The organism is Dyadobacter linearis, assembly GCF_907165045.1.
GTDB classification, from domain to species: domain Bacteria; phylum Bacteroidota; class Bacteroidia; order Cytophagales; family Spirosomataceae; genus Dyadobacter; species Dyadobacter linearis.
Genome location: NZ_CAJRAU010000010.1, coordinates 114940 through 172610 on the forward strand (window position 1 = coordinate 114940; position 57671 = coordinate 172610).

Sequence of the window (57671 nt, forward strand, 5' to 3'; positions counted from 1 at the left end):
GTCTTCCTGCTGCCCTTTTCATCGTTGATGTAAAACGCGAGCACATTGCAGTTTCAGAAGCAAAAAGGTTGAACATACCTATTTTTGCAATCTGCGACACGAACTCAAATCCTGAATTAGTTGATTTCCCAATCCCAAGTAATGACGATGCTTACAAAGCAATTTCGTTGGTTACCCTCGCGATTGGAAAAGCGATCGAAGAAGGTTTGATGGAACGCAAACAAGATAAAGACGATCAGCGTCTGGTAGAGGAAGAAGAAGCCAAACGTCAGGCTGACAAAGGCACTGAAGAAGCTGCTCCGGCTGCACCACGTGCAGAAGTTGCGGAAGAGGCACCGGCTGAAAGTGATGGAGAATAATAATTAGGGCGATATGGCTTGGGTTCTGAATCCATGTTTGTATCTGATTAGATAAAAATAGCCCATAGCCATTTCGCTATGGGCTATCATTTTTTAGAGAAATAAAAATTTATACAAACCAAATCATGGCAATTACCGCACAAGATGTAAACAAGCTCCGCCAAATGACCGGCGCAGGCATGATGGATTGCAAAAAAGCACTTCAGGAAGCTGATGGCGATTTTGACAAAGCCGTTGATATTCTACGTAAGCAGGGGCAAAAAGTAGCTGCAAAACGCGCTGATAACGCGGTTTCAGAAGGTACAGTGGTTGTTGAGATCAGTGCTGACGGAACAAACGGAAAGCTGATCGCATTAGCTTGCGAAACTGAGCCTGTTTCTAATGTAGAAGATTTCAAGAATCTGGCGAAAAGCATTTTGGAAAAGGCTGTTGCAGACGACATTTCCGACAAAGAGACTTTGCTTGCTGCTACACTTGCAGACGGACGTCCGGTAAGCGAGCATATCGTTGACCTGGTTGGTAAATTGGGAGAGAAACTTGAAATCACGGCTTACGAAAACGTAACTGCTGACCAAGTTGTGCCTTATATCCACTCTAATGGAAAATTGGGTGTATTGGTAGCATTCAACGGTGTAAACGGAACGGATGTTACTGAATTGGGCAAAGACGTTGCAATGCAAATTGCAGCGATGAAACCTATCGCTCTTGACAAAGACGAAGTTGACGCTGCTACCATTGAGCGCGAAATCGAAGTTGGAAAAGAGCAGGCGCGTGCGGAAGGTAAGCCGGAAGCAATGCTTGAAAAAATTTCTCAGGGCAAACTTCAGAAGTTTTACAAAGACAATACCCTGCTGAATCAGGAATTTGTTAAAGATTCTTCTCTCACAATTCGTCAGTTGTTGGAAAAAACGAGCAAAGGGCTGACAGTTAAGTCCTTCAAACGCGTAGCGATCGGGGGCTAATATTTCCCGTTAATAAAATAATGTTGACAACGCCTGGTATGTACTTGTATACCAGGCGTTGTTTTTTAATATTTACAAAAAATTAAAGTCCTTCTTGGTTTTTTTATACACACTATTAGTAATATTTCGACTGCCGGATGATTGAAAATCTATTTAACGATTATGTTCCGCATAGTGCATCTGATGAAGAATTAGTCAAGCTTTTCTTAGATTCCAGAGACAATTACTACTTCCAAAAGCTTTACGAGCGCTACGTGCTCAAAGTCTATCAAAAATGTCTTTCATTCACGAAAGATACCTCCCGGGCGCAGGACCTTACCCACGACGTATTCCTTAAGTTGCTTTCCAAAATGAGCACTTTCAAAGAGGATGCGAAATTTTCTACCTGGCTTTTTTCCATTACTTACAACCAGTGCATGGACCTGGTACGATCCGGGCGTAAAAGGATCGTGACTATTTATGCAGAGAATGCCGATCAGCAGGACGACTTCGATATACAGCGGGTTTTCGAAGTTGAAGAAATAAATACAGTCAGTTTGAAAACCGCCCTGAGTCAGTTGAATCTTGAAGAAAAAGCCCTTTTATATCTGAAATATCTCGACAATCGTACTATTCGGGAAATTGCCCTCATTTTCAAAATGACAGAAAGTGCGGTGAAAATGAGGCTAATGCGCTCCCGCGAGAAGCTCAGGAAAAAATATCTGGAGACAGTTCTGTTCCGCTAGTTTTTAAAAAATTCAAAAATGCCTTACCTTAACCGGGCGCTTCTCAACATTTCTGAAACAATTCAATACGGAACTCAATGGATTTCTTTCACTGAAATTGAAACGCATGAGCAGCATATCTCGAAGTTTACTCTCGGTTACCTTCTTTTTATTAGTACTCTCTAATTTTTTAGTATTCTCCCAAAACAACGTTGATCTTTCTAACCCAATTAACGCAGGCCGTTTCAAAGCGCCGGGAGATACCATCTGGAAAAAAATCGAGTTCGGGGCTAACCTGAATCAGGGTTCATTCAGTGGGAACTGGACCGGCGGAGGGGTTAATTCTGTCGCACTCGGGTTGTTCTTTAACGCCCTGAACGAGAAGAAAAAAGGCAAAAATTCGTGGCGGAATGATTTTCAATCTCAATATGGTATTGTCAGGAACAAAGGACAGCTCAGCCGTAAAAATGTCGACAGAATCTTCTTCGATACGAAGTATAACAGGGATTTGACCGAGAAATGGAGCCTTTTCGCGAATATCAACTTTCTTTCACAGTTCGGAGCAGGATACACTTATTCTGATAATCCCGATTCCTCACGAATAAAAAGGAAGGTTTCCGGCATTCTCTCACCCGCCTATCTGACAGAGGCAGTTGGTATTGAATACCGGCCGGTACCTTATTTCTTTATAGATTTCGCGCCTGGCGCATTGCGTCAGACGATCGTCGTAGACACGGATCTGTATGTGAATACGCCCGAGCAGAAAAATTATGGCGTACCTATAGGGAGGAGGGTGAGGACGGAAGCCGCTCTGATACAGCTAGTAGCCAACTTCGATAAGGATATCGCAAAGGATATTAATCTGAAATTTCGCTATCTAATGTTTTCAAGCTTCAAGCACCCATTGAATATCGACAACAGGCTCGACGCAATGCTTACTGCGAAGATCAATAAGTACGTGAATGTAAATCTGGGTGGAATTATGGTTTATGACCAGGATCAAAGTAACGAAGTTCAATTTGCGCAGGCGCTTAGTATAGGATTTTTGTATTCGTTTTAATTTCACCAACTAACCTCAACTTATTATGCTTCAGGAATTCAAGATTTTTATTGCTAAGGGCAATGTTTTAGATCTGGCAGTCGGTGTTGTCATCGGTGCTTCTTTTGGGAAAATCACTACTTCGCTGGTGGAGGATATCATCAATCCGGTACTCGGTTTGATAATAGGCGGCGTGGATTTTACTCAATTGAAAGTTGTTCTTAAAGAGGCTGTGGGCGAAACGCCGGAGGTTGCAATTAAGTACGGTAATTTCATTCAGGTGCTGATCCAGTTCGTTATTATTGCGTGGGTAATTTTCATGATTGTGAAGCTGGCAAATCGTTTGAGGATATCCGAATCGCTTAAAAAGGAATAGATAAAAACCATAAATATTTGTTGTAAAGAGGCATATCTGATATGCCTCTTTTTTATTAGGGGTATTTGCTGAAAGAGTAAAAAAAGTTTTCAGCAAAAGATTTACCTTCGTAGTTAGGGCATTTTTTGCAAATGATTAATTGAATTCCTGTGCAACAAAAAGTAGTCATCTTGGGTGGTGGAGAGAGCGGTGTCGGCGCCGCTATTCTTGCGAAATCCAAGGGTTTTGAGGTTTTTTTATCAGATAAGGGAAAGCTTCACGATAGGTATATTGAAATACTTCGAAAGGAAGATATTGCATTCGAGCAGGAGCAGCACACCACTGAAAAAATTCTGGATGCAGATCTGGTTGTGAAAAGTCCAGGGATACCAGATACAGTGCCTCTGATCGTTGCGTTGAGGGAAAAGTCGGTTCCCATAGTTTCCGAAATTGAATTTGCCGCAGGCTATACCAATGCACGGATCATCGCAATTACTGGTAGCAATGGAAAAACAACTACCACGCTACTTACCTATCATTTGCTCAAAAATGCAGGTTTGAAGATTGGGCTGGCTGGTAATATCGGCGATAGCTTTGCCTGGCAGGTAGCTACGCAGCAGCATGACTTTTATGTGCTGGAAATCAGCAGTTTCCAGTTAGACAATATCTTAAATTTTCATCCCGAAATTACGGTTTTACTTAATATTACACCCGATCATTTAGATCGGTACGGATATGATTTTCAGAACTATATCAATTCAAAGTTCAATATTATTCAAAACCAGACCGACGAAGACTACCTGATTTATTTTAAAGAAAGTGAGGTAATTCAAACGGAGCTGGAAAAGAGAAATCCGCAGGTTCGAAGGGTGGAAATTTCTTTAAATGAAACAACGATTGAAGGAGCTTATCTCAGCGATGGAAAGTTGATTTCCACTATTAAAGGAGAAACTTTTGAGGAAGATTTTGACACCTTACCAATAAAAGGCCCGCACAATGCGATCAATGCAATGGCCGCAATTTCGGTCGCGCGCCTATTGAATATTGACCATTTAAAAATCTGCGAGGGATTAAGATCATTTAAAAATGCTCCCCACAGGCTCGAAATTGTGGAAGTGATCGATGGCGTAACTTATGTAAACGATTCCAAAGCTACCAATGTAGATTCCGTTTTTTATGCGCTCGGCAGTTTCAATCAGCCGGTGATTTTGATCGCGGGAGGAGTGGATAAGGGAAATGATTATGCGCAAATCGAGGAGCTTGTACGTAATAAAGTGAAGGGTTTGGTAGTTCTGGGTAAGGGCCCTGAAAAACTGGTCAAGTACTTTTCGGGAATTGTTCCGGTCATTTTTGAGACTGAAAACATTCAGGAAGCGGTTGAGAAAGCGAGCGAATGGGCGGTAGATCAGGACGTTGTGCTTTTATCGCCGGCTTGCGCCAGTTTCGATTTGTTCAAAAATTACGAGGACCGGGGAGACCAGTTTAAAGCCGCAGTCAGAAATCTCGTCCATTAAAATACTAATCTGATTTAAGCAATGGCTTCACCCAATATTGATCTTCTGAATAAAACCAGGGAAGACACACAAGCCTGGTTTGCAAAGAACCTGAAAGGTGACCCCTGGATCTGGGGCATTTGCATTATCATGCTGCTTTGGAGCATCGTGGTAGTGTATAGTGCGAGTGTAAAAGATGCTTACAGCCAGATGGACGGAAATACGGAGTACTATCTGTATAAGCACGTGTTGCTGTGCGTATTATCTCTGGTAGTGATGTTTTTTATCCACCGGATTCCTTATATCAAATTCGTTTATGTAACCCGGCTGGCGGTCTGGAGCTCTATTTTGCTCCTGGTTTTCACAATGTTTTTCGGAACCTCGGTCAACGATGCGTCCCGGTGGATTGAAATACCTGTAATCGGCCAACGGTTTCAGCCTTCCGAATGGGCGAAAGTAGCCCTGATCGCACATTTGTCGCTGATTTTAGCGAGACATATTAAAGGCGGCTGGAATACGCGCGAGCTATTTATGGAGCCGCTTTCGCTGGTAGGTGTCGTTTGCGGACTTATTTTTACAAGTAACGTTTCCACGGCCGTCATGTTGGCGGGAATATGCTTCCTGCTGATGTTTGTGGGGAAAGTCCCTATTCATTACCTATTGTTTACAGCATTAGGACTTGTATTTTTCGCAACCATCGCGATCCTCCTCAATTCTACCCAGAGAGCAGGAACTGCACAAAACCGGATATCCGCATTTTTTGATAAAGATGTTGTTGTGTACCAATCGCAGCAATCCTATATGGCGATGGCGCGGGGCGGATTGTACGGGGAAGGTGTAGCCAAAAGCCGGCAGCGAAGATTCCTTCCCGAACCTCAGAAAGACTTCATTTTCGCAGTAGCTGTGGAAGAATACGGTACAGTTGGCGGTACGATCCTCATTGTTTTGTATCTCATATTACTCTATCGCGGGCTGAAAGCAATCGAAGCCACCAAGCGTCCATTTGGGGGGTTGCTATCTGCCGGACTCACGTTCATTGTCGTCAGCCAGGCCTTTTCGGCTATGGCTGTCACAGTCGGCCTGGTGCCGGTAACCGGACAAACGCTGCCGTTTTTTAGTCAGGGAGGTACTTCCTTATTATTCACGGGAATGGCAATGGGGATGATCCTCAGCGTAAGCCGGGGCGAATTTGTGGAAGAGAAACGGATCTGATATGCCTAAAAAAGTGATTATTAGTGGCGGCGGAACCGGCGGACATATTTACCCGGCGATTGCAATTGCCGATGCATTAAAACAAAAAGATCCCGATCTGGAAGTGCTGTTTGTGGGTGCCCTTGGAAAAATGGAAATGGAAAAAGTGCCGAGGGCCGGATATGAAATTGTGGGCTTGCCCATTGCAGGGATTAAAAGGGCACTTTCTTTGGATAATCTTGCATTGCCTTTCAAGATGATCAATAGTCTGCTGAAAGCGAAAGACATTATCAGGGATTTTAAACCCGATGTTGCCGTAGGCGTAGGAGGATTTGCCAGCGGACCTTTGCTGATGATGGCATCGTATGAAGGTATTCCGATGTTAATTCAGGAGCAGAATTCTTATGCCGGCATTACCAATAAATTTTTAGGCAAAAAGGCGGCGAAAATCTGCGTTGCTTATCCGGGAATGGAAGGGTTTTTTCCGAAAGAGAAAATAGTTGTACTAGGCAATCCTGTGCGGAGTGATATTGTAGATGTTTCTTCCAAACGTCGCCAGGGTTTCGCACATTTTGGTTTACAGGAAGACAAAAAAACGCTATTTGTAATGGGCGGAAGCCTGGGCGCCAGATCGATCAATGAAAGTCTGCATGCCGGGTTGGCTCATTTCCTTGACCAGGGATACCAGATTTTATGGCAAACCGGGCGGACTTATATTGACACTGCAAAACTTGCGATCGAAGGTTTACACACAGATGCTATTAAAGCTTTTGACTTCATATATACCATGGACCTCGCCTACGCGATAGCGGATGTTGTAGTGTCACGGGCAGGCGCTCTCTCGGTTTCGGAACTTTGTCTGGCAGCCAAGCCGGCGATATTGATCCCGTTTCCGGCGGCTTCGGAAGATCATCAGACTAAAAATGCATTGGCGCTGGTAGATCAGGACGCGGCCTGGCTTGTGAAAGATGCGGCGGCTAAGGATGATCTTGTGCCGAAAGCATTGGAATTATTAGCTGATGTTGCGAAGCAGGAAAATCTAAAAACGAATATCAGAAAGCTGGCCAAACCTACCGCGGCTGACGATATTGCAGAAGAAGTATTGAAATTAATCAGGTAATTAAAATTGACTTTACATACCATGTCGTCTTCAATGACCAATTGGAAATATATTTATTTTGTGGGGATCGGCGGGATCGGGATGAGTGCACTGGCCCGCTGGTTTAAGGCCAATGGTTTTGAAGTTGCAGGGTACGATAAAACGATGACCCCATTGGTTCGCAGTCTGATGAGTGAAGGAATTGAGGTAACGCTTGAAGATTCTATTGAAACGATCCCACTTACTTTCCTCAAAGACCCTGATGAAACGCTGGTGATCTACACGCCGGCAGTGCCAGTGCAGCACCGACAAATGCTCCACTTTCGTGATACAAATTTCCTGATCCTGAAACGTTCGCAGGTACTTGGTATTTTAACCAAAAACCTGAGGACAATAGGGGTAGCAGGCACGCACGGGAAAACCACTACTTCTTCACTGGTTGCACATATTCTGAAACATGCGCATGTAAACAGTACTGCGTTTTTAGGAGGCATTACTCAAAATTATGGGACTAACCTGCTACTGAATGAGCCTACCGAGCATTTGGAAGAGGTTTTTTGTGTCGTAGAGGCTGACGAATTTGACCGTTCTTTTCTGACACTTTTCCCAGAAATAGCAATAGTAACTTCCACCGATGCAGATCATCTTGACATTTATGGTAAGCACGAGGCGGTATTGGAATCTTTCCGGGATTTTGTTTCGCAGATCGATGAGGATGGTGTGCTTTTCATGAAAACGGGATTGCAGCTTTCAGGAAGTACCAAAGCCGAAGTGCTTTCCTATTCACTGGATTCGGGCGTATTTCATGCCAGGAATATTCATATCCAAAATGCAAGATTCGTTTTTGATTTCGTGTATCCCGACGGTGTGATCGAAGATATTGCGATGAAAATTCCAGGCTATCATAATATTGAAAATTCCATTGCAGCCAGCGCAGTTGCTTTACATGTGGGGGTTTCACCTGAGAAAATAAAAGAGGCGCTGGAGAATTATGGAGGAGTGAAGCGGCGGTTTGAATACCAGGTAGAGGAGGAAGGTAATGTGTATATCGATGATTATGCTCACCATCCCGCTGAAATTGAGGCGTTTCTCTCGTCTGTAAAAGGTTTGTACCCGGGCAGGCACGTAACGGCCATTTTTCAGCCTCATCTTTTTACCAGAACCCGCGACTTTACAGAAGGTTTCGCAGAAAGTCTGTCTTTGGCTGACCGTCTTTTATTGCTGGAAATATATCCGGCTAGAGAGCTGCCAATTGAAGGGGTAACTTCTCAGATAATCCTGGAAAAGGTGCAATCTGAGGACAAGCAAATTATTTCTAAAGACAAAGTACTTAGCATTTTAGGAGAATTAAATACGGATATTGTGGTAACAATAGGGGCCGGAGATATTGATACTTTGGTCGAGCCCCTGGCGATCCAGCTGAGAAATCGGATTGTGAATAATTAATAATAGCATTGTTAATATTACTAAGATGTTACGTAAATTTGACTATTCACGGCTTTTGTTGAAACGTAGTTTGTGGCTTCTATTGCCAATTGCCGGAATAGGTATGGCGGAAAGCAAGCTTACTCAGCAACGTTGTACTAATCTGGTAATATCGATCAAAGGAGACTCGGGAGCCCGTTTTTTAGATCAAATGGATGTCCGGATGCTATTGACAGAAAACGGGGGAGACCCCCTGTTGGGAAGCAGGCTGAAAGACGTTGCGATGAATGATCTGGAGCAACGGGTGAAACGGAACAGACTGATCAGAAAATGCCAGGTTTTCAGTGACCTTCGGGGTAATATAGTTGTTGAAGTAGAGCAGGAAAAACCGTTAGCGCGCTGGATTAATACTTCTGAAAATGGAGAAACGCGGAATACGTCGGGATACTATATTAGCGATGAAGGCGTTTTTTTTCCTCTATCAGAAAATTATTCAGCAAGAACATTACTGGTTTCGGGCGCTTTTTTTAATGAGCCCGAAAAGTTACAGAACGCGAAGGGAGCGCCCGTCATGGACTTACTTCATTTTCTGAACACAGATCCATTCTGGAAAGCGCAGGTAACACAGCTGAATGCAGATATTGATGGAGAAATTAGTCTGATGACTGTCGTAGGTGATCAGCAGATTGAATTAGGAACAGCGGAAGATTATCAGTCTAAATTTAAAAAGCTCAAAATATTCTACGACAAAGTATTGAGCCAGGACTGGAGCAGATTTAAAAGAATAAGTGTTAAGTTTCAAGATCAAATAGTTTGTGAATAATAATTCACCTTTAGCATGGCACACGAAAAAATTGTAGTTGGAGTTGATATCGGAAGTACTAAGATAGCCGTGATCGCAGCACAGGGAACGTCTTCCGGATCACGTCAGAACAATATAGAAATTCTGGGTTTTAGTGAAGTACCCGTGCCTGTCGGAGCAGTAATAAATGGATCAGTTGAAAATATAAAACAGGTTGGCAGCGCAATCAGGGAAGCTCTTCAGGAAGCATCCTTGCGGTCAGACCTGGATATTGGCGTTGTAAATGTAAGTTTCAGCGGCACACACGTAAAAGTGACTTCGCAAAGCGACGGTGTAATTCGGCCTTCTGCATCATCAGGAGAGGAGGTTACACAACGTGATGTGGATCAGCTTGTTGATGATATGTACCGCGCGAAGATCGAACCGAATTACGATGTGCTGCATGTATTGCCGATGGATTTCGTTGTCGACAATTCAATGGGTATCAAAGAGCCGGTCGGACGCACGGGAATCAAGCTGGGCGGTAATTTCCTGATTGTATCTGCAAATAACCAATCAATCCAGCGCACCAAGAAAAGCCTCGCAGACGCTGATCAGAATTTGAGATGTGATAAAATGGTACTGGGGCCGCTGGCTACCAGTCTTGCTGTTTTAACGGACAATGAAATAAAGGCCGGTATTGCATTGGTCGATATCGGTGATCATACTACGGATCTGATCATTTATCAGGACCGCATTATCAGACATATTGCTACTTTCCCGGTAGGCGGCCGTCATATTACAAACGACCTGGCCCTGGGATGTAACATTCAATATGAGAATGCAGAGCAGCTCAAAAAGCAATATGGCGCTGCACTTTCTGCTGATATTCCCCTTAATATAGAGATCCTGGTCAACTACCTTGCTGGCAGACAACCAAAGCCGGTTTTGAAGAAGAATATTGCATTGATCATCGAAGCCCGGTTGAAAGAAATTGCCGCGATGGTATATGCCGAGATCATCAAATCCGGATATCTCGACAGGTTGATTGGCGGTATTGTGCTGACAGGAGGCTCAGCGAATATCGACGAAATAGAGTTATTATTTGAAAAAGTGACTGATATGTCCGTTCGGGTCGGTTATCCAGAAAATCTGGAAAGAACGGCCAAAGCTGACGCAGTGAGCAATTCTTCATTCAGTACAGCTATTGGTCTTGCCTGGGCGGGCCTGAAATCGATTGACCCGAGGGTAAAGTCTGTTTGTAAACCAGCTACTGCTCTTACAGCCAGCGTTGTTCAAAAAGAGAAACCCAAAGAAGTGAAGGAGCCTGTCAAAAAAAATGGCGGTACATTCTGGGATAATATCAATAATATTATTGGCAAAAAGGACGATAGTTTAGGCGACTATTGAAAAATCAGCACAAGTTATGATCAACTCAACCCCGGAGAAAAAATTAAACACAAGCTTGCTGAAAGCTCTAGACCAAGATTACATCGTGAACGAAATTGTGAAAGACTTTCCAGCCACAGGCGAAGGTGAGCCTGCCATTATCAAAGTAATCGGAGTAGGTGGCGGAGGAAGCAATGCTGTTAATTACATGTTTGAGAAAAAAATCAAAGATGTAGAGTTTGCAGTTTGTAATACCGACCGACAGGCATTGGCAAATAGCCCCGTTCCTGTTAAAATTCAGCTTGGAGCAACATTAACGCAGGGACTCGGAGCGGGAACCGATGCGACAAAAGGAAAAGAGGCTGCCCTTGAAACGATTGAAGAAATTAAAGGTTTACTGGGCGGGTCGACGCAAATGGTGTTTATCACTGCCGGTATGGGTGGTGGAACTGGAACAGGAGCTGCACCTGTAATTGCTCAGTTGGCCAGGGAAATGGGGAAATTGACGGTTGCCGTGGTAACCGCACCTTATACCTGGGAAGGATTTGATAAGAAAGAACAGGCGCTTGAAGGTATTGAGCAGCTTAAAAAATATTGTGATACCGTACTGGTTGTATTGAACGACAAGCTGGAAGAGCTGTTTGAAGATATGACGATCACGCAGGCTTTTGCGGAAGCTGACGGTATTTTACTGAATGCAGTGAAGAGTATTTCCGAGATCATCACAACGAACGGTAATATCAATACGGATTTCAAGGATGTTGAAAAAGTATTGAAAAAAGCCGGACAATCTGTAATGGGAACTTCGGAGGCAACCGGCACGGATCGTGCGCAGGTGGCGATTAAAGAAGCATTAGATTCTCCACTATTGAACGACAGGGATATTCGCGGCGCGAAACGTATCCTTGTTACCCTGGCTACCAGCAAGAAGAAGGAGGCTACAATGAAAGAGCAGCGCGAGATCTGGAGCTACGTATTGTCTCAGGTAGGTGGCGAAGCCAGGATGTTCAAATTAGGAACAATTCTCGACGATTCGCTGGTAGACAAATTGAGGGTAACTATCGTTGCCGCGGGTTTTGACAGCATTGAATCTCCGATTCCCGGAATTAAATTGTCTCATAAGTTTCCCGGAACTGTTGAGACTGCGGTAGATAATACAAGGGTTGATATTCCCGTGCAGGAAGAAGAGCTTGAGCTTACTGAGGACGTTTACGAAAATACTCCTACCAGCTCGGTTGATTTGGTTATGGAGAGAGAGATTATTTCTTCAGGATTTGAATCTTCAAATACATCGCTTACTGAATTGGATGCGAATGACGGATGGTCTGAGGATGAAAATGAAGATTTGCAGGTAATGATTAACTCTTTCAAAGACGGCCTCGTGAAATTCGCTGATTTGGAAGGACCGGCATTCAGGAGAAGCAAGGCGGAGTTATGGAAACGACCGGCGATCCCTGCGTTAGAAATGGAACAGCATTGGTTAAAATAAAATAGAAAAGGGGGCTTTTGCTCCCTTTTTCATTATATCTAAAAGTGGATCAGCTGGCCTGCCTGTAACTCGATTAGCTCTTTATATAAAGCGTTTGATACTAAGTTATCCTGGAAATGATTGCGTATCTGACCCAACTTCACGCGTAACGCCAAAGTGTTCATACCCAGGTAACTGAACACGTCATTCAAGTGGCTCAATGCAATAGTTGCTCCCTGCATATTAGACGACAAGCCCACCAATGCTGCCTTTTTATTCGCGAAACTGTTGGGATAAGGAAGGCCGTCGATGAATGCTTTTAAAACTCCCGGATAAGAACCGTTGTATTCCGGAACAATAAAAACGAATTTATCAGTTTGCTCTAAAAGGGATTTTAAGCTATTGAAATCCTCGTTTTTACCAGTATTATGGTACAATGCGGACACAGTAAAATCGTGCGGGAGATTGACCAGATCCAGGATAATACTCGGTGTATCCAGGTGATTTAAAATGGTCTGGTAGTATTCGGCAATTTTCCGCGACATCGAGTTGGGCCTGTTAGTGCCAACAATAATCACGATAGGGGACTGAACTGTAGTCATCGATATTAAATAAACCAGCTATTTGATTGGTTTAATAGTAACAAATTAAGGCCAAAATTGTTCATCTATGGCTGGTAGCCGCCACTGATAAAGCCGGATACCCGGATAAAAAAACAATTATTCTTATATTTGAATCTTGTATTCATCATGAAGCCAATATAAAGAGCTGCTAGTTAAGCTTTTATATTTTAAATTAACCCACAAGAACATGTCCTGGTTTATTCGGAAAGAAAAAGGTATCAATACACCAACGGAAATGAAGCGCGAGGCGCCAGATGGTTTGTGGTACCAATGTCCAAATTGTAAAAAAATCACACCTACCAGGGAGCACAAGCAAAATGCATTCACCTGCCCGCACTGCAATTACCACGAAAAGGTCGGTTCAGATGTTTATTTCAATTTATTATTTGATGACAATGAATTCGTTGAGCTCGATGCAAATCTGACTTCCGGTGATCCTTTGCATTTCGTTGACACAAAAGCATATCCTGACCGTATCAAATCAACCATGCAGAAAACGGGATTGAATGATGCAGTGAGAACCGGGTATGGGAAAATGAACGAGTTGGACTTAGTGATTGCTTGTATGGATTTCAATTTCATCGGCGGATCAATGGGTTCGGTTGTGGGTGAAAAAATAGCGAGAGCGATTTCTTATGCATTGGAACACAAAGTCCCTTTCTTGATGATCTCGAAATCCGGTGGCGCAAGGATGATGGAAGCTGGATTTTCGTTAATGCAAATGGCCAAAACCTCTGCGCGCCTGGCGCAATTGTCTGAGGCCAAAGTTCCTTATATATCTCTTTTAACAGATCCTACAACTGGCGGCGTTACTGCTTCCTACGCGATGCTGGGCGATTTCAATATCTCCGAGCCGGAAGCATTGATCGGTTTTGCAGGTCCGCGCGTAATCCGCGAGACGATTGGCAAAGACCTGCCGAAAGGATTCCAAAGCGCAGAATTTGTTTTGGAACACGGATTCCTTGACTTCATTGTGGATAGAAAGGATTTGAAAGATAAACTAACAAGTCTTCTTTCTATGATCAGCTGATATGCGTTTGGTATCCCATCCGGTCCTGTGTAATTATTATGTGACGTATCGTTGCAATGCATCATGCAGTTTCTGTGATATCTGGGAAAAACCTTCGCCTTATATTACGGTTGAAAATCTTCGCGAAAATCTCCGCGATCTCAAAAAGCTGGGTGTTAAGGTTATAGATTTCACCGGCGGAGAACCTTTACTGCACCGGCAACTGGACTTGCTTTTAAAGGAAGCGAAGGACCACGGAATGATTACTACGGTAACCAGTAACGGGCTGCTTTATCCGAAACAGGCTGAAAAGTTGCGCGGGCTGGTTGATATGCTGCATTTCTCGCTCGATTCACCGGATCGCGACGAGCACGATCAGTCGCGTGGCGTCAAATGCTTTGATAAAGTGATGGAATCGATCGCAGTTGCCAAGTCAATGGGCGAGCGTCCTGATATTATCTTCACCGTTTTTGAAGACAACGTTCACAAGATCAAACAGCTTTGGGAAGAGATCTGCATTCCAAACGATTTGGTGCTGATTTTGAATCCTGTCTTCGAATACGATAAGGTAGGAGCAATCCTTTCGAAAGAAGCATTGAAGGAATTACTTTGGTGGGCCAAACAAAAGAATGTATATCTGAATGAAGCGTTTGTACAGCTGCGCCTGGATGGAGGAAATCACGTCGATGCGCCAGTTTGCAAAGCTGCTAGTACTACCGTTGTCATTTCACCCGAGAACAAACTGGTATTGCCTTGCTATCACCTGGGCTTAAAGGATTTTCCGATCGAAGGAGATTTATTTAACCTCTACCATTCTGACGAAGTGCAAAAACTGGTTGCATTGGAAGGAAAACTGCCGGCTTGTGAAGGCTGTGTGATCAATTGTTATATGCAGCCTTCGTTCGCGGTGGAAATGAACAAATACTGGTGGAAAGCTTTGCCTAGTACGATCAAATACAATCGAATGAAAGGTACCTGGCGGCAAATGGTCAGATTTTAATGCTTTAAGGACAGGCTTCTTTTCTTCTGGTATCTGTTATCCCTGTAATTTTCCAGCCTGTTTTTGTGTGCAATAGGGTAAATACATTGACGCCGCAGTGTGAGAACTTTTCGCCTAAATGGAATTTGTAAGGCGCCCACACAATAGCCATCGGCTCATCGATGGAGACTTTTACATCGTAGATTTTTTCGTCCCACTTTTCTTTATGTGGCGTGCCGACTGCTTTGATAAAGCCCTGAATACTGCTCGTGCGCACAACAAGTGAATCGGCTTCGTTTTTCGAAATGGATGTCAGTGCACAGTCTTTCGTAAAAACGCTTTGCAGCATCAGCGAATCACCTGCACGCATTCCATCAAATAACTTATCAACCGTCGCACGCACCGCCGACATTTGGTCCTGCGCATTCACCGGCGTGGTTTTAAAGTTCAGTAATGCAATGATCGCAATGATCAAAATGCATTGCGGTAGGTTTGATTTCATGTGTTGGTATAGTTTTAACAAAAAATTAATTTTGAGCCCTTTTATCATCCAGCTAAGAATATGTCTGAAAAAATAGTTAAAAAAGTAGATATAAAGAATCGTAAGGCATCGTTCGAATATTTTTTCCTGGAAGAGATGACTGCGGGGATGGCATTGACTGGCACTGAGATTAAATCGATCAGACAGGGGAAGGTGAATTTTCAGGACGCATATTGCCTTTTCATGGATAACGAATTATATATCAGAAGTTTGCACATTTCACCTTATACAGAAGGTACCCACTATAACCACGATCCAATGCGTGATCGCAAATTACTGATCACTAAAAGGGAGCGCAGGAAGTTGACCGAAGGCTTGAAAGACCAGGGTTTAACAATCATCCCGATCAGGCTATTCACCAGCGATCGCGGACTGGCAAAGCTGCATATCGCATTGGCAAAAGGGAAAAAACTGTTTGACAAGCGCGATAGCATAAAAGAAAAAGATATTAAGCGGGAAACAGATCGCGCTAATTACTGAGTTGGAAGTCAGTAATTTGAGGCGAATGTGAGGATTTTTTTAGCGGAAATTTATTATATTGTCGCAAATAATTACCTCGAGGAGTCATGGGTAAAGTACTGGTTCTTAATCAAGATTATAGCGCATTAAGTGTTTGCACAGTTCCAAAGGCGTTCTTGTTAGTTTACATGAACAAGGCTGAAATGCTGGCCGAATCCCGAAGGCAGTATTTGCGAACAGTAAACGACCAGTATCCCATGCCGGTTGTCATCCGCCTTCACCGCTACATACATATTCCGTATAGAGGTGTGGTCATGACCCGGCAAAACCTTTTTAAGAGGGATGGAAATCGGTGCCAATATTGCGGAACGCACGATAATTTGACACTGGATCATGTAATACCTAAATCACGGGGTGGGAAAACTACCTGGGACAATCTGGCGACTGCCTGCAAACGTTGTAATTCGAGAAAAGGCGATCATACCCCCGAAGAAATGGACATGCCGCTCCGGCAGCGTCCCTTCCGTCCTTCTTTCCTGATGTTCATCCGTGATTTCTCTGGTCTGGCTGCCGATGAGTGGCTACCTTATCTTGGTGTAAAGGAAAGATCGTATTAAGTGGCGAGTTTATCTGCCACCAGCCGTCACTTCCTTTCAACCCTCATTTTCTTTTATTTTCTCTCCAAATAAAATTTCGGACTCCTTCGGAATTTATAGCAGAAACGCGTACTTTTGCGCTCTCATTTTTCAAATACCTTGTTTAACTTATTTCAGCCAGGTAGCTCGCTCGCTGATGTATCCAAGAGCTATAATTCCTATTTATGTCTAAGGAACAACAAAATCAACCCCTTCCTGATTTCGATTGGGACAAAGCAGCAGACAAAGGCTTCGGTACAGGTTACTCTAGTGCTGACCGTGGTCGTCTGGAACAAATGTATGAAACTACTATTTCTCCGGTTCAGGAAAAAGAAGTGGTTAAAGGTATTGTAGTTGGTATTACCGACCGTGAGGTGATCCTGAATATCGGGTTCAAATCTGATGGTATCGTTTCATCCAATGAATTCCGCGACTTGCCGGGAATGAAGATCGGCGACGAGGTGGAAGTTTACGTAGAAAACCAGGAAGACGCACAAGGTCAGCTGGTTCTTTCACGCAAGAAAGCAAAAGTTATTACTGCTTGGGACAACATCCAGAAATCATTTGACGAGGATGTGGTTATCGATGCAAACGTTAAAAGAAGAACTAAGGGTGGTCTTATCGTTGATATCTTCGGTATTGAAGCATTCTTGCCAGGTTCTCAGATCGATGTTAAACCAATCCGCGATTTCGACATTTTTGTTGGAAAACGTATGGAGGTTAAAGTCGTTAAGATCAACTACGCAAATGATAACGTAGTAGTATCTCACAAAGTACTGATCGAAAAAGATCTTGAAGCGCAACGCCAGCAGATCCTGAACAACCTTGAAAAAGGTCAGGTACTTGAAGGTGTGATCAAAAACATGACCAACTTCGGTGTATTCATCGACTTGGGTGGTGTTGACGGTCTGTTGCACATTACTGATATATCATGGGGTCGTATCAACCACCCATCTGACCTGCTCGCGCTTGATCAGAAATTGAACGTGGTTGTTCTTGACTTTGATGAAGAGAAAAAACGTATCTCACTTGGTCTGAAACAACTGCAATCTCATCCTTGGGATTCTTTGGCTGAAGAAATTCAGGTTGGATCGAAAGTTACAGGTCGTATTGTTAATGTTGCTGATTACGGTGCATTCCTTGAAATCAAACCAGGTGTTGAAGGTTTGATCCACGTTTCGGAAATGTCATGGTCTCAGCACCTGCGTAATCCACAGGAGTTCATGAATGTGAATGACGAAATCAGTGCAGTAGTTTTGACACTGGATCGTAACGAGCGTAAAATGTCTCTTGGCATCAAACAACTGACTGAGGATCCTTGGACTCAGGCTTCTCTTAAAGAGAAATATGCTGTTGGAACCCGTCACAAAGGTGTTGTGCGTAACCTTACAAACTTCGGTTTGTTCATCGAACTTGAAGAAGGTATCGATGGTCTGGTTCACGTTTCTGACCTTTCATGGACTAAGAAAATCAAGCATCCATCTGATTTTGTTAAAGTAAGTGACGAATTGGAAGTAGTTGTTCTTGAATTGGACGCAGATAACCGTCGTCTTGCTCTTGGTCACAAGCAATTGGAAGAAAATCCTTGGGATACTTTCGAAAGCATCTTCGAAGTAGGTTCAGTTCATAAGTCTACAATCGTTGCGAAAGGCGACAAGTTTGCGACTTTGGAACTTCCTTATGGTATTGAAGGAATTGCAGCTATCAAAAATCTTGCAAAAGAAGATGGTACTCTGGCAGAAGTAGGTGAAAGCCTTGACTTCACAGTTCTTGAATTCCTGAAAGACGAGAAGAAAATCGTATTGACACATTCAAAAGTGAAGCACGTTCCTGCTGAGGAAAAGAAAGAGGAAAGACCTGCAAAATCGGCTCCTGCAAAGGCGACGACCTCTGATGCTCCGGCAAAAGATGCAGAAAAATCTACTTTCGGCGACCTTAGTGTTCTTTCAGCTTTGAAAGAGCAAATGGAAGAAAGTGAGAAAAAAGGCAAAAAGTAACAAGTTAATGGTGAATAGCCGGAAAATTTGATACTTTTGCACCCGGATTAGCTGCGGGTCATATGGCAAGCAGCTAATCTAAATTTGGTTCCGTGGCCGAGTGGCTAGGCAGAGGTCTGCAAAACCTCGTACAGCGGTTCGAATCCGCTCGGAACCTCCCTTGATTACAGGTAATTTTGCCCGCAAGTCTGGCACAAAAATTTATCTGAAAAATGCCATTTGCATCGGTCGCTTTTTAGCACTGACAAATGGTATTTTTTTTGCTAAATACTTGAAAATCAAATCAAATCTGGAAAGTAGGTGCTACTAAAAATACCCAATAAATTAGACAAATTATAAATAAGATACGGGTTCAAAATATCACTGAAATACTTTTGTGGATAAAAAATCGTAAGCTAGTTTTGTCTGTTGAAGAATAATGAATAGTTGATTATGAATATATCATTCCGTATGAACGCTGAGTTTCGTTCTTACTTAAGTTACTCAAGAATCCTTTTCACAATTGCGGTAGCACTGCTCCTGAACGTACAAAATCTGGCATTTGCTCAAGATAGTACAGCGACAGCTGCCGCAGCACCTGCCGGTGGCGGGGACGCTGCAAAAGGTGAAACACTGTTTAAAAATAACTGTGCGCAGTGCCACGCTGTTACAGATGAAAGAGTGGTTGGGCCTGGTTTAAAAGGTGTAAGCAGCCGCCATGATTTTGCATGGCTAGCTAAGTGGGTACGCAACTCACAGGCAGTTATTGCTTCCGGTGATCCTTACGCGGTTAAAATCTACAACGAATATTCAAAAGCCCAAATGACAAGTTTTCCAAACTTGTCCGACGATGATATCAAAGGGATTTTTGCATATGTTGATCAAGCTGCTACCGCAGCAGCACCAGCAGCCGCAGCAGGTGGCGGGGCAGTCGCAGCAGGTGGTGATGCGCAGGGTGGAGGTCCATCTGACTTATTCGTAATCGTTCTCGTTGCATTGGTATTGGTTATGATACTGGTACTTGGTGTTCTGCTCGTAATTGTTTCTCTATTGTCGAAAGCAGTTAACGGTGATGAGAGCGAAGTGGCAGGCAAAAAGGATTTCATGACAAACCTGAGCAATTCATTGAAACGCATCTCAATGGATCCGGCTATCAGATCTGCTACGTTGTGGATATTCGTCCTGCTTGTTCTGAAAGCGACTTTGGATGGGGCGTATAGTGTAGGTGTTCAGCAAGGTTACGCGCCTAAGCAACCAATTTCTTTCTCTCACAAGCTACACGCAGGTGAATATAAGATTGATTGTAACTACTGCCACACAGGCGTTAACCGGGGTAAGTCTGCACATATTCCTTCTGCTAATATCTGTATGAACTGCCACGGGGTTATCAAAAAAGAATCTCCTGAAATTCAAAAGATTTATACCTCAATTGAAAATAACCAGCCAATCGAATGGGTTAGGGTGCACAACCTTCCGGATCTGGCCTATTTCAACCATGCTCAACACGTTAATGTGGGCGGCCTTGAATGTCAGAGTTGCCACGGAGAGGTTGAGAAAATGGAAGTTATTCAACAGCGTTCGTCATTAACAATGGGTTGGTGTATCGATTGCCACCGCAAAACGGAAGTCAATACAAAAGACAATCAATATTATGATAAGCTGGTGCAGTTACACGCTTCGGAAAGCAAAGAAGCATTGAAAGTAGCTGATATAGGTGGTTTGGAATGTTCTAAATGCCACTATTAATCCAATAGAAATTAATACCAGAATACAACGCATTTGTATTGAATAGTTTTATGGAAAATACTAATAAGAGATATTGGCGGGGACTAGAGGAGCTACGGAATGACGAGAAATTTGTAAAGGATGCGGCTTCTGAATTTGCTGCTGAACCTACTGAGAGCCAATACGAAAGTCTGATTGACGGAGTTGGCACCCATCGCCGTGATTTCCTTAAAGTTCTTGGTTTCGGAATGGCGGCAGTTTCTCTTGCGGCTTGCGAGGCTCCTGTTAAAAAAGCTATCCCATATATCAATAAGCCGGAAGGTGAATTCCCTACCATCGCTAACTGGTATGCGACTACTTACGCTGAAAACGGGGATTATGCCAGTATTTTGGTAAAAACGCGTGAGGGAAGGCCGGTTAAAATTGAACCGAATTCACTATCAAAAATTTCTGCGGGAACTAGTGCCCGCGCTCAGGCTTCTCTGCTTGGACTATATGACAATGAAAAATTAAGAGGCCCTAAAAAGGGAGAAGATACAAAAGTTAGCTGGGAGACAGTTGACAAGGAGATTACCCAACAGTTAACGCAAATTGCGGGTAACGGAGGAGCAATCCGCATTCTTTCACAGACAATCTTAAGTCCGTCTACTAAATCTGTTATCGCAGATTTTACTAGCAAATATCCTACAACTACTCATGTTGTATATGATGCAAATTCCTCTTCCGCTATTCTGAAAGGAAACGAAATTTCATTTGGCAAAGCGGTATTGCCTTCCTATGATTTTGGCAAAGCGAAAGTAATTGTTGGCATAGAGGCGGATTTCCTTGGAACCTGGATCACGCCTGATACCTATTCTAAGCAATATGGTGAAACGAGAGCATTAGGCAGTGGCAAGGACGGTAAGAAGGAAATGTCACGCCATTACCAGTTTGAGGCAGGACTATCTGTAACCGGATCAAATGCTGACTATCGTTCAGCTATTAAGCCTTCACAAGTTGGTTTAGTTGTCGGTTCATTATACAAGAAAGTTGCTGCCAAGCTGGGAGGCGCTTCAATATCTGCTCCTTCAATAGAGATTCCAAACCTCGATAAAGCAGCGAACGATTTGATTGCAGCGAAAGGACAGGCACTTGTTGTTAGTGGAGTTAATGATCCGGCTGTTCAGGTTGTGGTGAATGCTTTAAATAGTTTGCTAGGAAGTTACGGTACTACAATTAATCTTGATAAGCCTGCTAACTATCGCCAGGGGAGTGACATTGCAATGAACCAATTCATTGATGATGTAAAAGGCGGTAAAATTGCCGGGGTTATTTTACTGGGAGCTAATCCGGTATACGATCATCCTCGGGGTTCTGAATTGGCAGCGGCATTGCCGAAAGTTCAGTTCAGTGTGTCATTCAATGATCGCGCAGATGAAACATCTTCATTGATGAAATACATCTGTCCGGCTCCTCACTACTTGGAATCTTGGAATGATGCAGAACCTCTTGCCGGCTCTTTCAGCCTGGTACAACCTACCATCAGTCATATCTTTAGTACGCGTCAGGCTCAGGAAAGTTTACTGAAATGGGCGGGTCAGCCTTCTGATTATCACGAATATGTAAAGGCATATTGGAGAAAGAACATATTTTCTCTGGGCGCAGGAGGTGATTTCGAAGCATTTTGGGTAAAATCACTTCACGACGGAGTATTTGATTCAAATTCAACAGCTATTGCGTCTGGTGCCACATTTGCCGGAGATATAAATGCCGCAAGTGCCAGCATTGCGAAAACTTACAAAGCAGCTTCTACAGGAATCGAGTTGGTTCTGTTCGAAAACGTAGGCATTGGTAATGGTGCTACGGCTAATAATCCTTGGCTACAAGAGTTGCCCGAGCCGGTTACGAAGGCTTGCTGGGATAATCACGCTTGTGTTTCTCAGAAAACAGCAACTGACTTAGGACTTGCTCAGGGTGATGTTGTTAAGGTAGAAAGTAAAGGAAAATCTGTTGAAGTGCCTGTTATTATACAGCCAGGGCAGGCTAATGGTACAGTTTCAATAGCTATCGGATTTGGCCGGGAGAAGGCAGGTAAATCAGCAAATGGTGTTGGAAAGAATGTATATCCTTTCGCAACATCTATCGGCGGGTATCTCTCATTCTTACCTGGTGAAGTTGTTATCTCTAAGACAGGAGATACGCGCGAGATAGCTCAGACTCAGACGCACAATACTGTGATGAACCGGAAATCGGTTTTGCAGGAGACAGTGTTATCTCATTTCCAAAAAGACCCACAAGCTGGTCGGTTTATCCCAAAAATTCCAACATCAGAAGGTACTGTTGATGCGACGGATCTGACCCTTTGGAATGGTCATAAATATAAGAACCACTCATGGGGTATGGTCATTGACCTGAATACGTGTTTCGGTTGTGGCGCCTGTGTGGTGAGCTGCCAGGCTGAGAATAATGTTCCGGTTGTTGGCCGTCAGGAAGTTATCAATAGCCGTGAAATGCACTGGATACGTATCGATAGATATTATAGCAGCGATGCGGATGTTGAAGATTTAAGAGGTTTAGAAATAGCGTCTGAAAATCCGGAAGTGACTTTCCAGCCGATGCTATGTCAGCATTGCAACAATGCACCTTGTGAAACAGTATGTCCGGTATTGGCAACTACGCACAGTTCAGAAGGTCTTAACCAAATGACCTACAACCGCTGTGTTGGAACGAGATACTGCGCAAATAACTGCCCATATAAAGTACGTCGCTTCAACTGGTTCAAATATTTTGATAACGACAACTTTGATTACAATTTCAATAATGACCTTGGTAAAATGGTCATTAACCCAGACGTAACAGTTCGTTCAAGAGGGGTAATTGAGAAATGCTCAATGTGTGTTCACAGAATACAGGAAGCGAAACTGACAGCTAAGAAAGAAAGAAGAAGAATTGTAGATGGAGAAGTGAATGTGGCTTGTGCCTCTGCATGTTCAACCGGCGCTATCACTTTTGGAGACATGAACGATCCGGAAAGCCGAATTTCTAAAATTCTTGAAGAAGAACGTGAAGGAAGAGCTTTCCACATGCTGGAAGAAATTAACGTTCGTCCACAGCTTTCTTATCTGACCAAGGTTCGTAATAAGGATGTTACTGCTAAGCCTGCGGAAGCAAAAGAGCACGCTTAATATTAAAGGGTATAATTGAAGTTTAAATCATTATAAATAGATAGTAGTATGCATGTTACTTCACCTGTAAGAGAACCGCTGATTCAAGGTGGGAAAACGTACGCAGACGTAACGGAAGATATATGTCGGCATGTGGAAGGTGCTCCAACTAAAGAGTGGAAAATTGCCTTTGGTATCTCTCTTTTGGTCTTGGCATATGGTACTGTCTGCCTGGCTTGGACCTGGTGGGAAGGTTTGGGTGTATGGGGTCTGAATAAAACTGTCGGCTGGGCTTGGGATATTACCAACTTCGTTTGGTGGGTTGGTATTGGTCACGCGGGAACGCTGATTTCTGCGATTCTTTTGCTGTTTCGCCAGAAATGGAGAACATCTATCAACCGCGCAGCTGAGGCGATGACCATTTTCGCCGTTATTTGTGCAGCTTCATTTATTTTAATGCACATGGGCCGTCCCTGGATGGCATACTGGGCATTGCCGCTTCCAAATGCTTTCGGATCACTTTGGGTGAACTTTAACTCACCACTTGTTTGGGACGTTTTTGCGATCAGTACTTATTTCTCGGTTTCGCTGGTTTTCTGGTACATCGGTCTGATTCCTGACCTTGCTACAATCCGTGATCGCGCTACTAGTAAAGTCTCTCGTTTCATGTATGGTACTTTCGCAATGGGCTGGGATGGTTCAGCAAAAACCTGGGCACGTTATGAATACATCAGCTTAATCCTTGCAGGTCTTTCAACGCCACTGGTACTTTCGGTTCACACAATCGTTAGTATGGACTTTGCTACTTCCGTAATTCCGGGATGGCATACAACAATCTTCCCTCCATACTTTGTGGCAGGAGCGATTTTCTCAGGTTTCGCAATGGTTCAAAACTTGATGCTTATTACCAGGGTCGTTTACAAGCTCGAAGATTATATAACATTGGAGCACATCGAGACAATGAACAAGGTTATTACATTGACCGGTTCTGTAGTAGGTGTGGCTTACATTACTGAGTTTTTTATCGCCTGGTATGGTGGGGTTGAATATGAATATTACGCATTTTTCAACCGTATGACCGGGCCATATTGGTGGGCATATTGGGCGATGATGACATGTAACGTAATTTCTCCTCAGCTTTTCTGGTCAAGAAAACTGCGTCGCAGCATTACATTTACTTTCTTCATATCTATTGTAGTAAATATCGGAATGTGGTTTGAACGATTTGTAATTATCGTTACGTCACTTCACCGTGACTATATACCATCCAGCTGGGCGATGTTCTCACCAACACGCTATGATATTGGTGATTACATATTCTCATTCGGTTTGTTCTTTACGCTCTTCCTTCTATTCTCGAAGTATCTGCCGGTAGTGAATATGGCAGAAGTGAAGGCCGTATTACGTTCAACATCAGCTCAGCTTCCGGCAAAAATAGCTGGTGTTGCGAAAGTAAGGCAACGTGGAACAGCTGAACCGGCATTTGACAAAGACAAAGAATAGGGAGACTTTCTGATATTTAATAATTAGTAATAGTATGGCAGAATTATCTGGTAAATATTTGGTCGGAGTTTATGACGATGACGATACTGTGCTTCATGCAGTTCCCAGACTTAGAAAAGCTGGCGTGAAGATCAAGGAGGTTTATTCTCCGTTTCCAATCCATGGTATGGATGAAGCATTGGGGCACCCAAGAACCAGAATTGGTATAGCTGCATTTATGTTCGGTGTAACAGGATGCTGCGTAGCTTTAACATTGATGATCTGGACCATGGGGATAGACTGGCCGATGATTATTGGTGGAAAAGATCCGATTTCAATTCCAGCTTATATTCCTATTACATTTGAGCTTACTGTACTTTTTACAGCTTTCGGAATGGTAATTACATTCTTTATCTCGAATGGATTGGGGCCCGGCACACATGCTCACCCTAGGTTTGATGTACGCTCAACGGATAATAAGTTCGTAATGGCGATAGATTTGGGAAGAAATTCTATGACAGTTGAAGACATTTCCAGAGCATTAAAGGACAGTGGAGCTGAGGAAGTCAACATCAAGCAATTTTAATGAAGTTTGAGACGATGAAATTCAAGAGTATATATAAAGGTATTTTGGTAGCTGCGGTTGTTCTGACTGCTGCATCCAGTTGTAAGAAAGATCTGAATGATCCTGGGAAGGAATATGCACCTAACATGTACCTACCCGTGGGCTATGAACCTTACAAGCAGGAAAAGGCAAATCCTATTAACCCAATGGGATTAACAATGCGTCTGCCGGTTGCTGGGACTGTTGCAAGGAGGAATTATCAGACTTCATTTGGTCAGGCGGACTCGGCAACTGTCGATTTGATGGTTTACAATATTGCCGCTGATAGCATTGGAATTGCTGAAAAAGTATTGAAAAACCCTATTCCTTTGACCGATGCGTCAATGGCGGAAGGTAAGATCTTATATGAACGTTATTGCCAGCATTGTCACGGTGCTACTGGCGCCGGGGATGGAAAGGTTGGTGCTATGTATAAAGGGGTTCCTAATTATGCAAGCGATGCGTACAAGAATATGAATGAAGGGCATATCTTCCACGTGATTACATATGGAAAAGCTCGGATGTGGCCTCACGGCTCTCAAATTGATCCAGCCGAGCGTTGGAAGATTGTACATTACGTACAGAAGTTGCAGAAAGGGGCGTAATTATATTTTTAATAACGGAGAAATAAATACATAATGGCATCAGCACATTCGATTCCTTCTATTGAAGAGCGGTTTGAATTTACATCAGAAGCTAAGAGGAATTTACTTATAGGCGGTGGTGTAGGGTTGGCCCTGGTAGCTTTGGGTGCTTACCTTGCAGCAACTGGCGGAGGACATGAAGCAGTTGCGCACGGAGCAGAACAGGCTGCTGCGGCAGTTGGGCATGCTGGTGCGGAACACGGAGCTGCCGGTCACGGAGCTGCGGCGGCCGCAGAAGGTGGGCATCATGCCAAGAGCTGGGTAGCCAGGATCTGGGCAAATCTCTGGGTTAATGGCGTATACTTCACCGGAATGTCGGTAGTAGGAATGTTCTTTATCTCATATAACTATCTGGCACAAGCTGGGTGGTCAACTGTTTTCAAAAGAATCCCGGAAGCTTTACCAGCGTTTTTGCCTTACATGGGCGTTGTGATGTTGCTTACATTCATCTTCGGTGGACATGATCTATTTCACTGGACGCATGAAGGTCTGTACGAAGTAGGCGGCCCTGAGTACGATAAGATCATTGCCGGCAAAAGAGGATTTTTGAATACGCCTTTCTTCATAATCAGATTGGTGATCTACTTTGCTGTTTGGTACTGGCTTTGGAGAGTGATACGTAACCTATCCTTGAAAGAGGACGAAATTGGAGGTACTGAGTTTTACGAAAAGTCCATCCGTTTCGGAACAGCGTTCTTAGTTGTATTTGGTGTTACGTCATCAACCTCGGCTTGGGACTTCGTAATGTCTATCGATACACACTGGTTCAGTACTATGTTCGGCTGGTATACATTAGCAAGCTGGCATGTTGCAGGTTTGGCTGTGATTACGTTGACGGTAGTAATGCTGAGAGAGAGAGGTTATTTGAGAGCAGTTAATTCAAGTCACTTGCGTGATTTGGGTAAATTCATCTTCGCATTCAGTATTTTCTGGACTTATGTATGGTTCGCTCAATTCCTTTTGATCTACTATGCTAACCTTCCAGAAGAAACGATTTATTTCATTGAGCGTTTCAGAGGTCACGGAGGTTTTTATAAAGCACCTTTTTTTATCACACTATTCCTTAATTTCTTTTTTCCATTCCTTGTGTTGATGACACGCGATGCTAAGTATACACATTCAATTTTGAAGGTGGCATGCTGGAGTGTTATCATCGGACACTATATGGATTTTTACACGAATATTATGCCTGGCACGGTAGGTGCAGGAGCGGAGCTCGGAGCGTTGGAATGGGGATTCTTCCTGATATTCCTTTGTGCATTTGCGTATTCAATAGCATCTCAATTAGAAAAGGCGAATTTGATCCCAAGGAATCACCCTATGTTGGAGGAATCATTGCATCACGATATCGCCTAATTGCAAAAACCAGTCTATTATCATGTATATCATTATCGCGTTAGTTGCTCTTGTATTTGTGGTTCTTGTGGGTGTCGTCATCGCCAAACTACAAAACGTTGTCAAGGGTATTAATAAGACAGATTCAAACGAAGTTAGGACTCCGGGAAATAAGGTGAATGGGGCGATGTTTATTGTGATCCTTGTTTTTGGAGCAATTTCTATTACCTGGTCATATCTACATGCTCGTGAGTTTTTCCTACCGGAAGCATCGTCTATTCATGGAAGAAGAACGGATGATTTGTTCTGGTTTTCAATGGGAATTCTTACTATCCCGTTTATCCTGGTAAACTTTCTGATTTTCTTTTTTGCGTGGAAATATCAGCATAAGAAGAATCATCGGGCTACATTCTATCCTGAAAATCATCGCTTAGAGTTAATATGGACTATCGTACCAGCTGTCGTGATGGCATTATTGGTATTCACGGGATGGAAAGCTTGGTCTGATATTACTTCGGATGCACCGAGAGATGCGGAAGTGATTGAGATCACAGGAAAACAGTTCAACTGGATCGCGCGTTACTCAGGGGTGAGTGATAACAAGCTAGGTAACTATAACTTTAAACTGATCGACGCTCAAAACGAAGTTGGAATAGATCTTTCCGATGAAAATTCATTTGACGATTTCACCAACCCAAGTGAAATGCATATTCCGGTGAACCGGCCTGTTTTGTTGAAAATTCGTGCACGTGACGTTTTACACAGTGTGTTTATTCCTCATATGCGTGTGAAAATGGATGCGGTGCCCGGGATGCCTACTAAATTTTGGTTCGTCGCTGACAAGACGACTGCGGATATGCGTGCTGAGACCGGCAATCCGAAATTTGACTATGAGATCGCATGTACGGAGGTTTGTGGACAAGGGCATTTTTCAATGAAAATGCGCCTGGTGGTAGAAGACGAAGCGTCTTACAAAAAATGGTGTGCAGAACAGTCTACGTTCCTGCAAACATATCCTGAATATCTTGCCAAAGTTCCTGAGAACCTGAAAGCAAAAGCTATGAAGTATGTGCCGGCAGAGGCTGCTGCACCTGCTGATAGCACTTCGGGAGGTGGAGTTGGAACAAGCACTAGTTTACGCTAATTACTAATTTAAAAATATTGAAAGTATATGTCAGCTATTGAAGGATTGGAAACAGCTCAGCATCACGCAGATGAGCATGAACACCACCACGAAGCACAAAACTTTTGGCAGAAATATATATTTTGCGAGGATCATAAGGTTATTGCAAAGCAGTATCTGATTACTGGTATTTTATGGGCGGTAATCGGTATCACGATGTCTGTTATCTTCCGTATTCAGCTTGGTTTGCCTGACTCTAATTTGTCATGGCTCAAACCTGTATTAGGTGGTTGGATCAGTGATGCAGGGAAATTGGACCCAAACTTTTATCTGGCCTTGGTTACGATGCATGGTACCATTATGGTATTCTTCGTTCTGACTGCCGGGTTGAGTGGAACTTTCAGTAACTTCTTAATTCCGTTGCAAATCGGGGCAAGAGACATGGCATCGGGCTTCATGAATATGTTGTCCTATTGGTTCTTCTTTCTGGCCAGCGTTATCATGTTTGCTTCTTTGTTCCTGCAATCCGGGCCAGCTGCTGGTGGTTGGGTAATTTATCCGCCATTGAGTGCATTACCTCAGGCTCACCCTGGATCAGGAATGGGTATGACGCTTTGGCTAGCGAGTATGGCGTTCTTTATTGTGTCTCAGCTTTTAGGAGGTATTAACTACATCACAACAGTTATCAACCTTCGTACGAGAGGGATGTCATTTGACAAACTACCGCTTACAATCTGGTCTTTCCTGATTACCGCGGTTCTTGGTCTGATTTCTTTCCCGGTTCTTCTGTCTTCGGTATTGCTCCTGATATTTGACCGTCACTTCGGAACAAGCTTTTACCTGTCTGACATTTATATCAATGGGGAAGCGCTTCCAAATGTTGGTGGTAGCCCAATCTTATTCCAACACTTGTTCTGGTTCCTGGGCCACCCTGAGGTTTATATCGTACTACTTCCGGGTTTGGGAATCACATCTGAGGTAATTGCAACAAATGCACGGAAGCCGATCTTTGGTTACAGAGCTATGATCGCTTCAATGTTGGGTATCGCATTCCTTGCCTTTATTGTATGGGCTCACCACATGTTCGTAACAGGTATGAATCCGTTCCTCGGCTCGGTATTTATGTTCCTGACGCTGATTATTGCAGTACCATCTGCGGTAAAAGGTTTTAATTACATCACTACATTGTGGAAGGGTAATATCGTATTTACGCCTGGTATGCTATTCTCTATCGGTCTGGTTTCCCTATTTGTATCGGGAGGTTTGACTGGTATAATCCTAGGAAACAGCGCGCTGGACATTCAGCTGCATGATACTTACTTCGTTGTGGCTCACTTTCACCTTGTAATGGGAGCTGCATCTGCATTTGGTCTTTTCGCGGGAGTTTACCACTGGTTCCCTAAAATGTTTGGAAGAATGATGAACACGACCCTGGGTCAGATTCACTTCTGGTTGACATTCATTGGGATTTACATGGTATTTATTCCAATGCACTATGTAGGTATCGCAGGTTTCCCTCGTAGGTATTACCAATTTACGAGCTATGACTTTACGCATAAGTACATGGATATGAACATGTTTATATCTATTGCAGCGATATTGTCATTCCTTGCGCAGTTCATTTTCCTTTGGAACTTCTTTTATAGTATTTTCAAAGGCAAGCGATCACCTCAGAATCCATGGCGTTCAAATACCCTGGAATGGACTGCACCGGTTGTTCCTGGTCACGGAAACTGGGAAGGTGAGATACCAGCAGTTTATCGTTGGTCTTATGATTACAGCAAGCCAGGTGCCAAGGAAGATTTTATTCCTCAAAACATTCCATATTCTCAAACGCTTGAATCCAACTTCCCTCATGAAAATGAGTTGATAGCTCAGGAAAAAGCAATTGAGTCGCAGAACTTTAATGATCAGTTCAAAGCTTCACATTAATTCCAAAGCCAACCGGCGTTTCCGTCGGTTGGCTTTAAATACTGTCATTACACTCTATTTTCTGATTGTAGCAGGTGGTGTAGTGAGGAGTACAGGAGCTGGTATGGGCTGTCCAGACTGGCCAAAGTGCTTCGGAAAATGGATCCCGCCAACGGAGGCATCCCAGTTACCAGCTAATTATAAGGAGATCTACGGAGCGAAGTTGAAAGGGGAGGTAGAGTTCAATGCAACTAAAACCTGGATAGAATACGTAAACAGGCTACTGGGAGCATTTACCGGGATAATGATTTTTCTGACTCTGCTTGCTTCCCTACCCTTTTTGAAAACGGGAAATAAGCAGATTTTTTATTTTAGTCTCGGCGCATTCATACTAGTGGGATTTCAAGGCTGGCTGGGTGCAAAAGTGGTTTCTTTTGAGTTGAAGCCGGTGGTGGTGACACTACACATGCTTTTTGCGATCATCATTGTCTTTGTCTTGCTTTATTTGTTTACCTGGTCGGGATATGTAGATAAAAGGTTTCAGGTAAGCGAAGGCGGAAAAAAAGCTCTAAATACTTTGGGCATCGCTGTGATGGGGATCTCATTGCTTCAGATTTTGCTTGGAACTCAGGTACGGGAAGCAATAGATGAAATTATAGTACGCTTGGGCTACAATTCGCGTGCAGAATGGATAGATCAAATCGGAATGCGATTCTATGTGCACAGGTCGTTTTCGATATTGGTAATGGCGATAAATGCGTTGTGGGTATTTAGGATTTTGAAATTCGAAAAGCGAGGATCTTTTACTGCTAACCTTGCGATTTCCTGCTCAATAATTTTAGGAGCAGAACTAGTGACCGGCCTGGTAATGGCCTATTTTGGGGTGCCGCCGTGGGCGCAGCCGTTGCATTTGACACTCGCGATACTATTGATCGGATTGCAATTTGTTAGCTGGCTGGTAGTAAATGGAAATACTTATTTGAAATACGAAACGTCGCCACAAGTGCGGTGACAGGTAGTAAGATAAATTTGTTTTAATAATGACAACATTACAAGAAAGCGCGAGCGGAATAGAAAGGTTAAGGGAGAGGCTTGGCGTTTTATTTGAATTATTGAAGTTCCGTCTTGCATCGCTAATAGCGTTTTCAGGTGCAATGGGTTATTGCCTGGGATCGAAAGATGTAAAGACAGGTGATCTAATTTTGTTCATAATTGCTTCGATCGGAATCACAGGTTCTGCCAATATTATCAACCAAATTCTCGAAAAGGACTTTGACAAGCTGATGAAGCGCACGGCCGGTCGACCTTTGCCGAGTGGCAGAATTACTGTTGAGCAAGCAGCAGCGTGGTCGTTATTCTTAGGAGTTGCTTCGCTGATTATCTTCGTTTTCGTTTTCAATCTCACTACGGGACTTATTTCGCTTCTTTCACTGGTATTGTACGGATTCGTTTACACGCCATTGAAGCGGGTTGGTCCTATTGCCGTGTTTGTAGGAGCCTTTCCGGGAGCGTTTCCTCCAATGATCGGCTGGGTTGCCGCAACTAATCAGTTTGGCCTGGAACCGGGTATTTTATTTGCTATTCAGTTCTTTTGGCAGTTCCCGCACTTCTGGGCTATTGCTTGGGTATTGGACGAAGATTATAAACGTGCGGGGTTCAAGCTGCTTCCTGCAAATGGTTTGAAGGATCTTGATACTACTTTGCAGATTATGATTTACACATTATTCCTACTGCCAATCGGCTGGTTACCGTACGAGCTGGGAATGACAGGAATCAATTCTGCATTTATAGCTACCGTCTTTGGAGTACTCTTTCTGGCGCAAACATTCCATTTGATGCGAACTTGCACAGACAAGACGGCCAAGCAGTTAATGTTTGGATCATTTATATATTTACCGATCGTCCAGATCGCATTTTTGTTGGATAAATTGTGAAAATGAAATTTTTGTAGAGAAATGGAAAACGTTCAGCAATATAAGTTAGAAAAGGAGCCGCAGGAGACTTTGGCAATGGATCCTATTAAGTTCATTTTGTGGTTGTTCCTGGTAACGATAATTATGCTTTTTGCCTCGCAGACGAGCGCATACCTTGTCCGCAGAGCAGAAGGTAACTGGCTCGAATTTGAAATGCCAGTAATTTTCTGGTATAGTACAGGCGTATTATTACTAAGCAGCATAGCAATGCAATGGGCCTATTTTTCGGCAAAAAAAGATCAGTTCAAACAATTGAAAATAGCAATTTCTATTACTTTTGTACTTGGCCTGATCTTCCTTTGGATGCAGTTTGAAGGGTGGAAAAAGCTGGTTGATATGAATGTCTATTTCGTGGGAAATCCGTCAGGTTCGTTTTTCTACGTGTTTACTGGCCTACATGGTTTCCATATCATTACCGGCCTGATTGTTTTAGCAGTGTCACTGACAGCGGCATTTAAGTTGAAGGTGCACAAAAAGAATTTGAGAAGAATTCAGATTTGTGCGACTTACTGGCATTTTTTAGATATCCTCTGGATCTACCTTTTTGTTTTTTTATTGACTTTTAATTAATAATACTTTTACCAATGGCTGCAAATGTAACAACACCTGGTGCTGTGGAACCCAAAATGTGGTTGGGGGGGATAGAGCCCATGAAAGCGAGTTACGGAAAACTAATGATGTGGTTTTTCCTCATCTCCGATACTTTTACTTTCTCCGCCCTCTTGGTGGCGTACGGTACAGCCCGGTTCAGTTTTCCTGCCTTCACCGGAAACCGGGAAGATTTTACCTTCTCAAATCTCTACTGGCCGATTCCGGAGAGAGTATATGAAGCAGTTCCGTTTTTACATGGAATTTCCCTTCCGCTGGTTTTTGTAGGTATCATGACCTTTATTCTGATCGCAAGTAGTGTTACAATGGTACTTGCGGTGGAAGCTGGTCATCGGATGGACAGAGCGAATGTGGAAAAGTACATGCTTTGGACAATTTTGGGAGGTTTTACATTTTTAGGCTGCCAGGCTTGGGAATGGGCTCACTTTATCCATGGTACTGATACTGGTAGCGTAATGAAAGTAATGGAAAATGGAGAGTGGATTGAGAAAACGATCTTCGGGGCCAATCTGACAGAAAATCAATATGGTCCGCCAGCATTTGCAGATTTCTTCTTCTTCATCACCGGTTTTCACGGAACCCACGTTTTTAGTGGTGTTATATTAAACATCTTAATATTCTTCCGCGCTGCTACTGGTTTTTATGATAAAAGAGGGAGCTATGAGATGGTCGAAAAAGTGGGTCTTTACTGGCACTTTGTTGATTTGGTTTGGGTGTTTGTATTTACCTTCTTCTATCTGGTCTAGTTTTTAACTTGTAATATTCTTAAACAAATGGCAGACGCACATCATATTCACAATCAGGATCCGAACGCTGGCGCAGAACAGCGCAAGGCGATCATGAAGACGTTCTGGATCCTATTGATATTAACTGCACTTGAATTCGTTATCGCCTTTTTGGTACCTCACGGAGTTCTGAAAGTTTCAGTTTTCATCGTTATGACTATTGTAAAGGCATTTTATATCGTTGGTGAATTCATGCACTTAAAACACGAGACGAAATCCCTGATCTGGTCAATCCTTGTCCCTATTATATTTGTAGCGTGGTTGATCTTGGCTCTTCTCTTAGAAGGTAATGCGATATTTGACGCGATTTTTAGTTAAGAACAAATGAAGAATTTCAGCAAAGCCGGATTACTGATAGCAACATTAGTAATACCGGCTTTGATTTTTCTATTTCTGCAAATCTTTGCGAGAAATCATTATGATCTCCCTTACCTTAATCCGGAGCTTGGCTCGGATGGAAAGATGCTGATTCAGGGCGCGGATACAGTCTTTCACCAGGTTGATGCTGGCAAATCGGCAATAACGGATTTGTCTTTCACAGGAAAGCTGAACGTTATTACTTATCTGCCCAAGGATTGCTCAGACAGCTGCAAACTGGCATTTTCCCAATTACAAAGAGTAGCAGCACTGAAAGCTGAGATTCAAGATGTGCAGTTAGTCACTTTAACATTGGAACAGGAAGATTCCACAACCTTTGCCAGAGAGCTAAAAAGCCAGGGTTGGGAAGTGAAAGCGGAACCAGCAAACCATCTCGAACTGTTCTATGAGCAGGAGTTGGGCATTAAGAATGGAGTGCCCGACAATGCGTCGATTTGCGCATTGGTGGATACGAAAGGATTTGTTAGAGGGTATTACGAGGTTACGGATCCGAAAGAGTTGGAGCGTCTGATGGCAGAGATCAAGATATTGTCTTACGAAGGCAAAACAAAAGAATAGTATGTCGACTTTGATTTTAGAGAAAAAACCGAAATACGAGCGGATTATTAACATACTCGCTGTGGTGATCCCAATCGCAGTTGCAGCTATATTGGGCATCAGACAAAAAGTCGAGCTCGGAGCATGGACCAAAGTGCTGCCCCACGTGATCGGCGTAATTAATACACTTACCGCTATTTTGCTGATCACGGGGTATTATTTCATTCGTAAAATGGATATCGCCGGGCATAGGAAAGCGATGACTGGAGCGTTTTTGCTTGGAGCTGTTTTTCTGGTTTGTTATATTCTCTATCACATTTCAAACGAATCTACTCCGTTCGGTGGCGAGGGGTTTGTGAGGCCGATCTATTACTTTTTACTGATATCGCATATTCTATTGTCAATTGTGGTCGTTTGGTTTGTACTGCGGGCCGTGTACTTTGGCTACACAAATCAGATTCCTCAGCATAAAAAAGCAGTAAAGTGGGCAATGCCGATTTGGTTGTATGTAAGTGTGAGCGGTGTAATTGTTTATTTAATGATCAGTCCATATTATTCATGAGAAAATTTTTGATCATATCAGGATTCATAATCATGTTTATGGCCCTGGGCTTCGATTCCTGGGCGCAGTGTGCAATGTGCCGTGGCTCGGTGGAAAGTTCGATGGGGAATGGACGCAATAATGTAGGTGTGGGGTTAAATACCGGCATTATGTATCTTTTTGTAATGCCTTACCTGCTTGTCGGCGTAATTGGGTACCTCTGGTATAGGAATAGCAAAAGGGCGCGGGAGGAGCGACAGCTTGTTGTTTCCAGGGTGAAGCAGGCTTACCAGGGTTAAGCACTTCGAATGTAATATTCAGCGAAATCTTCCGGTTTCGCTTTTTTTGTGCCTATCTAAAAAATAAAGTCAGTTAGTAGTGTAGAAAACAAGCTTGGCGCCTTTAATCAAAAACTCTCCTATGAGGCAACTTCTTATTCTTCTGATTATTCTCAAAAGTCTGTTCATTCAAGCCCAGACCATATCTACGGCCAAACCATGGACCTACTGGTGGTGGATGGGAAGTACTGTGAAGAAAGAGGATATCTCGACACAGCTCCAATCATTTAAAGCTTCCGGTATCGGCGGGGTACATATAATTCCGATCTATGGTGTAAAGGGATTAGAAAAAGAAGCGATCCCGTTTCTATCGCCGGAGTGGCTTGATGTAATGCAATTTACAGTCACGGAGGGTAAGCGCCTTGGGATTGGAGTTGATATGACGACGGGTACAGGCTGGCCTTTTGGCGGGCCTAATGTGTCGGAATCGCTTGCTGCGAAGACAATGGTTGTTAAAGAGGGAAAGCCGGATATTAATCTCACAAAACAAAAAGTAAAACGTGCTGCGCCGGGCGGCGAAGGATATGTACTTGATCCTTTTCATGCCAATGCAATGTCCCACTATCTCACTCGGTTCGACTCTGCATTCAAAGGTATTGCAGCACTGCCAAGATCCATGTATATGGATTCTTATGAGGCTTACGGAGCCAATTGGACAGTTGATTTTGCAAATGAATTTAAGAAAAGAAGGAAATATGATATTCTCGAAAACCTAAATGCACTGTCAGACTCGACTCCAAACCCGTCGAGCGAACTGATCAGAATAGACTATCACCAGACTCTTGCGGAGCTTTTGCTCGAAAGGTATGCGATTCCCTGGACGAAATGGAGTAAGGAAAAAGGCTTTGTGACGCGCTACCAGGCTCACGGGTCACCTGGAAATTTGCTCGATCTTTACGCCGCCGCGGATATCCCCGAAACAGAATCATTTGGTACGAGCCGGTTCGACATTCCTGGTTTGCGTGTTGATCCCGACTATTCCATTGAGCAGTTTGGAACACCCAATCCATTGGCGATGAAGTTCGCTTCTTCGGCAGCTCATTTAAATGGTAAAAGGCTTGTTAGCTCGGAGACTGGCACGTGGCTTGCGAACCACTTCAAGGTATCACTTTCACAGATCAAGCCGCAGATCGATGAGCTGTTCGCTTCCGGCATTAACCACGTCTTTTATCATGGTACCAATTATTCGCCGCCCGGTGCGCCCTATCCGGGCTGGCTGTTTTACGCGTCTACGCATTTCGGGCCCACATCACATTTTGCAAAGGAGCTCCCTTTACTGAATCAATATGTAGCGTTTTGTCAGGAGCGACTTCAAAGCAGTAAGCCTGACAATGATATACTTGTGTATTTTCCTATTCATGATCTCTGGGCGACCCGGGCGAAATCTTCCGGTAATATACATTTGCTTGAAGTACATCACGTAGACCGCTGGCTGCTCGATCTGCCTTTTGGAAAACTGTCGCAAAACTTATGGAATGCGGGCTACACATTCGATTTTATTTCAGATTTGCAATTGAAGGACTTAAATGTAAAAGGGAACAAACTGCTGACTCCCGCCAATATTACATACAAAACGATTTTGATTCCTTCCAGTACGTATATGCCGATGAAAACGCTAAAAGAGCTGAAACGACTTTCGGCGGCGGGAGTAAATATTATATTCGAGGATAATCTGCCAAAGAAAGTGAGCGGATATAATGCGCATTCTTCTAATCAACAAGCATTTGAGAAGGAATTACTAGCGTTGCAGAAAAACGTAAATGTTCACACTTCTTCGAATTTGAAAGAAAGTCTCACTAAGAATAAGGTATTTTCCGAAGAGATAGCCGAAAAGGGACTGACATTTATTCGTAAAAGGACGGAAGACGGGCGCACGTTATATTTCGTCACAAATCTTGCCAATACTTTCCGGGAAGGTTGGGTAAAACTTGGCGGGGGCGAACATTTTACACGAATAGATCCGCTTGGTGGGAAATCTGAGATGGCTTTCCGTAATTCAGGAGACAGGCAGGAAGTTTTTTTGCAATTGCTGCCAGGGCAATCCTGCTTTCTTGAATCAACAAAAGAAGCTGGCAAGCCAGGCGAAATCGTAACTTATTCCCGAAGCTATGAGATCAAAGGGCCCTGGGAAATAACCTTTTTAAATGGCCGACCTTTAAGACCCGCCCCGGCTAAAATGCAGCAACTTGAATCCTGGACAGTTCTGCCTGATTCTGCCAGGTATTTTTCAGGTACTGCCCTTTATAAGATCAGCTTTGATGCGCCGGCTGATCTTAATAAGAGTAAGTCAGTGGTTTTAGATCTGGGGGACGTTCGCGAAACAGCGAATGTAAAATTGAATGGGAAAGCCGTAGGAACTGCGTGGTCCATTCCTTTCCGAATTGAACTGGATGCTGCGCTTTTCAAACCAAAAAATAATGTGCTGGAAATTGAGGTAACAAATTTGTCGGCTAATTATATGCGTTTACGAGATACCCAGAAACCGGATTGGAAGCGATTTGAAGATATCAACATTGTTGATATTACATATAAAAAGTTTGATGCAAGCAAATGGGAACCAATGCCTTCCGGACTTTTAGGCCCGATAAAATTAATTTATGAATAGGCTATTCCCAGAGCGGATAATGCTCTAACTGGATTTTTCTGCCGAAAAAAATAGAAGTGGATTGTTCAAAAGAGAGGGTATAATCGGATACATAAAATTGCCGGTTGCCACTTCCCTTTTCATTCACGAGGTAATGCTGTTCCAGCCAGGCGCGGAGCGAATGTGCGACTATTTCAGAAGTGTCGAGGATTTCGATCTGGTCTGCGTAAAACGTTCCTATCTGCTTCTTGATAAGTGGGTAATGTGTGCAACCCAGAATAAGCGCTTCAATGCCCGCAAGTGTCGGATCCGATAAGTAGCTTGCAACAATACTTTCACTGATATTATTATCAAAAAAACCTTCCTCTATCATCGGTGCCAGCAAAGGTGTAGCCAGTGATTTCAAATGGATATTCTTCCCGATCGCATCAACTTTCTTTTTGTAGACATTGGATAAAACAGTCTGCTTTGTACCTATTAAACCGATCGTTTTTCCGTCATAATGCTCCTTAATATAATCTACAACTGGGTCTATCACGTTCAGCACCTTCGCCTTACTGCCAACATATTCACGGACCAACTCATAAGCAGCTGCCGACGCAGAGTTGCAGGCAATCAGTATCAACTTGCAGTTTTGTTGTAAAAGCATATTGCAGATCTTGATTGAATATGCCTGAATAGACGCCGTCGATTTGTCGCCATAGGGAAGGTGGGCGGTATCCCCAAAATATATGGTGTTTTCCAATGGTAGTAACCGGGTAACCGCACTCGCAACGGTCATACCGCCGATACCGCTATCAAAAATCCCAATAGGTGCTGATGAATCTAGCATAAAACATTTAGTGTCTGGATCAATGCATCAAAGCTAAGAGAAGCTTATTGATTATTTTTTACTAAAAACTACAAAAAACTTCTTGAGGCGTGCAACCTCGTCACAAGTAATAAGCATCTTGCTGTTGAAACCACAAGTTAGAATGGGTAAAATTTTATCACTATTTAGCCAGGAAGCACAACTCGTTAAAGCGCTTAAGAAGGAAGATTCAAAGGCGCAGCGACAAGTGTACGATAAATACAGCACTCGCATGCTGGGTTTATGTTTCCGATATATATGTGATGAAATGGCGGCCGAGGATGTAATGGTGGAAGGATTTTTGAAGGTATTCTCCAAGATCGAGCAGTTCAATAGTGACGGAAGTTTTGAAGGCTGGATCCGCCGGATAATGGTCAACGAGTCACTGGGATATCTTCGGAAGCAGAAAAGAATACTGGAAGATAATTTGTCTGACGAGGCGAACAATATACCTGACTACGTGCAAGCCGACCAGAATCTGGATACGCAGGAGCTGCTGGATTTGATAGAACGTCTACCAACGGGATACCGGACAGTTTTCAATCTGTATGCAATTGAAGGTTATGCACATATTGAAATAGCAGAAATGCTGGGAATCAGTGAGAGTACATCCAAATCACAATTGCATCGGGCCCGGGCATTGTTGCAGAAAATGGTTTTGGAATGGGAGAATGATTTTAAAAAAAAAGTAGAATATGAAAAAGCATCCTGTTGATGATCTTTTCAAGCGAAAGCTGAATAACCTGGAAAAAGCGCCTTCTGACAATGCATGGCTGAGGATACGGGAAAAGCAAGTACCAAAGCGACGTGTAATGGGTTGGGTGTGGTATGCGGCAGCAAGTACGGTTGTTGGCTTGTTTGGAGGCTATTTAGTTTGGCAACATAGTCAGACAGATGTTACTGTAACCAATAAACAGATTGTAGCGAAGGTGCAGCGGCAGGACAGTATTTTACCAAAAGCAGTTGATGAAAAGACTGTTAAAACTGAAAATACAATTGCAGCGGTACCGAAGGAAAAAATCAAGAAAGAGAGTTTAGTAGTAAGAAAGGCAATTGAGGAAAAGCAAGTGCCGGAGCAACGCAGTTTGAATGAAATAAATGAGGAGCAGCCTGCATTGGCAAAACTGGAAACTAAGCAGCCTGCCGAAAAGTCAATGAATAATAATACATCCTCGTCAGTTGCCAGTCTTCCTAAGGTGACTGATTGGGAGCCGGTAAAAGAAGAGAACAAAACGGCCGCAATAGCAAAAGTAGAAGCTGAGCCCGCACGGACAATCGTAGTTGCTGTTGAATCGGAATCGGATGATCCGGAGGAAAGACCAAAAGCTTCCAAATTTTCGAAAGTATTTCGTCAGTTAAAGAATGCGAGGGCTGGTGAAAGGGTTGATTGGGAAGAAGTTGGTTTTAATCCCAGAACACTGGTAGCGAGGGTTGACGACCGGCTGCGCAGTAAAGAAGATAAAACGTCAGATAAGTATCAAGACTCCAAAGAAAGAACAAAATTATAATCTATTTAGCCATGAAACGTAAAGTATTTGCCTTGCTGATAATGGGTTTTGCATTTGCTATTTTAAATGCAGGAATTTCAAAAGGCTCCGATTTGAACAAGAAATTTGAGAAAGATTCAATTATCGTAACATTTGGAAACAAAACCCGTCTGATCATTTACGGAGAAAATCGAAGAGAACTGGATAAGATCATGAAGTATGATTTAAATGCGCTTCTTAAAGACTTGAAAATAAGATTAGATAGTACACAAGCTGACACAACTTACCTGAGAGAAGAATTTAACGGGAATAATTATCTCAAAAATCAGGATGATAAAGATGAGAAGGATTATGTAAGAATAGGTTTGCGCGGCATTCATGTGAAAGATGGAGATACCAGGGTTTCTATTGACGGAAAGGGAGTTGAAGTACGGGACGGCGACGATGTGGTTACGACGGATTCGAATTACCGCAGGGTAGGTCGCCGGTTCAACAGGTCTGGCAGAAGTTCAAGTCCAAGAAAAGGCTTTAATGTCGCTTTCGGTTTGAATACTTATGGCGCTAATGAGGCTACTGTTGGATATAACAAGGCGGATTATGAGCTCAAACCCTTTGGCTCGCGATTTATCAGCTTGGGGTACATTGCCAGTGCTAAGATAGCGCAAGGTAAAAATGCAGGCTTTCATGTGGATTTCGGTGCTGATTTCTCCTGGTATAATTTGATGTTTGACAATAATAATACGGTAGTCAAGAACACCGAGTATGTTGAGTTCCTGCCGGTTGTTGATGAGAACAACGAGGAAGTAGTAATGAAAAAGAGCAAGCTGGTTGTACCATATGTCAACTTGTCTATCATGCCGACTGTCAGTTTCTCGCATTCCTTCATTTCTTACATCAGTGCGGGAGTTTACGGCGGATATAAGCTGGGGAGTTACACCAAGCTCCGGGCTGAGGGAAGTAAAGATGTGGACCACGTCCGGAAGAATTTTCATATTGAAGATTTGCGCTACGGACTTGCAGCGGAAATTGGAATTCGAAAATTTCCAGACCTTTTCGTCAATTATGACATGAACTACCTGTATGAGGACAAGCGCGGCCCGGCCGTAAGAATGTTAAGCTTTGGAGTGAGACTATTTTGATCATTGAAAACTGCATTCGGAGGCTGGAATCGATGTTTTTCGTTTCAGCTTCTTTTTTTATTTATTTTTTTTCAGAAACAATTTGAGAATTTAAGAAAAGGCCATAATTTTGCGACTCCAAAAAGTGGAACAAACGGTTTCGCGGTAGTGTTGAAATGATGTACGGGGGTGTACCAGAGTGGCCAAATGGGGCAGACTGTAAATCTGCTGGTGTATGCCTACGGTGGTTCGAATCCATCCGCCCCCACAGTTTATGTCAAGTGTGATCCTGTTACCAGACAAAGGTCAGATATAACAAATGCGGAAGTAGCTCAGCTGGTAGAGCGATAGCCTTCCAAGCTATAGGTCGCGAGTTCGAACCTCGTCTTCCGCTCATTTAAAGCACCGTCGAAGCGATTAGCGAAAACATTCCAATGTAACTTTTTCGCTAATCGCTTTTTGGTTGTAATGGATATGTTTTGCTTTTGTAGCTCAGGGGTAGAGCACTTCCTTGGTAAGGAAGAGGTCAGGGGTTCAAATCCCCTCAAAAGCTCAGGAGTAGAGCACTTCCTTGGTAAGGAAGAGGTCAGGGGCGGCCGCCGCGCGGTTCAAATCCCCTCAAAAGCTCAGGAGTAGAGCACTTCCTTGGTAAGGAAGAGGTCAGGGGCGGCCGCCGCGCGGTTCAAATCCCCTCAAAAGCTCGAAAGATTTTGATTCTGTATTTGGTGAATTGGTTTTGAAGGGCTTGAAGTTTGTAAGCTGTGCAGGATCAATAAGTAGTGTTAAATAAATTCGTAATAACTTTTTAATTTTAAGCGTACTTAAGTCATGGCAAAAGAGACGTTTGACCGCTCGAAACCCCACGTAAATATCGGTACTATCGGGCACGTTGACCACGGTAAAACTACCCTTACTGCTGCTATCACAACTGTGTTGGCGAAAAAGGGTTTAGCAGTACTTCGTGATTTCTCATCAATTGATAATGCACCTGAGGAGAAAGAACGTGGTATCACAATTAACACATCCCACGTTGAGTACGCGACAGCAAACCGTCACTATGCTCACGTTGACTGTCCAGGTCACGCGGATTACGTAAAGAACATGGTAACTGGTGCTGCCCAGATGGACGGCGCTATCATCGTAGTTGCTGCTACTGATGGACCAATGCCACAAACTCGTGAGCACATTCTTTTGGCCCGCCAGGTTGGTGTTCCTCAACTTGTTGTATTCATGAATAAAGTGGATATGGTTGATGATCCAGAACTTCTTGAACTTGTTGAAATGGAAATCCGTGAGCTTTTGAGCTTCTACGATTACGATGGAGACAATATTCCAGTTATCCAGGGCTCTGCTTTGGGTGGTTTGAATGGTGAAGAAAAATGGGTTAAAACGATCGAAGAATTGATGGACGCTGTTGACAGCTACATTCCAATTCCTCCTCGTATGACTGATCTTCCTTTCCTTATGCCTGTTGAAGACGTATTCTCGATCACTGGTCGTGGTACTGTTGCAACTGGTCGTATTGAAAGAGGTGTAATCAACTCTGGTGAAGCAGTTGATATCCTTGGTATGGGTGCAGAAGGTCTTAAATCAGTAGTAACTGGTGTTGAGATGTTCCGTAAGATCCTTGACCGTGGAGAAGCTGGTGACAACGTAGGTCTTTTGCTTCGTGGTATCAACAAAGAAGATATCCGTCGTGGAATGGTAATCTGCAAGCCAGGTTCAGTTAAGCCTCACGCTGCATTCAAAGGCGAGGTTTATGTACTTTCGAAAGAAGAAGGTGGACGTCATACTCCATTCTTTAACAAATACCGTCCTCAGTTTTACTTCCGTACCACGGACGTAACAGGTGAAATTTCTCTGCCAGCTGGTGTTGAAATGGTTATGCCTGGTGATAACATCACAATTGATGTGAAATTGATCAACAAGATCGCTATGGAGAAAGGTCTTCGCTTCGCGATTCGTGAAGGTGGACGTACCGTAGGTGCTGGTCAGGTGACTGAAATTCTTGACTAATTAGTTAAGTAACAAACGCAAGTGCATTTCTCACGGAATGCACTTGTTTTTTGTAAATAAATTGTATCTTTGCAGCCCGAAAGATCGGTTTGCGTGATAAACGGGTGTAGTTCAAGGGTAGAATAGCGGTCTCCAAAACCGTTGATGGGAGTTCGAATCTCTCCACCCGTGCATATTTTAAAAGGAACAATGGAAAAGTTTACCTCTTTTTTTAAAGCTTCCTGGGAAGAAATCACCCAGCATGTTACTTGGCCTCCATTTAACGAATTGCAGGCTAATACAACATTGGTGCTTGTGGGCTCGCTCATTTTTGCCTTCGTAGTTGGTGTGATGGATTTCGTTTTTGAGAATGCACTAAAACTGTTTTACCAGTCTTTTTAAGGCTATTTTAACCCCTAAATGGTATGAGTAGTCTAAATTGGTTTGTGTTGCGTGCAGTGTCTGGACAAGAGAAAAAAATCAAGTCCTACATTGAGAATGAGATAACACGACAAAAATTAAATGAATTTGTTCCGCAGATCCTGATTCCTTCCGAGAAGATCTACGAAATGCGTAACGGAAAGAAGAGGGTTAGGGAAAAGAACTTTTTCCCAGGCTATATTATTATTTCAGCCGACCTTTCAAAAGGAGAAGTACTTCATATTATCACAAGCATTCCGGGAGTTATTGGATTTCTCGGTAATGCGGAAGGCAATTCAAAAGTCCCCGTTCCATTAAGACAATCTGAAATTAACAGGATCTTAGGTAAGGTTGACGAAGCTGAGCAGCACGAAGAAGCGCCAAGCATGTCCTTTATCCGAGGAGAAACTGTGAAAGTGGTCGATGGTCCTTTCAGCGGATTTATCGGAGTGGTTGAAGAAGTATTTGACGAAAAGAAAAAACTCAATGTAGTTGTTAAGATATTCGGGCGTAATACACCCGTGGAACTCAGTTACGCACAAGTAGAAAAGGATAGTTGAGAGAATATGGGCAGGTAAGCTTCCACTTGCACTAGGACCGTAATCAATCAATGACCCAACAAATTCCAAAACAATGGCAAAAGAAATAGGTGGATACGTCAAACTACAGGTGAAAGGCGGCCAAGCCAATCCTTCACCTCCGATTGGTCCTGCATTAGGATCAAAGGGTTTGAATATCATGGAGTTTTGCAAGCAATTCAATGGCCGTACCCAAGATAAAATGGGTGTGGTATTGCCGGTAGTTATTACATACTATAAGGATAAGTCTTTTGACTTTGTCATCAAGACTCCCCCGGCCGCTATTTTGCTTCTGGAAGCATCAAAAGTAAAGACAGGTTCGGCTCAGCCAAACCGTTTGAAAGTAGGTTCGGTATCATGGGATCAGGTTCGTACGATCGCTGAGACTAAAATGCCGGATTTGAATTGCTTTACAATTGATTCTGCTATGAAGATGATCGCGGGAACGGCTCGTAGTATGGGTATCACCGTGGCAGGCAAAGCCCCATGGGAAGAAAACAACTAAGCGTAGGTTTAATACGCTAACGAAACAAAGAACATGGGAAAACTGACCAAAAAGCAAAAAGAAGCGCTTTCGAAATACGACCCAAATCAAGCTTACTCTTTGGAGCAGGCAGCGGACGTTCTTAAAACGATTTCGTACACAAAATTTGATTCTTCTGTGGATATCGACGTTCGTTTGGGCGTTGATCCTCGTAAAGCAGATCAAATGGTACGTGGTGTGGTAACATTGCCACACGGAACCGGAAAAGAAGTGCGTGTTTTGGTTCTCTGTACTCCTGACAAGGAAGCAGAAGCGAAAGAGGCAGGAGCAGACTACGTTGGTCTTGACGAGTATATCACCAAGATAGAACAAGGCTGGACTGACATTGACGTGATTATCACTATGCCGAGTGTAATGGCAAAAGTGGGACGGTTAGGTAAGGTTTTAGGTCCTCGCGGATTGATGCCAAACCCTAAATCAGGAACTGTAACTCCGGATGTGGCGAAAGCTGTGAAAGAGGTAAAAGCGGGTAAGATCGATTTCAAGGTTGACAAAACGGGAATTATTCATACCAGCGTTGGAAAGGTTTCTTTTGGAACTGACCAGCTTGCACAGAATGCACAGGAAGTTATCAACACTTTGATGCGCCTTAAACCATCTTCGGCAAAAGGTACTTACGTTAAGAGCATTCACTTGTCAAGTACGATGAGCCCGGGTGTTGATATTGATAAAAACACGATTCCAGGATTATAATATGACACGGGAAGAGAAAGCAGTAATTATAGACGAGTTAAGTCAAAAATTCGCTAGCACTCCATACTTCTATATTACAAGCGCGAACGGAATGTCTGTTGGCGAAGTAAACCAGCTTAGAGGCTTATGCTTCGAGCGTGGGATTGAGTATCGTGTTGTTAAGAATACATTGATAAGAAAAGCGCTAGAAACATTAGATACAGACTATTCTTCATTCGACGAAGTGTTGAAGGGATTCTCTGGAGTAATGTTTCATCCGGAGTCAGGCAAAGTACCTGCACAATTGATTAAAGAATTCAAGAAAAAATCAGGTAGCGATAAGCTTAAATTTAAAGGAGCTTCTGTTGATACTGCGGTTTTTGTTGGTGAAAGCCAGCTTGACGTTCTTATTTCTCTGAAATCAAAACAAGAAATGATTGGAGAAATAATTGGGTTGTTGCAATCACCTGCTAAAAATGTTATCGGCGCCCTTCAAAGCGGTGGAAACAAATTAGCTGGTATTCTTAAGACTTTGTCTGAAAAAGAAGACTAATTAAATAGCCAGGCTTAGCTCTCCGGGTTTAATAAAACAGAGCTTTAAAATCATCTTATTGTATAATCAAAAAATCTAAATAAAAATGGCAGATTTGAAAGCTTTCGCAGAACAGCTTGTTAACCTTACGGTTAAAGAAGTGAACGAATTGGCTACAATTCTTAAAGACGAGTACGGTATTGAGCCTGCTGCTGCTGGTGCAGTTATGGTTGCAGGTCCTGCTGGTGGCGGTGGTTCGGATGCTCCTGTTGCTGAAGAGAAAACATCTTTTGATGTAATCTTGAAAGCAGCTGGCGCAAGCAAACTTGCTGTTGTGAAATTGGTTAAAGATCTTACTGGTCTTGGACTGAAAGAAGCGAAAGAACTAGTTGACGGCGCTCCAAAACCTGTTAAAGAAGGAGTTGCAAAAGACGAAGCGGAAGCTTTGAAAAAACAACTTGAAGAAGCAGGTGCAGAAGTTGAAGTGAAGTAATTTGCTTTACTGCATTAACTTATAATTTCAAGGAATAGGCCTGACAATCGTCAGGTCTATTCCTATTTTGTGTTTAACCAAACGAAAATGCTTTTTTTTTCGTTTGCAATAGAAGGCCCTGCTTACTCATGTAGCAGTCACCTTACTTCTTCAATAATCTGCCCGAAACACTTCTTTACTCGTAGAAAAGATAGAAAAGGGGCGGTTATTTATTCTTCTACGAGGCATTAGATTAGGTTTAAAACTAATTAATACCGTACGCATCGAACAGTCGGCGTACCGGTTTTTCTTCTAACCCAAATCAGACATAGCCTTGGCTACAATTAAAGCAACACCTAGAAAAAATTTCTCGAGGATTAATCAGATTATCGATTATCCGGATCTGCTAGGAATCCAGGTACAGTCGTTCCGGGATTTTTTCAGTTTGGATACATCGGTTGAAGACCGTTCAGGGGAAGGATTGTACAAAGTTTTCGCTGAAAACTTTCCAATTGCCGATTCACGTGACAATTTTGTTTTAGAGTTCATTGATTATCTTCTTGAACCACCGAAATACTCTGTTGATGAATCTATCGATCGCGGACTTACCTATGCGGTACCGCTCAAAGCGAAGTTACGTCTGATTTGTAACGACGCAGATCATGAAGAATTTGAAACCATTGAACAGGAAGTTTTCCTAGGAAACATTCCTTACATGACCGAAAGGGGTTCATTTGTAATTAATGGTGCTGAGCGTGTAATCGTTTCTCAGCTTCACCGTTCGCCAGGTGTGTTCTTCTCGATGAGCAAGCACACAAATGGCTCTAAATTATATTCTGCACGTATTATTCCATTCAAAGGATCGTGGATCGAGTTCTCGACCGACGTGAATAATGTGATGTACGCTTACATCGACCGTAAGAAAAAATTCCCGGTTACTACTCTTTTGAGAGCAATTGGTTTTGGTTCTGATAAAGATATCCTTGACTTATTTGGATTGTCAGAAGAAATCAGTGCAACTCCTGCTAACCTGAAAAAGGCTGTCGGCAGAAGATTAGCCGCAAGGGTACTTCGCACCTGGACTGAGGATTTCGTTGATGAAGATACTGGTGAAGTAGTTTCTATTCAGCGTAATGAAGTTTTGCTGGAAAGAGATTCAACCATTTCTGCGGATGATATCGATGTAATCACCGAGTCAGGTCAGAAATCAGTGATTCTTCATAAAGAAGATATGAATGTTGCGGATTATAACATTATCTATAATACGCTGCAAAAAGATAGCTCAAACTCTGATAAAGAGGCAGTTGAGCAAATTTACCGCCAGCTTCGTAACGCAGAAGCACCGGATGAACAAACGGCAAGAGATGTAATCCAAAGCTTGTTCTTCAGTGATAAACGTTATGACCTCGGTGATGTTGGCCGTTACAGGATCAACAAAAAATTAGGTTCTGACACAAGTCTGGACGTTCGCGTTCTTACAACAGGCGATATCGTGTCTATCGTGAAGTATCTGATCGGTTTGATCAATGCGAAAGCGGTTGTCGATGATATTGACCACTTGTCAAACCGTCGTGTGCGTACAGTAGGCGAGCAGCTTTATGCTCAGTTTGGTGTAGGTCTTGCGCGTATGGCGCGTACCATTAAGGAGCGTATGAATGTACGTGATAATGAAGATTTCAAGCCTGTTGATTTGATCAATGCGCGGACATTGTCTTCTGTCATCAACTCATTCTTTGGTACAAACCAATTGTCGCAGTTCATGGATCAAACCAATCCATTGGCTGAGATTACGCATAAGCGTAGAATGTCGGCACTTGGGCCAGGTGGTCTTTCCCGTGAAAGAGCTGGTTTCGAGGTTCGTGACGTTCACTACACGCACTATGGTCGTCTTTGTACGATTGAAACACCGGAAGGTCCGAACATTGGTTTAATTTCATCTCTTTGCGTTTTTGCAAAAGTGAATGGAATGGGCTTTATCGAGACGCCATATCGTGTAATCGATGGTGCTGGTAAGCTGACCGATGAGCTTATATATATGACTGCCGAAGAAGAAGATTCCAAATACATTGCACAAGCGAATGCCTCTGTGGATGATAAAGGAAATTTCACGGTAGAAAAAATCAAAACGCGTTTCGAAGGTGACTTCCCGATGGTTGATCCTTCACAAGCATCGTTCATGGACGTTGCTGCGAACCAGATTGTTTCGGTTGCCGCTTCATTAATTCCTTTCCTGGAACATGATGATGCTAACCGTGCCTTGATGGGATCTAACATGCAGCGCCAGGGTGTTCCATTGTTGCGCCCACAAGCGCCTATCGTTGGAACTGGCCTTGAAAAACGTGTTGCGATGGATTCAAGAGCATTGGTTGTTGCAGAAGGCGACGGTGTCATTGAATTTGTTGATGCTAAGAAAATCGTTGTTAAATACGACAGAACAGACGACGAGCGCCTTGTAAGCTTCATTGAAGACAGCGTTTCGTACGATCTTGTTAAATTCCGTCGTACCAACCAAGACACTTGCCTTAACCTTCAACCAATGGTTCTTAAAGGCCAAAAGGTGAAAAAAGGAGAAGCACTTTGCCAGGGATATGGTACAGAAGGTGGTGAACTTGCATTGGGCCGTAACCTTTTGGTTGCCTTCATGCCTTGGCAGGGATACAACTTCGAAGATGCGATTGTAATCTCGGAGAAAGTGGTTCGTGAAGATATCTTTACTTCTATTCACATTGAAGAATTTGAATTGGAAGTGCGTGATACAAAACGCGGAGAAGAAGAGCTTACAGCTGAGATTCCAAACGTAAGTGAGGAAACTGTTAAGAATCTTGACGAAAATGGTATCGTTCAGGTTGGTACAGAAGTAAAAGAAGGAGACATTTTAATTGGTAAGATCACTCCAAAAGGAGAATCTGATCCGACTCCGGAAGAAAAATTACTTCGTGCGATCTTTGGTGATAAAGCAGGTGATGTGAAGGATGCTTCTAAGAAAGCGCCGCCATCGATGAAAGGTGTGGTTATCGACACTAAACTTTTCTCTCGCCCAACCAAAGAAGAGCGTGCTAAACACAAAGACGAGCTTCGTTTGTTGATGAAAAAATATGGCCGTGAGCTTACAGCGCTTCGTGGTCGTATCATTGAGAAGTTGGTTGCATTGGTTGACGGTAAAACCAGCCAGGGTGTTAAACACAAGTTTGGTGATGAGTTAGTGAGCAAAGGAATGAAGTTTAATGTGAGAAATATCTCTGAAAACTTGTTCCCGGCAAACAACCCTTACCGCGATGAGTCTCAATATGCAGTGGCAGAAGAGGTTAACTTGATCGGTGATGTGTTGACGGATTCTTGGACTGAGGATTCAGAAACCAACCTGCAAGTTTCGTTGGTTTTGAAAAATTACCTGAACGCCCGCAGTGAACTGATGGGTCGTTTCAAACGCGATCGTTTTGCGCTTGAAGTAGGTGATGAGCTTCCAGCTGGAATCGTGAAATTGGCGAAAGTATACATTGCCAAGAAACGTAAATTGAAAGTTGGGGATAAAATGGCAGGTCGTCACGGTAACAAAGGGGTTGTTGCCCGTATCGTTCGTGATGAAGATATGCCGTTCCTTGAAGACGGAACACCAATGGATATCGTGTTGAACCCGCTTGGGGTGCCTTCACGTATGAACATTGGTCAGATATATGAAACCATTCTTGCCTGGGCAGGTCTGAAACTAGGTCGTCGCTACGCTACTCCAATCTTTGACGGAGCTACGGAAGCGGAAGTTGCGGCTGAGTTGAAAGAAGCTGGTTTGCCAGATTGGGGACGTACATTCCTTTACAATGGTCTAAGCGGAGAACGTTTTGATCAGCCAATTACAGTTGGTTTGATGTACATGATGAAGCTGGGTCACTTGGTTGACGATAAGATGCACGCGCGTTCTATCGGGCCATACTCACTCATTACACAACAACCGCTTGGTGGTAAAGCACAATTCGGAGGTCAGCGTTTTGGAGAAATGGAAGTGTGGGCGCTTGAAGCATTCGGTGCATCTCACATCCTTCAGGAAATCCTTACCGTTAAATCTGATGACGTGGTGGGCCGTGCCAAAGCATATGAAGCAATCGTGAAAGGTGAAAACCTTCCGAAACCGAATATTCCGGAGTCATTCAACGTACTTGTTCACGAGCTTCGTGGATTAGCATTGGAGATTACACTGGACTAATATTTAGTCGTTGGCGCGGGAAACCGCGCCATAATGAAATCAATTGAGTTTCGACTAACAGACAAACGACTTTTTAATTATGTCTTTCAAAAAGAACAAAAAACTTAATAGTGATTTTTCCAGAATGACGATCAGTCTGGCTTCACCTGAGTCTATCCTTGAGAGCTCTTTTGGTGAAGTAACCCAGCCTGAAACCATCAACTACCGGACTTACAAGCCGGAGATGGGCGGACTATTCTGCGAAAGGATCTTCGGTCCTGTGAAGGACTGGGAATGTCATTGTGGTAAATACAAACGTATCCGTTACAAAGGAATCATCTGCGACCGTTGCGGTGTAGAGGTTACTGAGAAAAAGGTGCGTCGCGAGCGTATGGGCCACATTGAACTGGTTGTTCCAGTTGCGCACATCTGGTATTTCCGCAGCTTGCCGAACAAAATCGGTTACCTGTTGGGATTATCGACCAAGAAATTGGATCAAATCATTTACTACGAGCGATATGCAGTCGTTCAGCCTGGTGTTAAAGAAGAAGATGGCGTAGGTTATCTTGACTTTTTGACCGAAGATGAATATCTGGATATCATCGACAAATTGCCACGCGAAAACCAAATGCTTCCGGACACGGATCCAAATAAGTTTATCGCGAAAATGGGTGCGGATGCGCTTGAAATGCTTTTGAACCGGATTAAGCTGGATGAGCTTTCATACGAACTTCGTCACCAGGCAGCAACGGACACTTCGCAGCAACGTAAAGCAGAAGCATTAAAGCGTCTGAAAGTTGTAGAAGCATTCCGTGATGCAAACACACGCATTGAAAACCGTCCCGAGTGGATGGTAATCAAGATGGTTCCGGTTATTCCACCAGAACTTCGTCCGCTCGTGCCTTTGGACGGTGGTCGTTTTGCGACTTCCGATTTGAATGACCTTTATCGTCGTGTGATCATTCGGAACAACCGTTTGAAGCGTCTGATCGAGATCAAAGCACCTGAGGTGATCTTGCGTAACGAAAAACGGATGTTGCAGGAAGCGGTTGATTCGCTTTTCGATAACAGCCGTAAAGTAAACGCGGTGCGTTCCGAAGGTAACCGTGCATTGAAATCACTTTCTGACATGCTGAAAGGTAAGCAAGGACGTTTCCGTCAGAACTTGCTTGGTAAGCGTGTCGATTATTCTGGTCGTTCGGTAATCGTCGTTGGACCTGAATTGAAATTGCACGAGTGCGGTTTGCCAAAAGATATGGCGGCAGAATTATTCAAGCCGTTCATTATCCGCAAGCTGATCGAGCGTGGAATTGTTAAAACTGTAAAATCAGCGAAGAAGATCGTAGACCGCAAGGATCCTGTAATCTGGGATATTTTGGAAAACGTTTTGAAAGGACACCCTGTTCTGCTTAACCGTGCTCCAACATTGCACCGTTTGGGTATCCAGGCGTTCCAGCCTAAACTGATCGAAGGAAAAGCGATACAGTTGCACCCATTGGTTTGTACTGCATTCAACGCTGACTTTGACGGTGACCAGATGGCCGTTCACGTGCCATTGGGTCAGGAAGCCGTTTTGGAAGCTTCAATGTTGATGCTTTCGTCACATAACATTCTTAACCCTGCCAACGGTGCGCCAATTACGGTTCCATCACAGGACATGGTTTTGGGTCTGTATTATGTTACAAAAGGCCGCGTAAGCACTCCTGAATATCCGATTATCGGAGAAGGAATGATTTTCTACGGTCCTGATGAAGTTATCATCGCGATCAACGAAGGCAAACTTTCGAAACATGCGAATATCAAATGCCGCCTGCGCGTTCGTAATGACGACGGAACATTTGAAATCAAATTGGTAGAAACCGTTGCCGGACGTATCCTGTTCAACCAGGCCGTGCCAGCAGAGGTAGGTTATATCAATGAACTGTTGACCAAGAAAAAATTACAACAGATCATTGGTTTGGTATTCAAACTGGCGGGTGTTGCCCGTACAGCTCAGTTCCTGGATGAAATCAAAGAACTTGGTTTCCAAATGGCCTTCAAAGGCGGTTTGTCAATGGGATTGAATGACGTAATGGTGCCAGACGAAAAAGTGAAACTGATCGAGCAAGCTAAACTGGACGTGGAAAACGTTTGGAGCAACTACTTGATGGGTCTTATCACTGAAAATGAGCGTTATAACCAAGTTATTGATATCTGGACACGTGTTAACTCACGTATCACAGAGACGTTGATGAAGCAATTGGAAACAGACCAAGGCGGATTCAACTCCATTTATATGATGATGCACTCAGGTGCACGTGGTTCGCGCGAGCAAATCCGTCAGCTGGGTGGAATGAGGGGTTTGATGGCCAAGCCTCAGAAAAACATCGCGGGTGGTGCAGGTGAAATCATCGAGAACCCCATTCTTTCTAACTTTAAAGAAGGTTTGGACGTTCTTGAATACTTTATCTCAACACACGGTGCACGTAAAGGTCTTGCCGATACAGCCTTGAAAACGGCTGATGCGGGTTACCTGACACGTCGTCTGCATGACGTTGCACAAGATGTAGTTGTTATTGAAACAGACTGCGGATCTCTTCGTGGAATTGCAATCTCTGCTTTGAAAGACAACGAAGATATCGTTGAGCCGCTTTCTGAGCGTATTTTGGGTCGTGTAAGTGTTCACGATGTATTTGATCCTTTGTCTAACGAAATGATCCTGGCTTCTGGTCAGGAAATCACCGAGGAGATCGCTTCTTATATTGACGAAACGAGCATTGAAACTGTTGAAATCCGTTCGGTATTGACTTGTGAAACACGTAATGGTGTTTGTGCAAAATGCTACGGACGTTCATTGGCATCTGCTCATATGGTTAACATTGGTGAAGCTGTGGGTGTAATTGCATCGCAGTCCATCGGTGAGCCGGGAACGCAGCTGACACTTCGTACATTCCACGTCGGTGGTACCGCTTCTAACATTTCTGTTGAAGCAAATATCAAGGCGAAATTCGACGGTGTAATTGGTTTTGAAGATCTCCGTCTGGTTCAGTCTGTAAATTCTGAAGGCGACGAAGTAACCGTAGTAATGGGTCGTTCAGGAGAGGTTAAAATTACTAACCCTGAAACAGGCCAGTTGCTGATCTCGAACAATGTTCCTTACGGAGCACACCTTTTGGTAAAAGATGGTGAGAAGGTGCAAAAAGGACAAGAACTTTGTACCTGGGATCCATATCACGCAGTAATTCTTTCTGAATTCACTGGAAATGTTTCTTTCGATGCAATTGAAGAAGGTATTACATATCGTGAAGAATTTGATGAGCAAACCGGTTTCCAGGAATCTGTGATTATTGAAACACGTGATAAAACCAAAAACCCAGCATTAGTGGTGAAAGGTAAGTCGACGTTGTTGAAAGATCAGACAGAAAAAGGCTATAACCTTCCTGTTGGAGCGCGTTTGGTTGTGAAGAATGGTATAGCGATCAAAGCTGGTCAGCCGCTGGCAAAAATCCCTCGTGTGGTTGGTAAAACCCGCGATATTACAGGAGGTCTGCCACGTGTAACGGAATTATTCGAAGCACGTAACCCTTCCAACCCTGCAACGGTTTCTGAAATCGACGGTGTAGTTTCTTATGGTGGCGTAAAACGTGGTAACCGCGAGATTCATATCGAATCAAGAGACGGTACACAACGTCGCTACATGGTTGCACTTTCGAAACACATTCTGGTTCAGGATGGTGACTTTGTAAGAGCTGGTGACCCGCTTTCTGACGGTGCTATCACTCCTGCTGATATACTTTCTATTAAAGGACCAACCGCTGTGCAGGAATATCTGGTTAATGAAATTCAGGAAGTATACCGTCTGCAAGGTGTGAAGATCAACGATAAGCATATCGAATGTATCGTACGCCAAATGATGCAGAAAGTGGAGATCCTGGATGCAGGAGATACCAATTTCCTTGAAATGCAGCCAGTTGACCGCGTTCTGTTCCGTGAGGAAAACGATAAGATCCTCGATCTGAAAGTTGTTGAAGATGCTGGTAGCTCCGAGACACTGAAACCTGGTATGATCGTTTCTGTGCGTCGCTTGCGTGATGAAAATTCAAGCTTGAAACGCCGCGACCTTAAACTGGTTGTTGCACGTGATGCGCAGGCAGCTGTTGCGAAACCTACTTTGATGGGTATTACGCAAGCTTCTTTGGGTACCGAAAGTTTCGTTTCTGCGGCTTCGTTCCAGGAAACAACCAAGGTATTGAGTGAAGCGGCTGTTCGTGGAAAACGCGACGAACTGAAAGGCTTGAAGGAAAACGTGATCGTAGGTCACTTGATCCCAGCCGGAACAGGTATGCGTCAATACGAAAGCCTGATCGTAGGTTCGAAAGAAGAATTCGATGCACTTACTGATTCTCGTGACAGACAGTCGCGCAAGAAAAAAGAATTAGTGTAGTAAATAATCAGAATAAAAAGAGCCGGTCCGCAGCAATGCAGGCCGGCTCTTTGCTTTTAGGTGCTGCTATTTTTTAGTAATTTCCGAAATCCATTTCAGCTCGAAGCTGTTTTAAAAATCATCCAATGAAAGAAGATAAGGAAAACGAGCAACAAATTAACGTAGAATTGTCTGAGGAAATGGCTGAGGGGGTATACTCCAATCTTGCCATGATAGCGCATTCTAACAGCGAATTTATTCTGGATTTTATACGTCTGATGCCGGGAGTGCCGCGCGCAAAAGTCAAGGCGCGTATTATAGTGACACCTGAACACGCAAAAAGACTCGTTGCAGCACTAAAAGATAATATTCAGAAATATGAAGATCAGTACGGCCCAATACAGAATTCGTCTGATATTGACCCATCTTTCAATTTCCCCATCAGTTTCGGAGGCCCGGGCGGCGAAGCCTGATATCAGTTCTTGCTATATTCGCGGCTATCATAACTAAATACCCAGTAAATCAACCACTTCTGATTCTTTTGAGAGCTGCTGCCCCGCTGGATGCACCGCCGGATGCCGAGGTATTTTTTGCCAAATTTTGTAACTTGTTATTTGTTACGCAGAATCGATAATTCAGCACTCAAATTATTCACCATGGCTTTATTTAAACTTTCAATTAACAATCGCAGCTACGATGCGGATGTCGAGCAGGATACCCCGCTCTTGTGGGTGCTGCGAGATAACTTAGGATTGGTCGGTACGAAATACGGTTGCGGTATTGCGCAATGCGGCGCCTGCACCGTTCATTTGGACGGAAAGGCAGTAAGGTCCTGCGTTTTGCCGGTGTCAGCAGTAGGCAAAGGAAAAGTAACAACGATTGAAGGTCTGTCAGAAAAAGGGGATCACCCTGTTCAAAAAGCTTGGGATGAAGTGGATGTAGCGCAATGTGGCTATTGCCAGGCGGGACAGATCATGACAGCTGCTGCATTGTTAAAGGAAAAGCCAAAACCTACTGATCAGGAAATTGTAACAACCATGAGCGGAAATCTTTGCCGCTGCGGTACCTATCACCGAATCCGGGAAGCAGTGAAAGTTGCAGCCTCTAAATCCAACCAATAATGAAAACACCAGATCAAACTTCCAGGCGTGATTTTATGAAAATCGCGGCTGCGGCAGGCGGTGGACTGTTTTTAGGGTTTAATTGGACAAACTCAAACGCACTTCCGGTAGTAGTTGACGCAAAATCCATTGCAGCAGGCTCTATTCATTTCAACGCCTATCTGTCAATTGGAATAGACAATATCATTACCATAGTATCCCCGAATCCCGAAATCGGGCAGGGTATTAAAACGGCATTTCCGATGGTAGTAGCAGAGGAGCTGGATGCAGATTGGAAACTGGTGAAAACAGTGCAGGGAAACCTTGATACCACGATTTTCGAGCGGCAGGTAACAGGCGGTAGCGGCGCGGTGCCGCATTCGTGGGAAAGGCTACGTAACGCAGGCGCCACGGCCCGGCATTTACTGATCGAGGCGGCGGCGTCGACGTGGAAAGTGCCAGCGGCAGAATGCAGTACTGAAAATGGCAATGTTTTACATAAAACTTCCGGCAAGTCGCTGACTTACGGGCAGCTGGCAGAAGCAGCTTCCAAACTCGAAGCTCCGAAAGAAGTGAAGCTAAAAAGCGAAAAAGATTTTAAACTGATCGGGCAATCGGTCAGGAATGTAGATAACCTTGATATTGCAACCGGAAAACCACTTTTCGGCCTTGATTTTTATCGGGAAGGAATGCTGTTTGCTTTAATTCAGAGACCGAAAGCATTTGGATTAAAACTAAAATCTGTGAATGCAGACGCTGCCAAGGCAATGCCAGGGATTGTTGATGTGGTCACATTTGAAAACAGCGTGGCGGTAGTTGGCAAATCTACCTGGCAGGTCAAAAAAGCCAAGGATGCACTAAAGATAGAATACGAAAAAGGCGCTGAACTGGAAAGTACGGCTGATCATAACCGGATTTTCACCCAATTAATGGACAATGGTGAAGCTACTGTCCGGAGGAAAAACGGAGACGCGGAAGCTGCATTCAAAGGAGCAGCCAAGGTGATCAAGGCTGAATACCAATGTCCGTTCCTGCCGCATAGCCCGCTGGAACCGATGAACTTTTTCGCCCACGTACGCGAAGATGGCGTGGAATTGGTAGGCCCGACCCAAACGCCGGACCGTG

52 protein-coding genes and 6 tRNA genes (2 of these 58 only partly in view) are annotated in these 57671 nt (G+C 43.5%); 55 read left to right on the plus strand and 3 right to left on the minus strand.

The features are described 5' to 3' along the window. From rpsB to ftsZ, 12 genes are all read left to right on the plus strand, one after another. On the plus strand, window positions 1–359 hold the end of the coding sequence (gene rpsB / locus KOD92_RS24850) for a 30S ribosomal protein S2 (protein WP_215236317.1). Its footprint begins 469 nt before the window's first position; 359 of the gene's 828 nt are visible here — the last part of the coding sequence; its start codon lies beyond the left edge, outside the window; it ends in the stop codon at window positions 357–359. Between the two features lie 125 nt (window positions 360–484). Further along, a complete protein-coding gene (tsf, locus tag KOD92_RS24855; protein WP_215236318.1) occupies window positions 485–1321 on the plus strand; it encodes a translation elongation factor Ts in 837 nt (278 codons plus the stop codon). Between the two features lie 137 nt (window positions 1322–1458). Continuing rightward, entirely contained in the window at window positions 1459–2046 is a 588-nt protein-coding gene (locus KOD92_RS24860) for an RNA polymerase sigma factor (protein ID WP_215236319.1), read from the plus strand. A 106-nt stretch (window positions 2047–2152) separates the two neighbouring features. Then, a complete protein-coding gene (locus tag KOD92_RS24865; RefSeq protein WP_215236320.1) occupies window positions 2153–3085 on the plus strand; it encodes a DUF3078 domain-containing protein in 933 nt (310 codons plus the stop codon). A gap of 25 nt (window positions 3086–3110) precedes the next feature. Next, window positions 3111–3440, plus strand: coding sequence for a large-conductance mechanosensitive channel protein MscL (gene mscL / locus KOD92_RS24870; RefSeq protein ID WP_215236321.1), 330 nt, complete (start codon window positions 3111–3113; stop codon window positions 3438–3440). A gap of 149 nt (window positions 3441–3589) precedes the next feature. Beyond that, entirely contained in the window at window positions 3590–4933 is a 1344-nt protein-coding gene (gene murD, locus KOD92_RS24875) for a UDP-N-acetylmuramoyl-L-alanine--D-glutamate ligase (protein ID WP_229254837.1), read from the plus strand. A 21-nt stretch (window positions 4934–4954) separates the two neighbouring features. Continuing rightward, on the plus strand, window positions 4955–6124 hold the full coding sequence (locus tag KOD92_RS24880) for an FtsW/RodA/SpoVE family cell cycle protein (protein WP_229254839.1): 1170 nt from the start codon (window positions 4955–4957) through the stop codon (window positions 6122–6124). A gap of 1 nt (window position 6125) precedes the next feature. Next, entirely contained in the window at window positions 6126–7223 is a 1098-nt protein-coding gene (gene murG / locus KOD92_RS24885) for an undecaprenyldiphospho-muramoylpentapeptide beta-N-acetylglucosaminyltransferase (protein WP_215236322.1), read from the plus strand. Window positions 7224–7256: 33 nt separating this feature from the next. Further along, window positions 7257–8648: a UDP-N-acetylmuramate--L-alanine ligase gene (gene murC / locus KOD92_RS24890; RefSeq protein ID WP_215236323.1), complete on the plus strand. Its 1392-nt coding sequence runs from the start codon at window positions 7257–7259 to the stop codon at window positions 8646–8648. A 25-nt stretch (window positions 8649–8673) separates the two neighbouring features. Continuing rightward, complete coding sequence (locus KOD92_RS24895) at window positions 8674–9450, plus strand: cell division protein FtsQ/DivIB (protein WP_215236324.1); 777 nt, start codon at window positions 8674–8676, stop codon at window positions 9448–9450. A gap of 15 nt (window positions 9451–9465) precedes the next feature. After that, a complete protein-coding gene (gene ftsA / locus KOD92_RS24900) occupies window positions 9466–10818 on the plus strand; it encodes a cell division protein FtsA (RefSeq protein ID WP_215236325.1) in 1353 nt (450 codons plus the stop codon). Between the two features lie 16 nt (window positions 10819–10834). After that, complete coding sequence (gene ftsZ / locus KOD92_RS24905; protein ID WP_215236326.1) at window positions 10835–12286, plus strand: cell division protein FtsZ; 1452 nt, start codon at window positions 10835–10837, stop codon at window positions 12284–12286. 38 nt (window positions 12287–12324) lie between these two features. Here ftsZ and KOD92_RS24910 read toward each other — a convergent pair whose 3' ends face one another. Continuing rightward, window positions 12325–12867: an NADPH-dependent FMN reductase gene (locus KOD92_RS24910; RefSeq protein ID WP_215236327.1), complete on the minus strand. Its 543-nt coding sequence runs from the start codon at window positions 12865–12867 to the stop codon at window positions 12325–12327. A gap of 208 nt (window positions 12868–13075) precedes the next feature. Here KOD92_RS24910 and accD point away from each other — a divergent pair, with 208 nt between their 5' ends. Together accD and KOD92_RS24920 are read left to right on the plus strand one after the other, a co-directional pair. Then, window positions 13076–13918: an acetyl-CoA carboxylase, carboxyltransferase subunit beta gene (gene accD / locus KOD92_RS24915; RefSeq protein ID WP_215236328.1), complete on the plus strand. Its 843-nt coding sequence runs from the start codon at window positions 13076–13078 to the stop codon at window positions 13916–13918. A 1-nt stretch (window position 13919) separates the two neighbouring features. Beyond that, window positions 13920–14897 carry a radical SAM protein gene (locus KOD92_RS24920; RefSeq protein ID WP_215236329.1) on the plus strand — a complete coding sequence of 326 codons (978 nt, stop codon included), beginning with the start codon at window positions 13920–13922 and terminating at the stop codon, window positions 14895–14897. Window positions 14898–14901: 4 nt separating this feature from the next. Here KOD92_RS24920 and KOD92_RS24925 read toward each other — a convergent pair whose 3' ends face one another. Then, window positions 14902–15378 carry a nuclear transport factor 2 family protein gene (locus KOD92_RS24925; protein WP_215236330.1) on the minus strand — a complete coding sequence of 159 codons (477 nt, stop codon included), beginning with the start codon at window positions 15376–15378 and terminating at the stop codon, window positions 14902–14904. Window positions 15379–15438: 60 nt separating this feature from the next. On the opposite strand from KOD92_RS24925, the gene smpB reads away from it, so the two are divergent. From smpB to KOD92_RS25030, 21 genes are all read left to right on the plus strand, one after another. Continuing rightward, entirely contained in the window at window positions 15439–15897 is a 459-nt protein-coding gene (gene smpB / locus KOD92_RS24930) for an SsrA-binding protein SmpB (RefSeq protein WP_215236331.1), read from the plus strand. Window positions 15898–15983: 86 nt separating this feature from the next. Then, window positions 15984–16493, plus strand: coding sequence for an HNH endonuclease (locus KOD92_RS24935; protein WP_215236332.1), 510 nt, complete (start codon window positions 15984–15986; stop codon window positions 16491–16493). Between the two features lie 203 nt (window positions 16494–16696). Beyond that, a complete protein-coding gene (rpsA, locus tag KOD92_RS24940; protein WP_215236333.1) occupies window positions 16697–18508 on the plus strand; it encodes a 30S ribosomal protein S1 in 1812 nt (603 codons plus the stop codon). 86 nt (window positions 18509–18594) lie between these two features. Beyond that, window positions 18595–18665: transfer RNA gene (locus tag KOD92_RS24945), tRNA-Cys, on the plus strand. Window positions 18666–18940: 275 nt separating this feature from the next. Next, window positions 18941–20233 (plus strand): c-type cytochrome, encoded by a 1293-nt coding sequence (locus KOD92_RS24950; RefSeq protein WP_406566177.1) that lies wholly within the window; start codon window positions 18941–18943, stop codon window positions 20231–20233. Between the two features lie 50 nt (window positions 20234–20283). Further along, window positions 20284–23376, plus strand: coding sequence for a TAT-variant-translocated molybdopterin oxidoreductase (locus tag KOD92_RS24955; protein WP_215236334.1), 3093 nt, complete (start codon window positions 20284–20286; stop codon window positions 23374–23376). Between the two features lie 48 nt (window positions 23377–23424). Then, window positions 23425–24858, plus strand: coding sequence for an NrfD/PsrC family molybdoenzyme membrane anchor subunit (gene nrfD / locus KOD92_RS24960; RefSeq protein WP_215236335.1), 1434 nt, complete (start codon window positions 23425–23427; stop codon window positions 24856–24858). Between the two features lie 34 nt (window positions 24859–24892). Next, entirely contained in the window at window positions 24893–25423 is a 531-nt protein-coding gene (locus KOD92_RS24965) for a DUF3341 domain-containing protein (RefSeq protein ID WP_215236336.1), read from the plus strand. Continuing rightward, window positions 25423–26046, plus strand: a complete 624-nt coding sequence (locus KOD92_RS24970; protein ID WP_215236337.1) for a c-type cytochrome — start codon at window positions 25423–25425, stop codon at window positions 26044–26046. The genes KOD92_RS24965 and KOD92_RS24970 overlap by 1 nt, the downstream gene beginning before the upstream one ends. Before the next feature lie 33 nt (window positions 26047–26079). Beyond that, complete coding sequence (locus tag KOD92_RS24975) at window positions 26080–27441, plus strand: quinol:cytochrome C oxidoreductase (RefSeq protein WP_215236338.1); 1362 nt, start codon at window positions 26080–26082, stop codon at window positions 27439–27441. Window positions 27442–27463: 22 nt separating this feature from the next. After that, on the plus strand, window positions 27464–28564 hold the full coding sequence (locus KOD92_RS24980; protein WP_215236339.1) for a cytochrome c oxidase subunit II: 1101 nt from the start codon (window positions 27464–27466) through the stop codon (window positions 28562–28564). Between the two features lie 27 nt (window positions 28565–28591). Continuing rightward, the gene (locus KOD92_RS24985) at window positions 28592–30475 is read left to right on the plus strand and encodes a cytochrome c oxidase subunit I (protein ID WP_215236340.1); all 1884 of its coding nucleotides are present in this window, start codon (window positions 28592–28594) and stop codon (window positions 30473–30475) included. Beyond that, window positions 30450–31466, plus strand: coding sequence for a COX15/CtaA family protein (locus KOD92_RS24990; RefSeq protein WP_215236341.1), 1017 nt, complete (start codon window positions 30450–30452; stop codon window positions 31464–31466). The genes KOD92_RS24985 and KOD92_RS24990 overlap by 26 nt, the downstream gene beginning before the upstream one ends. Window positions 31467–31494: 28 nt before the next feature. Beyond that, the gene (gene cyoE, locus KOD92_RS24995) at window positions 31495–32388 is read left to right on the plus strand and encodes a heme o synthase (protein ID WP_229254846.1); all 894 of its coding nucleotides are present in this window, start codon (window positions 31495–31497) and stop codon (window positions 32386–32388) included. 21 nt (window positions 32389–32409) lie between these two features. Next, the gene (locus tag KOD92_RS25000) at window positions 32410–32997 is read left to right on the plus strand and encodes a cytochrome c oxidase subunit 3 (RefSeq protein WP_215236342.1); all 588 of its coding nucleotides are present in this window, start codon (window positions 32410–32412) and stop codon (window positions 32995–32997) included. 14 nt (window positions 32998–33011) lie between these two features. Then, window positions 33012–33782: a cytochrome c oxidase subunit 3 gene (locus KOD92_RS25005; RefSeq protein WP_215236343.1), complete on the plus strand. Its 771-nt coding sequence runs from the start codon at window positions 33012–33014 to the stop codon at window positions 33780–33782. A 27-nt stretch (window positions 33783–33809) separates the two neighbouring features. After that, window positions 33810–34139: a cytochrome C oxidase subunit IV family protein gene (locus KOD92_RS25010; protein WP_215236344.1), complete on the plus strand. Its 330-nt coding sequence runs from the start codon at window positions 33810–33812 to the stop codon at window positions 34137–34139. A gap of 6 nt (window positions 34140–34145) precedes the next feature. After that, window positions 34146–34757 (plus strand): hypothetical protein, encoded by a 612-nt coding sequence (locus KOD92_RS25015; protein ID WP_215236345.1) that lies wholly within the window; start codon window positions 34146–34148, stop codon window positions 34755–34757. 1 nt (window position 34758) lies between these two features. Continuing rightward, window positions 34759–35298, plus strand: a complete 540-nt coding sequence (locus tag KOD92_RS25020; protein WP_215236346.1) for a DUF420 domain-containing protein — start codon at window positions 34759–34761, stop codon at window positions 35296–35298. Continuing rightward, window positions 35295–35576, plus strand: coding sequence for a hypothetical protein (locus KOD92_RS25025; RefSeq protein ID WP_215236347.1), 282 nt, complete (start codon window positions 35295–35297; stop codon window positions 35574–35576). Before KOD92_RS25020 ends, KOD92_RS25025 begins: the two co-directional genes overlap by 4 nt. 121 nt (window positions 35577–35697) lie before the next feature. Next, window positions 35698–38220 carry a glycosyl hydrolase gene (locus tag KOD92_RS25030; protein ID WP_215236348.1) on the plus strand — a complete coding sequence of 841 codons (2523 nt, stop codon included), beginning with the start codon at window positions 35698–35700 and terminating at the stop codon, window positions 38218–38220. A gap of 1 nt (window position 38221) precedes the next feature. Here KOD92_RS25030 and murI read toward each other — a convergent pair whose 3' ends face one another. After that, on the minus strand, window positions 38222–39031 hold the full coding sequence (murI, locus tag KOD92_RS25035) for a glutamate racemase (RefSeq protein ID WP_215236349.1): 810 nt from the start codon (window positions 39029–39031) through the stop codon (window positions 38222–38224). A gap of 142 nt (window positions 39032–39173) precedes the next feature. Here murI and KOD92_RS25040 point away from each other — a divergent pair, with 142 nt between their 5' ends. The 20 genes from KOD92_RS25040 to KOD92_RS25135 all read left to right on the plus strand — a co-directional run. Continuing rightward, window positions 39174–39764, plus strand: coding sequence for an RNA polymerase sigma factor (locus tag KOD92_RS25040; protein ID WP_215236350.1), 591 nt, complete (start codon window positions 39174–39176; stop codon window positions 39762–39764). Further along, window positions 39745–40557 (plus strand): hypothetical protein, encoded by an 813-nt coding sequence (locus KOD92_RS25045; RefSeq protein WP_215236351.1) that lies wholly within the window; start codon window positions 39745–39747, stop codon window positions 40555–40557. Before KOD92_RS25040 ends, KOD92_RS25045 begins: the two co-directional genes overlap by 20 nt. Before the next feature lie 11 nt (window positions 40558–40568). Beyond that, the gene (locus KOD92_RS25050; RefSeq protein WP_215236352.1) at window positions 40569–41675 is read left to right on the plus strand and encodes a hypothetical protein; all 1107 of its coding nucleotides are present in this window, start codon (window positions 40569–40571) and stop codon (window positions 41673–41675) included. A gap of 164 nt (window positions 41676–41839) precedes the next feature. Beyond that, window positions 41840–41922, plus strand: a tRNA-Tyr gene (locus KOD92_RS25055). A 53-nt stretch (window positions 41923–41975) separates the two neighbouring features. Then, window positions 41976–42048, plus strand: a tRNA-Gly gene (locus tag KOD92_RS25060). 87 nt (window positions 42049–42135) lie between these two features. Further along, window positions 42136–42207: transfer RNA gene (locus tag KOD92_RS25065), tRNA-Thr, on the plus strand. A 70-nt stretch (window positions 42208–42277) separates the two neighbouring features. Next, window positions 42278–42348, plus strand: a tRNA-Thr gene (locus tag KOD92_RS25070). A gap of 134 nt (window positions 42349–42482) precedes the next feature. Then, entirely contained in the window at window positions 42483–43670 is a 1188-nt protein-coding gene (gene tuf / locus KOD92_RS25075) for an elongation factor Tu (RefSeq protein WP_215236353.1), read from the plus strand. A gap of 100 nt (window positions 43671–43770) precedes the next feature. After that, window positions 43771–43841: transfer RNA gene (locus KOD92_RS25080), tRNA-Trp, on the plus strand. Between the two features lie 18 nt (window positions 43842–43859). Beyond that, window positions 43860–44051 carry a preprotein translocase subunit SecE gene (secE, locus tag KOD92_RS25085; RefSeq protein ID WP_149639681.1) on the plus strand — a complete coding sequence of 64 codons (192 nt, stop codon included), beginning with the start codon at window positions 43860–43862 and terminating at the stop codon, window positions 44049–44051. Window positions 44052–44074: 23 nt separating this feature from the next. Continuing rightward, window positions 44075–44629, plus strand: coding sequence for a transcription termination/antitermination protein NusG (gene nusG, locus KOD92_RS25090; RefSeq protein WP_082216648.1), 555 nt, complete (start codon window positions 44075–44077; stop codon window positions 44627–44629). A gap of 73 nt (window positions 44630–44702) precedes the next feature. After that, a complete protein-coding gene (rplK, locus tag KOD92_RS25095; protein ID WP_026631777.1) occupies window positions 44703–45152 on the plus strand; it encodes a 50S ribosomal protein L11 in 450 nt (149 codons plus the stop codon). A 33-nt stretch (window positions 45153–45185) separates the two neighbouring features. Next, window positions 45186–45884 (plus strand): 50S ribosomal protein L1, encoded by a 699-nt coding sequence (gene rplA / locus KOD92_RS25100; protein WP_215236354.1) that lies wholly within the window; start codon window positions 45186–45188, stop codon window positions 45882–45884. Window position 45885: 1 nt separating this feature from the next. Continuing rightward, window positions 45886–46416: a 50S ribosomal protein L10 gene (gene rplJ, locus KOD92_RS25105; RefSeq protein WP_215236355.1), complete on the plus strand. Its 531-nt coding sequence runs from the start codon at window positions 45886–45888 to the stop codon at window positions 46414–46416. 85 nt (window positions 46417–46501) lie between these two features. Further along, on the plus strand, window positions 46502–46888 hold the full coding sequence (rplL, locus tag KOD92_RS25110; RefSeq protein WP_215236356.1) for a 50S ribosomal protein L7/L12: 387 nt from the start codon (window positions 46502–46504) through the stop codon (window positions 46886–46888). Window positions 46889–47201: 313 nt separating this feature from the next. Next, entirely contained in the window at window positions 47202–51065 is a 3864-nt protein-coding gene (rpoB, locus tag KOD92_RS25115) for a DNA-directed RNA polymerase subunit beta (protein ID WP_215236357.1), read from the plus strand. 79 nt (window positions 51066–51144) lie between these two features. After that, window positions 51145–55467, plus strand: a complete 4323-nt coding sequence (gene rpoC, locus KOD92_RS25120) for a DNA-directed RNA polymerase subunit beta' (protein ID WP_215236358.1) — start codon at window positions 51145–51147, stop codon at window positions 55465–55467. Between the two features lie 125 nt (window positions 55468–55592). Beyond that, a complete protein-coding gene (locus KOD92_RS25125) occupies window positions 55593–55919 on the plus strand; it encodes a DUF3467 domain-containing protein (RefSeq protein ID WP_215236359.1) in 327 nt (108 codons plus the stop codon). A 183-nt stretch (window positions 55920–56102) separates the two neighbouring features. Further along, complete coding sequence (locus KOD92_RS25130; protein ID WP_215236360.1) at window positions 56103–56567, plus strand: (2Fe-2S)-binding protein; 465 nt, start codon at window positions 56103–56105, stop codon at window positions 56565–56567. Continuing rightward, window positions 56567–57671, plus strand: partial view of a xanthine dehydrogenase family protein molybdopterin-binding subunit gene (locus KOD92_RS25135; RefSeq protein WP_215236361.1) — the 5' portion only. Its footprint extends 1040 nt past the window's final position; 1105 of the gene's 2145 nt are visible here — the first part of the coding sequence; its start codon is at window positions 56567–56569; its stop codon lies off the right edge, out of view. The genes KOD92_RS25130 and KOD92_RS25135 overlap by 1 nt, the downstream gene beginning before the upstream one ends.

Bases quoted from the DNA above. Each gene is read 5' to 3' on its own strand.
- KOD92_RS25020 (WP_215236346.1), top strand. From the start codon at position 34,759: ATGTCGACTTTGATTTTAGAGAAAAAACCGAAATACGAGCGGATTATT.
- accD (WP_215236328.1), top strand. From the start codon at position 13,076: ATGTCCTGGTTTATTCGGAAAGAAAAAGGTATCAATACACCAACGGAA.
- rplA (WP_215236354.1), top strand. From the start codon at position 45,186: ATGGGAAAACTGACCAAAAAGCAAAAAGAAGCGCTTTCGAAATACGAC.
- murC (WP_215236323.1), top strand. From the start codon at position 7,257: ATGACCAATTGGAAATATATTTATTTTGTGGGGATCGGCGGGATCGGG.
- KOD92_RS24950 (WP_406566177.1), top strand. From the start codon at position 18,941: ATGAATATATCATTCCGTATGAACGCTGAGTTTCGTTCTTACTTAAGT.
- murI (WP_215236349.1), bottom strand. From the start codon at position 39,031: ATGCTAGATTCATCAGCACCTATTGGGATTTTTGATAGCGGTATCGGC.
- KOD92_RS24880 (WP_229254839.1), top strand. From the start codon at position 4,955: ATGGCTTCACCCAATATTGATCTTCTGAATAAAACCAGGGAAGACACA.
- rplK (WP_026631777.1), top strand. From the start codon at position 44,703: ATGGCAAAAGAAATAGGTGGATACGTCAAACTACAGGTGAAAGGCGGC.
- KOD92_RS25030 (WP_215236348.1), top strand. From the start codon at position 35,698: ATGAGGCAACTTCTTATTCTTCTGATTATTCTCAAAAGTCTGTTCATT.
- KOD92_RS24935 (WP_215236332.1), top strand. From the start codon at position 15,984: ATGGGTAAAGTACTGGTTCTTAATCAAGATTATAGCGCATTAAGTGTT.
- KOD92_RS25125 (WP_215236359.1), top strand. From the start codon at position 55,593: ATGAAAGAAGATAAGGAAAACGAGCAACAAATTAACGTAGAATTGTCT.
- nusG (WP_082216648.1), top strand. From the start codon at position 44,075: ATGAGTAGTCTAAATTGGTTTGTGTTGCGTGCAGTGTCTGGACAAGAG.
- KOD92_RS25015 (WP_215236345.1), top strand. From the start codon at position 34,146: ATGAAGAATTTCAGCAAAGCCGGATTACTGATAGCAACATTAGTAATA.
- KOD92_RS24975 (WP_215236338.1), top strand. From the start codon at position 26,080: ATGGCATCAGCACATTCGATTCCTTCTATTGAAGAGCGGTTTGAATTT.
- KOD92_RS24980 (WP_215236339.1), top strand. From the start codon at position 27,464: ATGTATATCATTATCGCGTTAGTTGCTCTTGTATTTGTGGTTCTTGTG.
- KOD92_RS24925 (WP_215236330.1), bottom strand. From the start codon at position 15,378: ATGAAATCAAACCTACCGCAATGCATTTTGATCATTGCGATCATTGCA.
- KOD92_RS24990 (WP_215236341.1), top strand. From the start codon at position 30,450: ATGATCAGTTCAAAGCTTCACATTAATTCCAAAGCCAACCGGCGTTTC.
- KOD92_RS24920 (WP_215236329.1), top strand. From the start codon at position 13,920: ATGCGTTTGGTATCCCATCCGGTCCTGTGTAATTATTATGTGACGTAT.
- KOD92_RS24955 (WP_215236334.1), top strand. From the start codon at position 20,284: ATGGAAAATACTAATAAGAGATATTGGCGGGGACTAGAGGAGCTACGG.
- KOD92_RS24910 (WP_215236327.1), bottom strand. From the start codon at position 12,867: ATGACTACAGTTCAGTCCCCTATCGTGATTATTGTTGGCACTAACAGG.
- KOD92_RS24985 (WP_215236340.1), top strand. From the start codon at position 28,592: ATGTCAGCTATTGAAGGATTGGAAACAGCTCAGCATCACGCAGATGAG.
- KOD92_RS24895 (WP_215236324.1), top strand. From the start codon at position 8,674: ATGTTACGTAAATTTGACTATTCACGGCTTTTGTTGAAACGTAGTTTG.
- nrfD (WP_215236335.1), top strand. From the start codon at position 23,425: ATGCATGTTACTTCACCTGTAAGAGAACCGCTGATTCAAGGTGGGAAA.
- KOD92_RS25045 (WP_215236351.1), top strand. From the start codon at position 39,745: ATGAAAAAGCATCCTGTTGATGATCTTTTCAAGCGAAAGCTGAATAAC.
- KOD92_RS25130 (WP_215236360.1), top strand. From the start codon at position 56,103: ATGGCTTTATTTAAACTTTCAATTAACAATCGCAGCTACGATGCGGAT.
- rplJ (WP_215236355.1), top strand. From the start codon at position 45,886: ATGACACGGGAAGAGAAAGCAGTAATTATAGACGAGTTAAGTCAAAAA.
- KOD92_RS24970 (WP_215236337.1), top strand. From the start codon at position 25,423: ATGAAGTTTGAGACGATGAAATTCAAGAGTATATATAAAGGTATTTTG.
- ftsZ (WP_215236326.1), top strand. From the start codon at position 10,835: ATGATCAACTCAACCCCGGAGAAAAAATTAAACACAAGCTTGCTGAAA.
- KOD92_RS25050 (WP_215236352.1), top strand. From the start codon at position 40,569: ATGAAACGTAAAGTATTTGCCTTGCTGATAATGGGTTTTGCATTTGCT.
- murG (WP_215236322.1), top strand. From the start codon at position 6,126: ATGCCTAAAAAAGTGATTATTAGTGGCGGCGGAACCGGCGGACATATT.
- KOD92_RS24965 (WP_215236336.1), top strand. From the start codon at position 24,893: ATGGCAGAATTATCTGGTAAATATTTGGTCGGAGTTTATGACGATGAC.
- secE (WP_149639681.1), top strand. From the start codon at position 43,860: ATGGAAAAGTTTACCTCTTTTTTTAAAGCTTCCTGGGAAGAAATCACC.
- KOD92_RS25000 (WP_215236342.1), top strand. From the start codon at position 32,410: ATGGAAAACGTTCAGCAATATAAGTTAGAAAAGGAGCCGCAGGAGACT.
- rplL (WP_215236356.1), top strand. From the start codon at position 46,502: ATGGCAGATTTGAAAGCTTTCGCAGAACAGCTTGTTAACCTTACGGTT.
- tsf (WP_215236318.1), top strand. From the start codon at position 485: ATGGCAATTACCGCACAAGATGTAAACAAGCTCCGCCAAATGACCGGC.
- smpB (WP_215236331.1), top strand. From the start codon at position 15,439: ATGTCTGAAAAAATAGTTAAAAAAGTAGATATAAAGAATCGTAAGGCA.
- mscL (WP_215236321.1), top strand. From the start codon at position 3,111: ATGCTTCAGGAATTCAAGATTTTTATTGCTAAGGGCAATGTTTTAGAT.
- KOD92_RS25040 (WP_215236350.1), top strand. From the start codon at position 39,174: ATGGGTAAAATTTTATCACTATTTAGCCAGGAAGCACAACTCGTTAAA.
- KOD92_RS25005 (WP_215236343.1), top strand. From the start codon at position 33,012: ATGGCTGCAAATGTAACAACACCTGGTGCTGTGGAACCCAAAATGTGG.
- KOD92_RS25025 (WP_215236347.1), top strand. From the start codon at position 35,295: ATGAGAAAATTTTTGATCATATCAGGATTCATAATCATGTTTATGGCC.
- KOD92_RS25010 (WP_215236344.1), top strand. From the start codon at position 33,810: ATGGCAGACGCACATCATATTCACAATCAGGATCCGAACGCTGGCGCA.
- KOD92_RS24865 (WP_215236320.1), top strand. From the start codon at position 2,153: ATGAGCAGCATATCTCGAAGTTTACTCTCGGTTACCTTCTTTTTATTA.
- tuf (WP_215236353.1), top strand. From the start codon at position 42,483: ATGGCAAAAGAGACGTTTGACCGCTCGAAACCCCACGTAAATATCGGT.
- KOD92_RS24860 (WP_215236319.1), top strand. From the start codon at position 1,459: ATGATTGAAAATCTATTTAACGATTATGTTCCGCATAGTGCATCTGAT.
- rpoC (WP_215236358.1), top strand. From the start codon at position 51,145: ATGTCTTTCAAAAAGAACAAAAAACTTAATAGTGATTTTTCCAGAATG.
- cyoE (WP_229254846.1), top strand. From the start codon at position 31,495: ATGACAACATTACAAGAAAGCGCGAGCGGAATAGAAAGGTTAAGGGAG.
- ftsA (WP_215236325.1), top strand. From the start codon at position 9,466: ATGGCACACGAAAAAATTGTAGTTGGAGTTGATATCGGAAGTACTAAG.
- rpsA (WP_215236333.1), top strand. From the start codon at position 16,697: ATGTCTAAGGAACAACAAAATCAACCCCTTCCTGATTTCGATTGGGAC.